At 59.3% G+C, this 57,671-nt stretch carries 48 protein-coding genes and 2 pseudogenes (2 of these 50 cut by a window edge); 21 read left to right on the top strand and 29 right to left on the bottom strand.

Annotation, left to right across the window (positions count from 1 at the left end; translation table 11 throughout):
* Together phnN and nadC are read right to left on the bottom strand one after the other, a co-directional pair.
* On the bottom strand, nucleotides 1-187 hold the 5' end (the start) of the coding sequence (phnN, locus tag AWB64_RS09155) for a phosphonate metabolism protein/1,5-bisphosphokinase (PRPP-forming) PhnN (protein ID WP_060818352.1). The gene continues 1,619 nt to the left of window position 1, outside the view; 187 of the gene's 1,806 nt are visible here — the first part of the coding sequence; the start codon lies at nucleotides 185-187; the stop codon falls past the left edge of the window.
* A 7-nt stretch (nucleotides 188-194) separates the two neighbouring features.
* Entirely contained in the window at nucleotides 195-1,031 is an 837-nt protein-coding gene (gene nadC / locus AWB64_RS09150) for a carboxylating nicotinate-nucleotide diphosphorylase (protein ID WP_060818351.1), read from the bottom strand.
* Nucleotides 1,032-1,674: 643 nt separating this feature from the next.
* On the opposite strand from nadC, the gene AWB64_RS09145 reads away from it, so the two are divergent.
* Nucleotides 1,675-2,157, top strand: coding sequence for a cupin domain-containing protein (locus tag AWB64_RS09145; RefSeq protein ID WP_060818350.1), 483 nt, complete (start codon nucleotides 1,675-1,677; stop codon nucleotides 2,155-2,157).
* Between the two features lie 154 nt (nucleotides 2,158-2,311).
* Nucleotides 2,312-3,535 carry a GGDEF domain-containing protein gene (locus AWB64_RS09140; protein WP_060818349.1) on the top strand — a complete coding sequence of 408 codons (1,224 nt, stop codon included), beginning with the start codon at nucleotides 2,312-2,314 and terminating at the stop codon, nucleotides 3,533-3,535.
* A 27-nt stretch (nucleotides 3,536-3,562) separates the two neighbouring features.
* Here the strand turns inward: AWB64_RS09140 and AWB64_RS09135 are convergent, their stop codons facing one another.
* A complete protein-coding gene (locus AWB64_RS09135) occupies nucleotides 3,563-4,237 on the bottom strand; it encodes an HAD family hydrolase (RefSeq protein ID WP_060818438.1) in 675 nt (224 codons plus the stop codon).
* 260 nt (nucleotides 4,238-4,497) lie between these two features.
* On the opposite strand from AWB64_RS09135, the gene AWB64_RS09130 reads away from it, so the two are divergent.
* Together AWB64_RS09130 and tdh are read left to right on the top strand one after the other, a co-directional pair.
* Nucleotides 4,498-5,697 carry a glycine C-acetyltransferase gene (locus AWB64_RS09130; protein WP_060818348.1) on the top strand — a complete coding sequence of 400 codons (1,200 nt, stop codon included), beginning with the start codon at nucleotides 4,498-4,500 and terminating at the stop codon, nucleotides 5,695-5,697.
* 14 nt (nucleotides 5,698-5,711) lie between these two features.
* Nucleotides 5,712-6,740: an L-threonine 3-dehydrogenase gene (tdh, locus tag AWB64_RS09125; RefSeq protein WP_060818347.1), complete on the top strand. Its 1,029-nt coding sequence runs from the start codon at nucleotides 5,712-5,714 to the stop codon at nucleotides 6,738-6,740.
* Nucleotides 6,741-7,064: 324 nt separating this feature from the next.
* Here the strand turns inward: tdh and AWB64_RS09120 are convergent, their stop codons facing one another.
* The 4 genes from AWB64_RS09120 to xylA all read right to left on the bottom strand — a co-directional run bounded on the left by AWB64_RS09120 (nucleotide 7,065) and on the right by xylA (nucleotide 12,487).
* Nucleotides 7,065-8,261 (bottom strand): sugar ABC transporter permease, encoded by a 1,197-nt coding sequence (locus AWB64_RS09120; RefSeq protein ID WP_060818346.1) that lies wholly within the window; start codon nucleotides 8,259-8,261, stop codon nucleotides 7,065-7,067.
* On the bottom strand, nucleotides 8,258-9,814 hold the full coding sequence (xylG, locus tag AWB64_RS09115) for a D-xylose ABC transporter ATP-binding protein (protein WP_060818345.1): 1,557 nt from the start codon (nucleotides 9,812-9,814) through the stop codon (nucleotides 8,258-8,260). The genes AWB64_RS09120 and xylG overlap by 4 nt, the downstream gene beginning before the upstream one ends.
* A gap of 73 nt (nucleotides 9,815-9,887) precedes the next feature.
* The gene (xylF, locus tag AWB64_RS09110; RefSeq protein ID WP_060818344.1) at nucleotides 9,888-10,916 is read right to left on the bottom strand and encodes a D-xylose ABC transporter substrate-binding protein; all 1,029 of its coding nucleotides are present in this window, start codon (nucleotides 10,914-10,916) and stop codon (nucleotides 9,888-9,890) included.
* Between the two features lie 254 nt (nucleotides 10,917-11,170).
* Nucleotides 11,171-12,487 (bottom strand): xylose isomerase, encoded by a 1,317-nt coding sequence (gene xylA / locus AWB64_RS09105; RefSeq protein WP_060818343.1) that lies wholly within the window; start codon nucleotides 12,485-12,487, stop codon nucleotides 11,171-11,173.
* Between the two features lie 266 nt (nucleotides 12,488-12,753).
* Here xylA and AWB64_RS09100 point away from each other — a divergent pair, with 266 nt between their 5' ends.
* Nucleotides 12,754-13,962 (top strand): XylR family transcriptional regulator, encoded by a 1,209-nt coding sequence (locus tag AWB64_RS09100; RefSeq protein ID WP_060818342.1) that lies wholly within the window; start codon nucleotides 12,754-12,756, stop codon nucleotides 13,960-13,962.
* A 10-nt stretch (nucleotides 13,963-13,972) separates the two neighbouring features.
* Nucleotides 13,973-15,064: an aldose epimerase family protein gene (locus AWB64_RS09095; RefSeq protein WP_060818341.1), complete on the top strand. Its 1,092-nt coding sequence runs from the start codon at nucleotides 13,973-13,975 to the stop codon at nucleotides 15,062-15,064.
* 10 nt (nucleotides 15,065-15,074) lie between these two features.
* Here the strand turns inward: AWB64_RS09095 and AWB64_RS09090 are convergent, their stop codons facing one another.
* On the bottom strand, nucleotides 15,075-15,386 hold the full coding sequence (locus tag AWB64_RS09090; RefSeq protein WP_244163994.1) for a cupredoxin domain-containing protein: 312 nt from the start codon (nucleotides 15,384-15,386) through the stop codon (nucleotides 15,075-15,077).
* A gap of 35 nt (nucleotides 15,387-15,421) precedes the next feature.
* Nucleotides 15,422-16,387, bottom strand: coding sequence for a metallophosphoesterase family protein (locus tag AWB64_RS09085; RefSeq protein ID WP_060818339.1), 966 nt, complete (start codon nucleotides 16,385-16,387; stop codon nucleotides 15,422-15,424).
* 190 nt (nucleotides 16,388-16,577) lie between these two features.
* On the opposite strand from AWB64_RS09085, the pseudogene AWB64_RS09080 reads away from it, so the two are divergent.
* The 4 genes and pseudogenes from AWB64_RS09080 (at nucleotide 16,578) to AWB64_RS09070 (ending at nucleotide 20,011) form a co-directional block, all read left to right on the top strand.
* A pseudogene (locus AWB64_RS09080) lies at nucleotides 16,578-17,185 on the top strand (RNA polymerase sigma factor).
* Nucleotides 17,175-17,852, top strand: coding sequence for an anti-sigma factor family protein (locus AWB64_RS09075; protein WP_060818338.1), 678 nt, complete (start codon nucleotides 17,175-17,177; stop codon nucleotides 17,850-17,852). Before AWB64_RS09080 ends, AWB64_RS09075 begins: the two are co-directional and overlap by 11 nt.
* Nucleotides 17,853-18,075: 223 nt before the next feature.
* Nucleotides 18,076-18,342 (top strand): hypothetical protein, encoded by a 267-nt coding sequence (locus AWB64_RS32220; protein WP_244164005.1) that lies wholly within the window; start codon nucleotides 18,076-18,078, stop codon nucleotides 18,340-18,342.
* The gene (locus AWB64_RS09070) at nucleotides 18,230-20,011 is read left to right on the top strand and encodes a PQQ-binding-like beta-propeller repeat protein (protein WP_244164004.1); all 1,782 of its coding nucleotides are present in this window, start codon (nucleotides 18,230-18,232) and stop codon (nucleotides 20,009-20,011) included. Before AWB64_RS32220 ends, AWB64_RS09070 begins: the two co-directional genes overlap by 113 nt.
* Nucleotides 20,012-20,760: 749 nt before the next feature.
* Here the strand turns inward: AWB64_RS09070 and AWB64_RS09065 are convergent.
* From AWB64_RS09065 to AWB64_RS09045, 4 genes are all read right to left on the bottom strand, one after another.
* A complete protein-coding gene (locus tag AWB64_RS09065; RefSeq protein ID WP_060818337.1) occupies nucleotides 20,761-21,189 on the bottom strand; it encodes a VOC family protein in 429 nt (142 codons plus the stop codon).
* Nucleotides 21,190-21,221: 32 nt separating this feature from the next.
* Nucleotides 21,222-21,734 (bottom strand): orotate phosphoribosyltransferase, encoded by a 513-nt coding sequence (pyrE, locus tag AWB64_RS09060; protein WP_060818336.1) that lies wholly within the window; start codon nucleotides 21,732-21,734, stop codon nucleotides 21,222-21,224.
* Nucleotides 21,735-22,060: 326 nt separating this feature from the next.
* Entirely contained in the window at nucleotides 22,061-23,725 is a 1,665-nt protein-coding gene (locus AWB64_RS09050; protein WP_075643259.1) for an NAD-dependent malic enzyme, read from the bottom strand.
* On the bottom strand, nucleotides 23,722-24,888 hold the full coding sequence (locus AWB64_RS09045) for a mandelate racemase/muconate lactonizing enzyme family protein (RefSeq protein ID WP_060818333.1): 1,167 nt from the start codon (nucleotides 24,886-24,888) through the stop codon (nucleotides 23,722-23,724). Before AWB64_RS09045 ends, AWB64_RS09050 begins: the two co-directional genes overlap by 4 nt.
* 136 nt (nucleotides 24,889-25,024) lie before the next feature.
* Between AWB64_RS09045 and AWB64_RS09040 the strand changes: the two genes are divergently transcribed.
* Nucleotides 25,025-25,924, top strand: coding sequence for a LysR family transcriptional regulator (locus AWB64_RS09040; protein WP_060818332.1), 900 nt, complete (start codon nucleotides 25,025-25,027; stop codon nucleotides 25,922-25,924).
* A gap of 252 nt (nucleotides 25,925-26,176) precedes the next feature.
* The gene (locus AWB64_RS09035; protein WP_060818331.1) at nucleotides 26,177-26,503 is read left to right on the top strand and encodes a DUF4148 domain-containing protein; all 327 of its coding nucleotides are present in this window, start codon (nucleotides 26,177-26,179) and stop codon (nucleotides 26,501-26,503) included.
* A gap of 87 nt (nucleotides 26,504-26,590) precedes the next feature.
* Here the strand turns inward: AWB64_RS09035 and AWB64_RS09030 are convergent, their stop codons facing one another.
* The 8 genes from AWB64_RS09030 to oxlT all read right to left on the bottom strand — a co-directional run bounded on the left by AWB64_RS09030 (nucleotide 26,591) and on the right by oxlT (nucleotide 35,488).
* On the bottom strand, nucleotides 26,591-27,853 hold the full coding sequence (locus AWB64_RS09030) for a YbfB/YjiJ family MFS transporter (protein ID WP_060818330.1): 1,263 nt from the start codon (nucleotides 27,851-27,853) through the stop codon (nucleotides 26,591-26,593).
* 88 nt (nucleotides 27,854-27,941) lie between these two features.
* Nucleotides 27,942-28,697 carry a hypothetical protein gene (locus AWB64_RS09025; protein ID WP_060818329.1) on the bottom strand — a complete coding sequence of 252 codons (756 nt, stop codon included), beginning with the start codon at nucleotides 28,695-28,697 and terminating at the stop codon, nucleotides 27,942-27,944.
* A gap of 92 nt (nucleotides 28,698-28,789) precedes the next feature.
* A complete protein-coding gene (gene frc, locus AWB64_RS09020; RefSeq protein WP_060818328.1) occupies nucleotides 28,790-30,037 on the bottom strand; it encodes a formyl-CoA transferase in 1,248 nt (415 codons plus the stop codon).
* 891 nt (nucleotides 30,038-30,928) lie between these two features.
* Complete coding sequence (locus AWB64_RS09015) at nucleotides 30,929-31,672, bottom strand: GntR family transcriptional regulator (RefSeq protein WP_060818327.1); 744 nt, start codon at nucleotides 31,670-31,672, stop codon at nucleotides 30,929-30,931.
* The gene (locus AWB64_RS09010) at nucleotides 31,662-31,883 is read right to left on the bottom strand and encodes a hypothetical protein (protein ID WP_060818326.1); all 222 of its coding nucleotides are present in this window, start codon (nucleotides 31,881-31,883) and stop codon (nucleotides 31,662-31,664) included. The genes AWB64_RS09015 and AWB64_RS09010 overlap by 11 nt, the downstream gene beginning before the upstream one ends.
* 114 nt (nucleotides 31,884-31,997) lie before the next feature.
* Nucleotides 31,998-33,026 (bottom strand): 2-dehydropantoate 2-reductase, encoded by a 1,029-nt coding sequence (locus AWB64_RS09005; RefSeq protein ID WP_060818325.1) that lies wholly within the window; start codon nucleotides 33,024-33,026, stop codon nucleotides 31,998-32,000.
* A 144-nt stretch (nucleotides 33,027-33,170) separates the two neighbouring features.
* A complete protein-coding gene (locus AWB64_RS09000; protein ID WP_060818324.1) occupies nucleotides 33,171-34,127 on the bottom strand; it encodes a LysR family transcriptional regulator in 957 nt (318 codons plus the stop codon).
* A 2-nt stretch (nucleotides 34,128-34,129) separates the two neighbouring features.
* The gene (oxlT, locus tag AWB64_RS08995) at nucleotides 34,130-35,488 is read right to left on the bottom strand and encodes an oxalate/formate MFS antiporter (RefSeq protein ID WP_060818323.1); all 1,359 of its coding nucleotides are present in this window, start codon (nucleotides 35,486-35,488) and stop codon (nucleotides 34,130-34,132) included.
* A 450-nt stretch (nucleotides 35,489-35,938) separates the two neighbouring features.
* On the opposite strand from oxlT, the gene AWB64_RS08990 reads away from it, so the two are divergent.
* A complete protein-coding gene (locus AWB64_RS08990) occupies nucleotides 35,939-36,859 on the top strand; it encodes a LysR family transcriptional regulator (RefSeq protein WP_060818436.1) in 921 nt (306 codons plus the stop codon).
* 109 nt (nucleotides 36,860-36,968) lie between these two features.
* The gene (locus tag AWB64_RS08985; protein ID WP_060818322.1) at nucleotides 36,969-37,319 is read left to right on the top strand and encodes a hypothetical protein; all 351 of its coding nucleotides are present in this window, start codon (nucleotides 36,969-36,971) and stop codon (nucleotides 37,317-37,319) included.
* 83 nt (nucleotides 37,320-37,402) lie between these two features.
* Here the strand turns inward: AWB64_RS08985 and AWB64_RS08980 are convergent, their stop codons facing one another.
* The 7 genes and pseudogenes from AWB64_RS08980 to AWB64_RS08950 all read right to left on the bottom strand — a co-directional run bounded on the left by AWB64_RS08980 (nucleotide 37,403) and on the right by AWB64_RS08950 (nucleotide 44,900).
* On the bottom strand, nucleotides 37,403-37,849 hold the full coding sequence (locus AWB64_RS08980) for a PAS domain S-box protein (RefSeq protein WP_060818321.1): 447 nt from the start codon (nucleotides 37,847-37,849) through the stop codon (nucleotides 37,403-37,405).
* Between the two features lie 72 nt (nucleotides 37,850-37,921).
* Nucleotides 37,922-39,172, bottom strand: coding sequence for a formyl-CoA transferase (frc, locus tag AWB64_RS08975; protein WP_060818320.1), 1,251 nt, complete (start codon nucleotides 39,170-39,172; stop codon nucleotides 37,922-37,924).
* A 419-nt stretch (nucleotides 39,173-39,591) separates the two neighbouring features.
* Nucleotides 39,592-40,620, bottom strand: a complete 1,029-nt coding sequence (locus AWB64_RS08970) for an AraC family transcriptional regulator (protein WP_060818319.1) — start codon at nucleotides 40,618-40,620, stop codon at nucleotides 39,592-39,594.
* Nucleotides 40,621-40,642: 22 nt separating this feature from the next.
* A complete protein-coding gene (locus AWB64_RS08965; RefSeq protein WP_060818318.1) occupies nucleotides 40,643-41,368 on the bottom strand; it encodes an SDR family NAD(P)-dependent oxidoreductase in 726 nt (241 codons plus the stop codon).
* Nucleotides 41,369-41,373: 5 nt separating this feature from the next.
* A pseudogene (locus AWB64_RS08960) lies at nucleotides 41,374-42,681 on the bottom strand (efflux RND transporter permease subunit); the annotation flags it as partial.
* A gap of 131 nt (nucleotides 42,682-42,812) precedes the next feature.
* A complete protein-coding gene (locus AWB64_RS08955; RefSeq protein ID WP_060818317.1) occupies nucleotides 42,813-43,997 on the bottom strand; it encodes an efflux RND transporter periplasmic adaptor subunit in 1,185 nt (394 codons plus the stop codon).
* Between the two features lie 12 nt (nucleotides 43,998-44,009).
* Nucleotides 44,010-44,900: an alpha/beta hydrolase gene (locus tag AWB64_RS08950; protein ID WP_082850402.1), complete on the bottom strand. Its 891-nt coding sequence runs from the start codon at nucleotides 44,898-44,900 to the stop codon at nucleotides 44,010-44,012.
* Between the two features lie 206 nt (nucleotides 44,901-45,106).
* Here AWB64_RS08950 and AWB64_RS08945 point away from each other — a divergent pair, with 206 nt between their 5' ends.
* The 3 genes from AWB64_RS08945 (at nucleotide 45,107) to AWB64_RS32520 (ending at nucleotide 47,031) form a co-directional block, all read left to right on the top strand.
* Complete coding sequence (locus tag AWB64_RS08945) at nucleotides 45,107-46,117, top strand: LysR family transcriptional regulator (protein ID WP_060818316.1); 1,011 nt, start codon at nucleotides 45,107-45,109, stop codon at nucleotides 46,115-46,117.
* 405 nt (nucleotides 46,118-46,522) lie between these two features.
* The gene (locus AWB64_RS08940) at nucleotides 46,523-46,876 is read left to right on the top strand and encodes a DUF4148 domain-containing protein (RefSeq protein ID WP_060818435.1); all 354 of its coding nucleotides are present in this window, start codon (nucleotides 46,523-46,525) and stop codon (nucleotides 46,874-46,876) included.
* 26 nt (nucleotides 46,877-46,902) lie between these two features.
* Nucleotides 46,903-47,031, top strand: coding sequence for a hypothetical protein (locus AWB64_RS32520; RefSeq protein ID WP_279616253.1), 129 nt, complete (start codon nucleotides 46,903-46,905; stop codon nucleotides 47,029-47,031).
* Nucleotides 47,032-47,099: 68 nt separating this feature from the next.
* Here AWB64_RS32520 and AWB64_RS08935 read toward each other — a convergent pair whose 3' ends face one another.
* Nucleotides 47,100-49,649 carry an adenosylcobalamin-dependent ribonucleoside-diphosphate reductase gene (locus AWB64_RS08935; protein WP_060818315.1) on the bottom strand — a complete coding sequence of 850 codons (2,550 nt, stop codon included), beginning with the start codon at nucleotides 49,647-49,649 and terminating at the stop codon, nucleotides 47,100-47,102.
* 232 nt (nucleotides 49,650-49,881) lie between these two features.
* Between AWB64_RS08935 and AWB64_RS08930 the strand changes: the two genes are divergently transcribed.
* The 4 genes in view from AWB64_RS08930 to narH are tightly spaced (at most 28 nt apart) and all read left to right on the top strand, a layout consistent with a single transcriptional unit that may run on beyond the window.
* Entirely contained in the window at nucleotides 49,882-51,204 is a 1,323-nt protein-coding gene (locus AWB64_RS08930) for an MFS transporter (RefSeq protein WP_082850401.1), read from the top strand.
* A 16-nt stretch (nucleotides 51,205-51,220) separates the two neighbouring features.
* The gene (locus tag AWB64_RS08925) at nucleotides 51,221-52,606 is read left to right on the top strand and encodes a NarK family nitrate/nitrite MFS transporter (protein ID WP_060818314.1); all 1,386 of its coding nucleotides are present in this window, start codon (nucleotides 51,221-51,223) and stop codon (nucleotides 52,604-52,606) included.
* Nucleotides 52,607-52,634: 28 nt separating this feature from the next.
* Nucleotides 52,635-56,375 carry a nitrate reductase subunit alpha gene (locus AWB64_RS08920; protein ID WP_060818313.1) on the top strand — a complete coding sequence of 1,247 codons (3,741 nt, stop codon included), beginning with the start codon at nucleotides 52,635-52,637 and terminating at the stop codon, nucleotides 56,373-56,375.
* Nucleotides 56,372-57,671, top strand: partial view of a nitrate reductase subunit beta gene (narH, locus tag AWB64_RS08915; protein WP_060818312.1) — the 5' portion only. 254 nt of this gene lie beyond the right edge of the window; 1,300 of the gene's 1,554 nt are visible here — the first part of the coding sequence; the start codon lies at nucleotides 56,372-56,374; the stop codon falls past the right edge of the window. The genes AWB64_RS08920 and narH overlap by 4 nt, the downstream gene beginning before the upstream one ends.

The following is a 57,671-nucleotide window of genomic DNA, read 5'->3' as shown; positions in this document are numbered from 1 at the left end:
TATTCTCCAGCGCGGCAAACTGGGCGTTGTCCAGCGCTTCGTGGTCCTCCCCAGGCGATCCGTGGGCTCGGGTAATGACCCTTCGCGCAATCATGAACGGACGGCCGCCGTGGCGCACAGCGTCAATAAGCGAGTCCTTGCCGGCACCGCTCGGTCCGACCACAAAAAAGAAGATTCCCTCTGACATGGCGTGTTTACTCCGCTTCGTCCAGACCGATATCCACGCACAGGGAGGCTTGATTGATCTTGCTCGTGGAAATGTAGTCCACGCCCGTCTTTGCAATATCGCCGATGGTTGCCAGGTTGATGCCTCCGGATGCTTCCAGTTTCGTGCGCCCGCCAACGAGTTCGACCGCCTTCGACATCTCCTCAACCGACATATTGTCGAGCATGATGACATCCACTCCCGCTTCGAGCGCCTCCTGGACCTGCTCGAGCCGGTCGCATTCCACCTCGAGTTTTGTCAACACGGGCAACTGGCGACGTGCCCGTTGAACCGCCTTCGCAATGCCGCCGCAGACGGCAATATGGTTGTCCTTGATCATCACACCGTTATCGAGTCCAAGCCGGTGATTCAGCCCTCCGCCGCACGTTACGGCGTGCTTCTCCAGCATGCGCAGGCCGGGCGTGGTCTTGCGCGTGTCAATGAGCCGGGCGCGGGTGCCCGCGACGGCTTTCACATACTCGGCCGTCAGGTTCGCGATTCCAGACATACGCTGCACGATGTTGAGCGCCGTGCGCTCCGCGGTCAGCACGCTTCTCGCGTTACCGCGCACATCAAGCATCACCGCGCCCTTTTTCAAATGGTCGCCGTCGCTGACGCGCACGGTCACCTCGAGCGTGGCGTCGTAGCGTTTGAATACGCGTGCGGCCACGTCAATTCCCGCCACGATCAGATCTTCGCGCGCGTTCATGTAGAACGCGCCTGTTTCATGCGCCTCGATCATGACCTGCGCGGTCAGATCACAGTACCCAATGTCTTCCGCCAGCCACGTATCGATCAATCTGTCAGTTTGAAATACGTCGTACATTGCAACCTCCTGAGTTTTGCAAAAACTTGCACTAAAAAAATCTTGAATTTTTATGGATTCGTTTAATTTGTATGCCTAACTACTTACGTTCGCCTTCTGTTCGACATTTCCGATGAATTCCAGGCAACGCCTGATGTTCGCGATTCTTAGGTGGCTTTTCTTCCAGAATCCGCGTACACCGGGAATACCGTTACCAGTCACATGCACCCCAAAGCACGAGCGGTCGATCTCAACCTTGCAAAGGTGCGACCGGGCGTCAGACGGCATGTTCGAGGAACTTGCAACTTCACACGCCGGTAAATTTTTACTTAGTGCTCTAAGTTCGTGGGATTAACTCTAGCGTACACATTATTTTTTTCCAAGAAAAATCAGCATTGTTTTTTGGTGCATGCGTGCCGCGTATTAATGATCCATTGCTGCACATGCACATTTATTGGGAACTTCGCGGTGCGCCGGCGTGCGTCGAGAGTCAGGGATCGGCATCTTTATAGCGTGTACGCTTTATTTGACACCGAACTGCGTGCATCGGCCTTTATCGCGAGCCCCTCTGAGTTCCTGAGTCGGCATCTGCAAGCTAACTTCCCCCGCTTTTGCCGTGCACTTTTCAGCCGGTATGATCAGCGGTCTTTGAGAAGGAGAAAATATGAGCCGGCCCGAATTCATCAAGCACTGGACTGAACTGGAAGAAGTCGAAGCACATAGCTATCGCGGCGATACCGAGCACATGGCGTTCGACGCTCCGCTTTCCGATGCGCTCGGCATTACCCGCATCGGGATCCACCATGTAAGGCTGCCACCGGGCCGCCGAACCTCTTATCCGCACGCTGAAAGTACCGAGCAGGAGTTCGTGTACGTACTTGAAGGCAAACCTGACGTCTGGATCGACGGAGTGCTTCATCCGATTGCAGAAGGCGATTCCGTCGGGTTTCCGGCTGGTACCGGGATCTGCCACACGTTCATCAATAATTCGAGGGACGAAGTGAGGCTGATGGTGATCGGCGAACGTCCGCGCGACGACAACCGGATCCGATATCCGCTAAACGAAATCCATGAACGTTCGCGCGCAGACCGCTGGGTGGACTGGCCCGCGAGAGCGCTCGGGGATCATGACGGCATGCCGGATTGATACCTTGGAAGGCTGACGATGCTTACCTGGATCAAAAGCACCAAAGCAGGTCGGTGGTGAACGGAGAAACCGCTGATCTTAGCGCGCCAACTTGTCAAGATAAAAATGACTTATCATGTTGCCCCAAAAGGCGACATCGAAAAAATGGCGAGAGATGGCAGAACTGACCGAAATTTCACGGTTTGACGCCACGACAAATTTTAAACTCGACCGTGTGTGGTCCGAGTTTGAAGACGTGTCAGTCGAGCACGAGTTCCAGCGCTATCAGCGCGTCGCGCACCATGCCGCGCTCGTGCGGACTCTCGTTTTCTGCAGCCTGTTCTACGTCGCGTTCGCCATTACTGACGCGGGCGCCCTCGGCTACTCGCACACAACCTTCGTGCTATTTCTGGCGCGCTGTCTAGTGGCCCTAACTTGCGCCGTCTGCCTGCGCGCTGCGCGTGAATATCATAATTCCATCCCCGCCTTGCGTGCGGCGGCGAGCGTGGTGGAGGCCGTCGGTTTCGCGGTGTTCATGCTGATCACGTGGCTGCGGCTGGGCGGAATGTCGGTCCACGAGATGTCCATGTGCATCATGTTGATCGTTGCTTACAACTTTATTCCAAACAAGTTGTTCTACGCCTTGTGTATCAACGTGGTCGCGACAGTCGCGTTTATTGCGATTTCGTCGGCGTCGCGCATGCTTGATCCTTCAGCATTGCTGACCTCGTCCATGCTGCTTCTATTCACTAACGCGCTCGGTTACGTAACCGCTCGCCGCCATAACCGGCTCGCACGTGACGAGTTCTGCCAGCATGCATTGCTCAGAAATCTTTCCGTTCGCGACTACCTTACGAGCTGTTTCAATCGCCGCTATCTGACCGACGTTCTGTTCAATGCCGAACTGCAGCGGGCGCGCAAGACCAGGTCGACACTCGCGGTGGTCCTGTGCGATATCGACTTGTTCAAGCAGATAAACGACAACTACGGCCACCCCGCGGGAGACGCGGTCATTCGGACATTTTCCGCGTTGCTGCTGGCGCACACGCGCCATGATGTAGACAGCGTCATTCGCTATGGCGGCGAAGAATTCGTCTTGCTGCTTCCCCGAACCGATATTGCGGGCGCAACGGTTCTTGCGGAAAGGATGCGGCAAGCGTTCGAGTTAGCGGTATCGAAAGCGTGGGACGGACGCGAGATACGCGCTACCGCCAGCTTCGGCGTCGTGGTCGTGGACTGCGCACGGGACGCGGAACGCGCGACAGAGGACAGCGTGATTGGAGCCGCCGATGCACAGTTGTATCGCGCCAAAAACTCGGGGCGCAACCAGGTGTGCGCCAACGCATTACCTGTTGCGACCGACCAGGACGCGGGTCAAGGAATGATCGCGGTAGTTTGACGATCAGCGCGAAATGCACGCAAGCATTTAGGGCCTCGCCGCGACTTCGTCCAGGTGATAGAGCAGGTCCGCGGGATCTTCGTACACGCGCAATGCGCCCGAGCGCTCCAGTTCTTCTGTGCCATATCCACCCGACAACAAGCCGACGCCAAGCGATCTGCACCGGCGTGCTGCGAGCATGTCCCAGATGCTGTCGCCCACCACCACGGTATGTTCTATTGCCACGTTCAGCCGCTCGGCGGCCGCGATGAACAAGTCCGGATCGGGCTTTGCATATTTCACGTCGTCGCGCGTGACCACCACGGCGCGGGCAGGATCCACACCCAGCGCCACGAGATTGACGGCAGCGGTTTCCATGCGTCCACTCGTTGCAATGGCCCAGCGCGTACCGGCTTCGGTGAGTGCGGCGAGCAGCTCGCGTGCGCCTGGCAACGGACAGACCTGTGCGCGCAGGCGTTGATAAGCGTCCGCATGCGCCCGGCGCAAACGTTCTACGCGCTCTTCGCTGATTTCACCGTGCGTCTCGCGCAAGAGTTGATTGGTAAATAAGCCGCCGCTCATGCCGATCTTGCGATGTATTCGCCATACCGACAGTTCGATACCTTCAGCATCGAGTGCTTCCTTCCAGGCAAGTACATGCTGATAGACACTGTCTACGAGCGTGCCGTCCAGATCGAACAAGAATGAAGTTTCGATTCGCATGATGAACTCCGTTTGGTCAAGCGTCAGCGCGCGCATTCCGCGTATTCAATGCTAGCTTACGCCCAGACCCGAACTTCCTGAAGCGCCTCGTCAAGTGACGCCATGAAATGATATTCGGGAGTTTGGTCAAATCCGCTAAGCTAGTGCATGTGCGTGAGGAAAAGATCTGATGCACAAGCGCAATAAGCCGTCCAGGAAGCAAAGCCATCACGAGTGGCCAAGCGGACCTCGCATTACCGCATTACACAGGAGACTGATCCATGCATGATTCTTATATTGAACACGTGCGCAAAACGCTAGACCAGATTCGCACTGACGGTTTCTACAAATCCGAACGCGTTATATCGAGTCCTCAGTCAGCCGATATCCGGCTTGCCGCCGGCGACGAAGTGCTCAACTTCTGCGCGAATAATTATCTCGGCCTCGCCAATGATCCGCGTTTGATCGACGCTGCAAAAGCCAGCCTGGACCGCGATGGTTTCGGGATGGCGTCCGTGCGGTTTATCTGCGGCACGCAAAGCGTTCACAAGGAACTCGAGCAGGCGCTGGCCGCATTCCTGCAAACCGACGACTGTATTCTTTACTCCAGCTGCTTCGACGCCAACGGCGGTTTGTTCGAAACATTGCTGGACGACTCCGACGCGATCATCAGCGACGAGCTCAATCACGCGAGCATTATCGACGGTGTGCGTTTGTCGAAAGCGAAACGGTATCGCTACAAAAATAATGATCTGGTCGACCTGGAAACCAAACTGCGTGAAGCCGATGCAGCCGGCGCGCGCTTCAAGCTGATCGCCACCGACGGCGTGTTTTCGATGGACGGCATCATCGCCAATCTCGCCGGTATCTGTGATCTCGCGGATCGTTATGGCGCGCTTGTCATGGTCGACGACTCTCACGCGGTAGGCTTTATCGGCGAGCACGGACGCGGCACACCGGAGCATTGCGGTGTGCTTTCGCGCATCGACATCATTACCGGTACGCTCGGCAAGGCACTTGGTGGTGCATCGGGCGGCTATGTTGCAGCACGACGTGAGATTGTAGAGTTGCTGCGGCAACGTTCGCGCCCGTATCTCTTTTCCAATACGCTTGCGCCCAGCATTGCTGCGGCCACGCTCAAGGTTCTTGAACTCCTTCGCAGCGGCGAAGGTGCTCAACTGCGTTCGCGTGTGCGCGAGAACGGCGTGCATTTCCGCCATGCGATGAGCGCACTTGGCTTTACCCTCGTGCCCGGCGAGCACCCGATCATTCCCGTGATGCTTGGCGACGCGCAGGTCGCATCGCGCATGGCGGATGCGCTATTGCACGAAGGCGTCTATGTGATCGGTTTTTCATTTCCGGTCGTGCCCAAGGGCCGCGCCCGCATTCGCACGCAAATGAGCGCCGCGCATACCCCGGAACAAATCGATCGCGCGGTCGATGCGTTTGCGCACGTTGGCCGCTCACTGGGCATCATTTAGGACTCGAGGCGATCATGAAAGCATTGGCAAAACTCGAACGCGCACCGGGGCTGACTCTTACACGCGTGAAGAAGCCGGAGGTCGGCCATAACGACGTGATGATCCGCATTACGCGCACAGCAATCTGCGGCACTGACATTCATATATGGAAGTGGGATGACTGGGCGCAGAAAACCATTCCCGTCCCCATGCACGTGGGTCACGAATATGTCGGCGAGATCGTGGAAATGGGACAGGAAGTGCGCGGGTTCGCGATCGGCGACCGTGTGTCGGGCGAAGGACACATCACGTGCGGATTTTGCCGGAATTGCCGCGCGGGACGTCGGCATCTGTGCCGCAATACCATAGGGGTTGGCGTGAACCGGCCTGGCGCGTTCGCGGAATTCCTGGTGATTCCGGCGTTTAATGCATTCAAGATTCCAGCGGAGATTTCCGACGACCTTGCGGCTATCTTCGACCCGTTTGGTAACGCCACGCATACGGCGTTGTCATTCAATCTCGTCGGTGAAGATGTGTTGATCACCGGCGCGGGTCCTATTGGCATCATGGCTGTGGCGATTGCCAGGCATGTCGGCGCGCGTAATGTGGTGATTACCGATGTGAACGACTATCGGCTTGAACTTGCACGGAAAATGGGGGCGACGCGTGCCGTGAATGTGGCGCAGACTTCACTGCGTGATCTGATGGCGGAACTTCACATGACGGAGGGCTTCGATGTGGGATTGGAAATGTCGGGCGTCCCGAGCGCGTTTAAGGGTCTGCTTGAGGCCATGAATCATGGCGGCAAGATAGCGATGTTAGGGATTCCGCCGGCGGAAATGGCCATTGACTGGACTCAGGTCATCTTCAAAGGGCTTGAGATCAAAGGCATCTACGGGCGAGAGATGTTCGAGACCTGGTACAAGATGGTCGCCATGTTGCAAAGTGGGTTAGATCTTTCTCCGGTTTTAACGCATAGCTTTGCCGTGGATGACTATCAGGAAGGGTTTGCTGCAATGCTTTCAGGGCAGAGCGGGAAAGTGATACTTGATTGGACCAGGTAGCGGGTGGCGGAGGGGCTGTTTTTAACGTCTTAGCGCGTTCCCTGTTCGTTGATTTTTTTAGCACTGTTAGCCACTGTCCGTGGCGGGACTTCGTTTCTTTTTCCATACGGCGAAAAAGAAACGAAGACAACGCCTTTCCACCGCCAATTCTTAAGTGGACCAAGCGTGCAGTTTTATCTGCTTGGGACTTCAAAAGAACGGTTGCCGCCATAATCACCGTCGGCTGAAACCCTTCCCCTCCGTATCCCTGCATCCACACGCTTCGCCGCCAGTGTTCTCGGGCAAGATTTGGCGGTCATGGTTGCAACGGCTTGAATAAGAGGGCTATCTTCTGTCTCCCGAAATTACATCTATCCAAACTGCCAGGACCAGAATGCCGCCCTTCACAATCATCTGCCAGTATGAATCGACATCAAGCATCGACATGCCATTGTCCAGGCTCGCCATTACCAACGCGCCAATCAATGCACCATAAACCGTGCCGGAACCACCGCGCATCGAAGTTCCACCAATAAAACAGGCCGCAATCGCATCCAGCTCACCCATCGTTCCCGCCGATGGCGACCCCGCCGCTAACCGCGCCGTATTGATCAAGCCGCCAAGCGCGCACATCAAGCCCATGAGCGCGAAAATCATCAGCTTTACGCGATTCGTATTCACGCCCGATAAACGCGTCGCCTCGAGATTCGACCCCACAGCATAGATACGTCGCCCAAACACGGTCTGCGTAGCAATATAAGTAAAAAGTCCAAGCAGCGCCAACAGCAACAACACCGGCACAGGAATACCACCATACCGATTGAGCGTCGTTACAAACGCCACCAGCACAAGACCCGCCGCAACTATTTTGACACCGTCCTGCCACAGCGGCACGACCGCCAGCTTGTATCGCTGCCGGTTCTGCCTCTGCCGCACAGTCAACGCTACCAAGATCACGAACAAGACCAGCGCAAGCGCATTGCCAGCCAGTCGAGGCAAATATCCCTGCCCTATGAAAACCAGGTTGTCCGATGCAGGCGCAATAGTCGAACCACCCGTCACGCCCAGCAGCACGCCACGGTAAGCCAACATTCCACCCAGACCGACAATGAACGACGGCACGCGCAAATACGTCGACCACCAGCCGTTGAACAGCCCTATCGCAACACCCAGCAACATCACGGCAGGTACCGTGAACTGGATCGGCCAGTGGTGAGTGACGTCGAGGATTGCGGCCACGCCACCGAGCAATCCCAATAGCGAACCAACCGATAAATCGATCTCCCCAGCAATGATCACAAAGACCATGCCGCATGCAAGCATGCCGGTAATCGACATCTGCCTCAGGAGGTTCGACAGGTTGCGCGGCGTGACAAAGGCACCATCCGTCAGAAACGAAAAGAAGATCCAGATGACCGCAACAGCAAGCAGTAGCGCAAGCAACTTGTAGCGCGTAAACACTTGCCTGAAGCGTTGACCGGAACTCGCACGCGCACCACCAGTGGTGCCGCGCTTGGAAGACGAGGTGACGTCGGGTGTCATGCGGCACTCGCTTGAATAGGGGTTGCCTGGGATGACGCGCCAATAGCCGCGGCCAGAATATGTTCCTGCGTAAGACCTTCGTTAATGAAGTCGCCGCGCAATTCACCCTCGCCTATCACCAGCACGCGGTCACTGACGCCAAGCACCTCATTAAGCTCCGATGACACCACGATGATCGACACACCCCGCCGCGCCAGCGCAAACATCAATTTGTATATTTCGAACTTGGCGCCAACGTCAACGCCACGCGTCGGTTCGTCGAGGATCAGGATGGCAGGGTCGGTAAGCAGCATCTTGGTCAGTACTGCCTTTTGTTGGTTGCCGCCCGACAGACTCGCAATGGATAACATAGGCGTCGCCGCGCGTACTGACAGGCGTTTCATCTCAGTGTGGATGGTATCGAGTTCCGCAGCGGAATCAATACGCCCACCTTTCGCAAACCGGCTAAGCACCGCCAATGTAATGTTGTGGCCTACGCCAAGCTGCGGCACGATGCCATGACGCTTGCGGTCTTCCGGCACCATGCCTATGCCAGCGTCGATAGCATCGGCAGGTGTCCTGATTTTGAGCTTCTTGCCGTTCAAATAGACGTCCGCCTCGCTCACGCCCGGATAAGCGCCGAAAATGGCCTGCATCAGCTCGGTTCGCCCCGCGCCAACGAGCCCCGCCACGCCAAGAATCTCACCCTTACGCAGCGCGAAGGAGACGTTGTCCACCCGCTTGCGCCGGGCATTGGTGACGTCGAGACACGTTACATTTCTCGCCTCGAAAATCACCTCGCCAATCTCATGCGGCTCGCGCGGAAACAGGTTCTTGATTTCGCGGCCAACCATCATCGCAATGATCGCGTCAGTGCTCAATCCCTTCATGGGCTGCGTTGCGACGTGCTTGCCGTCGCGAATCACCGTGACGGTATCGCATATGGCTTCGACTTCATCGAGCTTGTGCGAGATATAGACACACGCAACGCCGCGCTTCTTCAGATCGCGCACTATATTGAGCAGGATGCTGATTTCGCTTGCAGTAAGCGAGGACGACGGCTCGTCCAGAATCAGCAGCTTCGCACGCTTGTTCAAGGCCTTCGCGATCTCAATCAATTGCTGATGTCCACCGCCATAATTCATCACGGGCTGCGCCACATTGATGCCACTAATGTTAAGGCCGCGCAGCAGTTCGTCGGCGCGTTGGTACATTGCGGCGTAGTTCATCCGTCCGCCGCTTAGCGTGATCTCATTGCCGAGGAATATGTTTTCAGCCACCGACAACTGCGGCACGAGCATCAGTTCCTGATGGATGATGACAATGCCGGCGCTCTCGGTTTCGCGAATATTCATCGCTCGTAACGGTTCGCCTTCCCAGAGGATTTCGCCGTCCCAGGTTCCATGCGGATAAACGCCGGACAGGACCTTCATCAAGGTGGACTTGCCCGCGCCGTTCTCGCCGCACAGGCCAACGCATTCACCCGGCGAAACCACAAGGTCGATCCCGTCGAGCGCCTTCACTCCGCCAAACGTCTTGACGATGCCGTGCATTTCCAGCAGCGCATTTGCCATGCGTGTATCCCTGACATGATTGTGCGCGAAGACCGCTCGCAGCCCTCGCGCACGGACTCATCAAAGCGTTGTGTCAATTACCAGCCAGTTGCGACTGCGTATAGAAACCGTCCTTGACGACGGTATCGACATTCGACTTCGTCAGGAGCGTCGGTTGCAGCAACACGGTATCGACCTGCTTCTTGCCGTTGTCGTATTTGGCGTTATAGGCAGGCGGCTGACCTTTTGCCAGATCGACAGCGAGCTTCGCCGCGTCGCCCGCAATCAGCTTGAGCGGCTTGTACACCGTCATGGTCTGCGTGCCATCCACCAGCCGCTTGACCGCCGCGAGGTCCGCATCCTGGCCCGAGATGGGCACCTTGCCAGCCAGCTTCTGCGCGGCAAGCGCCTGAATGGCGCCACCGGCCGTGCCGTCGTTGGATGCAACAATGGCGTCGATCTTGTTGTTGTTCGCCGTCAACGCGTCCTCGGTAATGCGCAGCGCGGTGGCGGCGCTCCATTCCGGCACCCATTGCTGGCCAACGATCTTGATGTCACCGCGGTCGATGGCAGGCTTGAGGATCTTCATCTGACCTTCACGCAGCATTTTCGCGTTGTTGTCGGTTGGCGCGCCGCCAAGCAGGAAATAATTGCCCTTGGGCTGCGCGTTAAATACACCCTGTGCCTGCATCTCGCCGACTTTTTCATTGTCGAAGGAAATATAGGCGTCGACATCCGCGTCGAGAATCAGGCGGTCATAGGACACCACCTTGATACCCGCTTTATGCGCTTCGGCAACCACATTGCCAAGCGTCTTCGAGTTGAACGGCACGATCACGATGACATCGACTCCACGCGAGATCAGATTCTCGATCTGCGAAATCTGGCGTGCCTCGCTGGCGTCGGCGGATTGCACCGAAACCTTCGCGCCGAGCTTGGTCGCGGCTGCAACAAAATAGTCACGGTCCCGCGACCAGCGCTCGACCCGCAGGTCGTCGATACAAAATCCTATTTCGGGCTTGTCCTTGCTCGCATGAGCCAGCGACGGAATCACGGATATGCTGGCGAACATCGCGCTGCACGCGAGGGACGCCAGGATTGAACGGCGCATTGCAGACTTCATGTCTCACTCCTTTTTATGGTTGACTAGCCGATGCGTCTCCCCGCGAAGCCCGTCAGGGCTGCGCATGTGCGAGAGAAAGGGACGTCGGCGGAATCTACTGCTTGCGCCGCGAATTCGTGTTCGCGGTCGTTGGTTTTACGAAAGCTTTTAATTTTGAATTCTTGATCAGCCTGACCTTTATCCGCATCGGGCGCAATTGCGAAATCGGCCGGGCCGCTTAACGTTTTTCCTTGAGGACGTTATTACTCAAAGCACTAGCCGTAGATCGTCCGATTAACGATATTCTCCAGATACTCCTGTTGCCCGCTGACATGCTGCGGGTTTACACGGCGTCCCAGCGCATCGATGGCAAGCGATTCCAGAGAGTAACCGCCCGAGAGAATCTTGCGGCCAAATTCCGTATCCCAGCCTTCATAGCGCCGCTTCTTGAATTCCGCCAGCTTGTCGTTTTCAACCAGTGCGGCCGCCCGCTCCAGTGCGATCGCAATGACATCGATTGCGCCAATATGACCGAAGAACAGGTCCTCGGGCGCCACGCTTTGCCGCCGCACCTTTGCATCGAAGTTCATGCCGCCCGTGTTGAAGCCGCCATGCTTCAGGATTTCATAGAGCGCAAGCGTCAGCTCTTCAACACTGTTGGGAAACTGATCGGTGTCCCAGCCATTTTGGGGGTCTCCACGGTTTGCATCGACACTGCCGAATATGCCAAGCGCATAGGCCGTGGCGATTTCATGGTGGAACGAATGCCCCGCAAGCGTTGCATGATTTGCCTCTATATTCACCTGGATTTCGTTTTGCAAACCAAACTGCGTGAGAAAACCGTGAACGGTGGCGACATCGTAGTCGTATTGGTGCTTGGTCGGTTCCTGCGGCTTCGGCTCGATCAGCAAAGCGCCCTTGAAGCCCATCTTGTGCTTGTGCTCCACAACCATGTTAAGGAAGCGGCCTAGTTGGTCTCGCTCGCGCTTGAGGTCGGTGTTGAGCAGCGTGTCATAGCCTTCGCGCCCGCCCCACAACACGTAGTTCTCGCCACCAAGGCGATGAGTCGCTTCAAGCGCCTGGAATACCTGGGTGGCCGCGAAAGCAAACACTTCAGGATTGGGACTCGTCGCGGCGCCTGCCGCATAACGCGGATGCGAGAAGAGATTGGCCGTGCCCCATAGCAGCTTGATGCCCGTCTGCTCTTGCTTGGCCGCGAGATAGTCGGTTACGCCCTTGAAGTTGTTGACGTAGTGCTTGATGCTGTCGCCTTCGGGTGCAACGTCGGTGTCGTGAAACGTATAGAAAGGCGCACCGAGTTTCGCGAAAAAGTCGAATGCGGCATCGGCCTTCAGGTGCGCGCGCTCGATCGCGTCGCCAGGTTGCTGCCACGGCCGGTGAAACGTGCCCTGCCCGAACATATCCACGCCAGGCCATACGAACGAATGCCAGTAGCAGACAGCGAGCCGCAGATGATCCTCCATGCGTTTGCCGAGCACCAGCTTGTCGCGGTCATAATGCCGAAAAGCGAAGGGATTGTCGGAATCCAGGCCTTCATAACGCACAGCCGGCAGATGTTCGAAATACGACATGGGCGTCTCCGTCTTTTAGTGTGACGCCATGCTGCCAGCTTGGTCCGGTTCCGGGCAATTGCGAAATCCGCCAGCGCGGATGGTGATTCTTGAGCTAAGTGGAAATCAGGCTGGCGGCAAGCCTGACGCCAGGCCTAGAATCAGCAAACGCTAAAAGCAACGAGCAAGGCAATTACCAATAAGACAAACACGAAGGCGCGTATTGCGCCGCAACGGAGGAGGCGGATGTCTCGCTGCAATGCGGCGCGATATGCGTCCGGAGCTCAATGACACGACCCCAGACCGCGCAAGCCTCCCACAGGATCGCGCTGCTGTTCAATGCGAACAAGGTGTACGACCGCGAGGTGATCACGGGCATTGGCAATTATCTTCTGTCCACACGCGTGGCGTGGGATCTCTTTCTGGAAGAGGATTTTCGCTGCCGCCTGAATGGCATAGAACGTTTCGAAGGCGATGGCATCATCGCCGACTTCGACGATCCCGCGGTCGCGCAAGCGCTTGGCGATTCGCACTTGCCCGTGGTCGCGGTCGGATCGTCCTATGCGGACTGCACGCGTTATCCAGCCAGCCTGCCCTACATAGCCACCGACAACGCCAAGCTCATGTCGCTGGCCTATACGCACCTGATCGGCGCTGGCCTGCAGCGTTTCGCGCTCTATAGCCTGCCGGAATCGCCGGAGAACCGCTGGGCGCAGGAACGCGAACTGGCATTCAAGGCGCTGCTTGCCGCGGATGGCCTGGAAGCGGACATCCATCGCGGCCTGCCGACCAGCGCGCCGGTCTGGAGCCAGGCGAGCGCGCAACTGACCGCATGGCTCGAAAGCTTGCCCAAGCCGGTCGGCGTAATCGCGGTGACCGATGCACGCGCGCGCCACCTGCTTCAAGCGTGCCTTATTTCGGGCATTCCGGTTCCCGAACAAGTCGCGATCATTGGCATAGACAACGACCCTTTGACCCGATCGCTCACACGCATACCGCTTTCTTCAGTTATTCAGGGTACCGAAGAAATGGGACGAACGGCCGCGCACCTGCTTCATCAAATGCTGGGCGGCGCGCGTTTTCATGGGCGCCGTATTCTCGTGCCGCCTGTTGGCATCAACGTGCTTGAGTCGACGCGTCATCAACCGGTTTCCAGTCCTTACGTCATGCGCGCGCGGCACTACATCCGGCAGTACGCATGCCAAGGGATCAAGACCGAACAGGTGGCTGATTATGTAGGTGTATCGCGCTCTTCGCTCGAGGATTATTTCCGGCGTGAACTCGGCCACACGGTGCATCAGGAAATCCTGAACCATAAACTCGATGTTGCGAAGCAACTGCTCGCGCGCCATGATCTGTCGAGCGCTGAAGTCGCCATCCGCTGCGGCTTTACTTCGTTGCAATACATGTACGCCGTGTTTCGCCGCGAACTGGACTGCACGCCTCGCGAATATCAGGAACGGCTGCCCGTCGCACCGTGCGACCAGCCGGGTTGATCTTTCTCTCATGAATCTCGCCGCCATGCCTACCACCGCCCGACCAGGCTCTGTCCGCGTAAGCGTCGAACGCTGGGGCACGCTGCCCGGCGGCGACGTCGCGCGGCTGTTCACGCTGCGCAATGCGCATGGCATGCGCGTGGCGATCAGCGACCTGGGCGCAACGCTTGTTTCATGGAATGCACCTGATCGCACGGGACGCGTGGCCGACGTGCTGCTCGGTCACGACACACCCGCCGAATATTTCGCCGGCCACGCTTATCTTGGCGGTGTGATCGGGCGCTGGGCCAACCGCATAGAAAACGCGCGCTTTGCGCTCGGCGGCGTGGCCTATTCGCTGGATCGCAACGAGAACGGCAATCTGCTGCATGGCGGCGCGGCCGGGTTTCACCGGGCGCTGTGGGAGGCTCGTGAAGTCGATGGCGGTATTGAACTCACGCACGAATCGCCCGAAGGCGAAGCCGGATTTCCCGGCGCGGTCTCGACCACCTTGCGCTACTCCCTCCACGACGACGGCACGCTGACGCTCGCGTATGAAGCCGTGTCGGACGCGCCCACGCCGGTCAACCTCACCAATCACGCGTGCTTCAACCTCTCGGGCGACGACACAGCCGACATCCGCGGACACGTCATCTCCATCGACGCCGACACATTCTTCGAAGTCGATGCTGCCCTGATCCCGGAAGGCCGCGCCGAAGTGGCGGGCCACGCATTCGACTTCCGCGCGAGCGCGCCGCTCGGTGCGCGGCTCGACTGGCCGCACGATCAGTTGTCACGCGCAGGCGGCTTCGATCATTGTTATGTGGTAGGAGAAGGCGGAGACGCGCTCAAACCCGTGGTGCGCCTCTACGACCCCGCCAGCGGCCGCGAACTGACCATGGGCACGAACGCACCCGGCGTGCAGTTCTATACGGGCAATCATCTCGACGGCATCGTAGGACGGCACGGCCGGCGCTACGGCAAGCACGCCGGCCTGTGCCTGCAGGCCGGCGCGTTCCCGAATCAGGTCAACATGCCGGACGCCGGCAGCGTGATCGTGAGCCCGGGCGAAACGTACCGGCAGGTCACGTGGTATCGCGTCGGCGTGCGGCATGGCGCGTAGGATGGCTTACTTACTTCACCGTAATGGTCCCCGTCATGTGCGGATGCAGCGAACAAAAATAACGATAAGTCCCGGGCTTCGAAAACACCTGCGAATACTTCTCGCCGGAATCGACCGGTGGCGATTTGAACGCACGCGGCGTAGCGTCGTTGACGATGGTATGAGGAATGTCGTCGCGGTTTTCCCATGTCACCGTCGACCCGGCTGCGACCGACAATTGCGCCGGACTAAACGAAAAGTTATCGATGACAATCGTCGCGGCCGCCGGTGCAACGTCGGCTAGCGCGGGGCCTGCCGCAACGCTCGTTGCTATCAGCAGCATTGCGATCCGGATCATCCTTGGAGTCGAAAAGAAGCTCATGCACTTAACCTCGCATCGACAATGGCGAGTTCCATTTGGCCCGGCACGTAGTTCACCGAACGCACCCCAAGCAAGGTGCGCAATGTGTCAGCGGGTACTTTCATGGGACCCGGACCGGCGGCCGTGCCGGGCGCGGGTTGCGGGAAAGCCGTGGACATCGCCGAATAAAAGCTGATCTCGCCCTCGACCTTTTGAGCCACCTGGTGCACATGTCCGTTGAGTACCGTCACCGATCCAAAGCGTTTCATGAGGCTCAGCGCTTGCGCGCTGTCGTCGGTGCCCCATCCCCATTGCGGGTACAACGACCACAGCGGAATGTGCGCGAACACCACGAGCGGTGTGCTGCTCGAGCGCGCGGCGAGATCCTGCTTGAGCCACGCGAGTTGTTCATCGCCCAGATAACCCAGGCCGCCGCCGCGAAGGTTCAGCACGTTCGTCAAGCCGAGGAAATGAACGCCGCCCTGGTCGAAGCTGTACCATTTTTTATCCGCAGGCTTTGAAAAGCGCTCGAAATACGAATTGCCGTCGTCGATCAGCACGTCGTGTTCGCCGGGCACGTAGTGAACGTCGAGCCCCGCGCTGCCGATGATCTGCGCGGCGGTATCGAATTCGCCCGGCTTTGACAAGTGACTGATGTCGCCGGTATGAATCATGAACGCGGGTTTCTCGTTCGACGTGCGGATCTTGTCGACGGCCTCCTTGAGCGTATTCGCCGGATCAAGGTTCGGGTCCTTGCTAAAGCCGATGTGGCTGTCGCTGATCTGCACGAAGCTGAACGCATGGCGATCCGCTTCGGCGGCTTGCGCCGTGCCGCCCAATAGCTTCGAGCCAGGCACGCCGCCATTGAGCGTCCATAGCATGCCGGCGCCCGCCCATGCCATGCAACTGAGCGCGCTTCGTCGTTTGGCGCCATGCCCGCTGAGTGGTTCGGGCTGGCGTGTGTCTTCGATGATGTCAGGCATGACCGGTTCCTTGTGATCTCGTGAATGGGCTTGACTGCCCCATGCACATCGAACTCAGGCGCGCCCTGTCTTATTCCAGGTTTATTTTTTCGGCATATCGGTTCGATCGGGAATAAATTGGCGACTGCGCCGGTAAGTTGGATTGAGTGCCCGCGCTTTCGCGCAAACGGCGTTGTCAGGGAGAACACCGATGGGGAAGTCGCCACCGAATCGCTTCGATCAGGTGATGCTGCCGCATCTGGACGCGGCCTATAACCTTGCCCGGTGGCTAAGCGGCAGCGCGACCGAGGCCGATGACGTGGTACAGGAAGCGTTCCTGCGCGCGTTTCGTTTCTTCGATGGCTATACCGGCGACAACCCGCGCGCGTGGCTGCTGGCGATCGTGCGCAATACGTGGTTTACGGAGTGGCGCCGCCACCGTCATCAGGGGGATGCAACGCCTATGACGACTCGCTGCACGTCGACGACCAGCTTCCCGGCTGGTCCGACGAAAGCGGCGACGATCCCGAGAAGATAGCGGTTCGACAGGATGAGACCGAGCTTGTACATCGTGCCTTGGCTATGTTGCCGGTGGAATTTCGTGAGGTGATCGTGCTGCGTGAACTGGAGGACATGAGTTACAAGGATGTGGCGTCGGTAGCAGGCATCCCGATCGGCACCGTCATGTCGCGGCTCTCGCGCGCGCGGCGTTTGCTGTGCAGCGCCGTACGCGCGGCGCAGGGCACTCCGGAACAACCTGCCATTCGTCTGGTGAAAACACCGCCCACCGGCGCCGAGGAGTCCAAGCGTGGAAACTAACCATGATGTATCGCTCGCTGAAAAACTGCGTGACGGCTCGCTGTACGAACGCGCGCCGTCCTCGCTGCATGCGCAAGTGCGCGCTCGCCTCAACGAACAGTACAAGAAGAAGCAGCGGTTCTCATGGAACTGGTCGATGCGCTCCGCCGGATTGCTGTTTGCAGGCGGCGGCGTCACCGGGGCGTGTGCATGTGCGCTGATCTTTCTTTCGGTGATGTTTTTCCAGCGTCCTGCCGGCACGGCTGCGATTGAGCAGGAGATCGTCGCAAGCCATGTACGGGCGTTGATGTCGTCGCGAACCATGGATGTGCTTTCAAGCGATCAGCATACGGTGAAGCCATGGTTCAACGGACGCATTGATTACGCACCGCCCGTGGTTGATCCGCAGGCGCAGGGGTTTCCGTTGGTTGGCGGCAGGCTCGATTATGTCGATCATCGGCCGGTGGCGGTCATGATCTATCGCTACCTCAAACATCCGATCGATCTTTATGTTTTCCCGGATAGCGGCGGACATACGGCAGTTCCCACGGCGATGGCGGCTCAATCAAGCGAGGGGTATTCGCTGATCAAGTGGCGGCAGAACGGGATGGTTTTTTGGGCTATCACCGACGCTTCGCCAATCTATTTGAAGCGTTTCGCCGACGCCGTTGTTGCGGGAATTCAATAGAGCGTGAGGCGGCGCAGAAGCGTCGCCTTTGCTCTTTCATCACACGGTTCTATCGAACCTCCCCGAAACTGAGTCGATGTCCGGGTCAGTATTCCTCTGACCTTCATCAATCAACGCTAGTAGCTAGTACGAAATGTTCTGTTCTGGTTGAAAGAGCGCATGTCGCGCGTTTCTTCAACCGGGCGCTTTTCTTGCTGAGAGGGACACCACATACCGCTTCGTTATGCTGATCAGCAACGAGCACTTTTTGCTTTTCAAGGATGCCGGTATCACGTGTTGTGGGTTCATTAGCCGGGAGAACCGCCGTGAAATCGCTGCAATGCAAATTCGCTTTTTGCGCGGCCTGTCAACGCCGCTTGTTGAAAAGTTGTGCAGGATTGCTGATCGCGGTGTGTCTCGGATCATGCGGCGGCGGATCCAGCAACAGTCCAGCCGTGTCGACTACAACAGCTGGCCCGAGCGGCGCAAGCGGTACGACTGCAAGCCCTGACGCAACACCCGCGCCATCCTCAACCACGCCAACCGGCACGGCTCCTACGCCAGCCCCAACGCCAACGCCGACCCCATCCGCCCCCGCGACGCCCACGCCGCCAGCGACAACGCCTTCCGGTGGAACGAATACCGGCTCAACGCCAGTTGCTGTGCAATCCTACGCAACTGACGTGCTCATGCATCACAACGACCTCGCAAGAACCGGCCAGATGCTCGCGGAGACGGCTCTCACACTCGCCAATGTCAACTCCGCAAGGTTCGGCAAGCTGCGCTTCCTGCCGGCCGACGGTAAAGTCGACGGGCAACCGCTATTCGTGACGAATCTCACGATCGGCGCAGCCACGCATAACGTCGTCTATGTCGTGACGGAGCACAACAGCATTTATGCTTACGACGCAGACAGCGGCGCCGCGTTGTGGCAAATATCGCTGAATGGCACGGGCGAAACGTCCAGTGCCGACGTTGGCTGCCAGGACCTGACACCGGAAATCGGAATCACGTCCACGCCGGTTATCGACCGCTCGCGCGGGCCGCATGGCGCGTTGTATGCCGTTGCCATGACAACAGATGCTGGTGGGAACGTGCATCATCGCCTGCACGCCATCGACCTTGCGACGGGAGCAGAACTACTCGGCGGTCCGACCGAAATTACCGCGACTTATCCAGGCAGCGGCGCAGAAGGTTCGAACGGTATCCTTACCTTCACGCCCGCCCTGCACACCGTGCGCGCCGCGCTGACGCTGGTCAATGGCACCATTTATATGGGCTGGACCGCACACTGCATGTCTGGCAACTACAACGGCTGGCTCATGGCTTATAGCGCCGCTACGTTGAAGCAAACCGGCGTACTTCCCGTGACGCCGAACGGCAGCCAGGGCTCGATCTGGATGGCTGGGTCGGGCATGGCTTCGGACGGGACATCGATATATTTCATCGACGGCAACGGTACCTTTGGCACCAACCTCAATCCGCAGGGATTTCCCGCCGACGGTGATCTGGGCGACTCGTTCATCAAGTTATCTGCAACTCCCGCGCCGGTCGTGACCGACTACTTCGCCATGTCCGATGTCGTGGCCCAGGCTGCCGCGGATAACGATTTCGGCTCGGGAGGTGCAATGCTGCTGCCCGATCAGACCACGTCGGCGGGAACGGTCAAGCATCTCGCCGTGGGAGCGGGCAAGGACAACAAGATCTACGTTGTGGATCGCGACAACATGGGCAAGTTCAACCCGAGCGCGAACAATATCTGGCAGGAACTGAGCGGCGTGTTGGCCGGCGGCATCTGGGGGTCGCCTGCATACTTCAATAACGTCGTGTATTACGGAGGCCAGACCGATGCGCTCAAAGCGCTGCCTGTTACCAATGCACTGCTCGCCACCACACCGTCTTCGCAAAGCCCGACACGGTTTCCCTATCCCGGCGCCACGCCGGCCATTTCAGCGAACGGCGCCAGTAACGGCATTGTGTGGGCGGCGGAAAACGGCCCGGTTGCCGCGCTGCATGCGTACGACGCCGCCAACCTTGCACGCGAGTTGTACAACAGTAATCAGGCCGGCGCGCGCGACCAGTTCGGCCCAGGCAACAAATTCATCACACCGATGATCGCAAACGGGAAGGTATTTGTGGGAGCCACGAATGGCGTTGCGGTGTTTGGCTTGCTGAATTAGCGCATCACGAGATGAAAAGCGTGGGTCTTCCGGCGTGTCATGTCGCGCGGGGCTGTTTGTGCATTGTGATCGAGCGTCCATGAGTTTGTGCCTGTAGATTCGGCTCCTCTAATGCAAAAAAGCCGCTCCTGAACGGAACGGCTTTTTACTGGCCTCGTGCTGACTAGGCCTGGCGCGTGTCAATTTAGTGGCAGCGATTGACCCAATGGTGATGCACCTTCACCTTATGGCATTCGCGGTGGTGATGATAATCCGCAGCATACGCCGGAGCGATTGCGCAAAACGTCGTCGAAAGCGCGATTGCAAATGTCACAGCTATTTTCTTCATGGTGCTTTCCGTAGGTTAAGCAAGTAGATGGCAGAATGCATTCGTAAGCTTACGTGTTTTAATGTGTAAGCCAATGATAATATTCCGTATGTGAACAGAACATGTTCACCGCTATTATCGCAAAACGCGTTCCACTTACCTGTAAAGAACTGAGTTATTGTCACGCTGGGTAACGCATGTAAGTGCCGCTGCAACCAGGCTGCGTTTCAGTTCGCCTAGACTTGACGCGCGTCTTCTCCCAAAGACGTGTTGTGAGTAGTGTGTAAGCGACTGCAGCTTGGCCCACCTGACGGTGGGCTTTTTTTCGCCGGTGCGCAGGAATACCTCTTCATAGAAGGATTCGCGCGGCGATAAGTTTGGATACCGAATCATTATTTGCAACGGCTTAGTGGCAAGCTCGACGCCGATATCGAGTCCATGCCTACGGCCGAGCGCTCGTTTCAGAGCTTGCGAGAAGATGACACACCGCTTCAACGCGGTTGCCCGCCGGGTCGTGCAAAAACGCTGCGTAGTATCCGGCGTGATAGTCAGCGCGCAGTCCGGGAGCGCCATCCGAGCGGCCGCCAGCGGCGAGTCCGGCAGCGTGGAACGCATCGACCTGCTCACGCGATCCGGCCTTGAAACACCAGTGCCGCTTGTTATTGGCCACGCCGCCGACACTACCTGTCTCGAGGTGTACCGCGAGATAGGTCGACGCCGCATCATGCGGCGTGCAACGCTCGCCATATCCCAGCGCATGGGCAAGGTCGTACACCTTCGCAGCCCCCAGCACGTTCATGATTGCATCATAGAAGCGCCGGGCAGCATCGATATCGGGTACGCCTATGGATACGTGATCAAGAAGCTGCATGCCAGGATGCCCAAGGATTTGGCGTATTTGACTTACGCGCCTTCGATCTCGGAAAACGTATAAAGCGATCTCAATTCAATGCCGATACCCTCGAGCATTTCCTTGCCGCCGCTCTCGCGATCGATCACGCACAGCGTCACTGAAACCGGCACGCCGTCCGCGCGCAGCTTGGCGGTTGCATCGGCAATCGCGCCGCCGCTGGAAACGATATCTTCGACCAGCACGAGTTTCTTGCCCGTGAGGTCCGCGCCTTCCGCGTACTTGCACGTACCGTATTCTTTCGCTTCCTTACGGATGTAGGCGGCGGGCAAACCTGTGGCCTGGCTTAGCATTGTCACAATAGGAATGCCGCCCATCTCGAGACCGCCAAGGATTTCCGTGCCCGGCGGGATCAGCGGGACCATCGCTTCAGCAATCGCCTTGAGCAATGACGGATCGGATTCGAAGCGATATTTATCGAAGTAGGTGTTGCTGCGCTTGCCTGAGCGCAGCAGAAAATCGCCGCTCAGCTTGGACACTTCGCGGATTCGCTTGGCTGTGGACATGGGTGGATTCCTCTGACTTTACCGGGTGACATGTGTTTCGCGGTCGCAAATCTACGCGAAAAGTGGCGATCGAGGAAGTGATTCCATGCGACTTTTGCAACGTCCGGTCGCGCCCGGCAGACCCTCCCGGGCGGTGAATGCCTTGTCCATCAAGGCTCGGCGGCTTTTAAGCGTGCCAAACGCCGCGAAATTGCACTTGCGCACCAAGCTTTTTCGAAGCAGCCGATGCCCATGATCTCGCGTCAAAATTCCATCGAAATCCATGGTCATGCCGAGGAAAGCGCCGGGCCGAATTCGATCGCCCCGGCGCACTACTTACATCCAGCCTAAAGCGTATAAGCCGGTTTATACGCGCGGTCGCGGATCATCGCGGCTATGTCGTCGGGTCGCGGCACACGGGCAAGGTTGTTATCGAAAATGCACTCGGCCACGCGCACCGCCACATGCAGCGACGCCTCGAAGATCTTGCTTTGCGGCGGATAGATCAGACCGGTTGCAAGACTTGCTTCGGACACTTGCTCGGCCACTGCCTTAGCCGCAGCGATGAACATCTCGTCGGTCACCCGGCTCGCTTGCGTGGCGAAAACAGCCATGCCGAGCGCGGGGAAAATATAGACGTTGTTCCCTTGCCCCGGAACAAACGTGCGCCCCTCGATTTCCACCGGTGGAAAAGGACTGCCGCTCGCGAAAATGGCGCGACCCGCGGACCATTTGTAGGCCTCTTCCGCAGTGCATTCAGAACGTGAAGTCGGATTGGAATACGGGAAGATGATCGGGCGTTCGTTGATCTCCGCCATCGCCTCGATCACGTGCTGATTGAAAAGCTTGGGCATCGTGCTTACGCCAATGATGCCCGTCGGTTTCAACGCCTTTACCGCATCGGTGAAGTTGTCTACCGGCGCGTGATCGACGGCGAACGGTTTCTGGAAATCAGCAAGATCGGTCCGCGATTTCACCATGAGCCCGTTCACATCGAACAGTGCGTTGCGCGCGCGTGCCTCTTCAATGGTCAGTCCTTCCAGCACCATGGCCTGGCTGATCAATTCAGCGATACCCGTTCCGGCCGAGCCGCCGCCAAGGAACAGGAACCGCTGATCCACAAGCCTTTGCTTCGAGATATGCAACGCGGCAAAGATGCCCGCCAGCGCGACCGCTGCGGTGCCCTGGATGTCGTCGTTATAGGTGCAGATCTTGTCCTTGTAACGCGCGAGCAGCGGCACGGCATTGAAGTTCGCAAAGTCTTCCCATTGCACGCAGCACTGCGGATGCAACTCAAGCGCCGCTTCAACGAACTCGTTCACGAACGCGTGATATTCGTCGCCCCGCACACGCTCCTGACGCAAGCCGAGATACAGCGGGTCATCGAGCAGATCGCGATTATTCGTGCCCACGTCGAGCATCACGGGCAGGCAATATTGCGGCGGCACGCCTGCGCATGCCGTGTAAAGCGACAGCTTGCCGATGGGAATGCCCATTCCGCCCACGCCCAGGTCGCCGAGGCCAAGAATACGTTCGCCATCGGTCACCACAATGAACCGGACCTCCTTCTCGGGCCAGTTCTGCAACAGTTCTTTCACGCGGCCACGCGCCGAGATGGGCACGTACATGCCGCGCGTGGCCCGGAATATGTGATTGAATTTCTGGCATGCCTCGCCGACCGTTGGTGTATAGACCAGCGGCATGAAAGTCGCCGGATCGGACATGATGGTGGCGTAAAACAGGGTCTCGTTGCGGGCTTGCAGATCGGAAAGAAGCAGGTATTTCTGAAGATCGTTGTCGAGCGCGGCGAGTTCGGTATGCGTGCGCGCAACCTGCAGTTCGAGCGAGCTGGACCCGGGCGGCAATAGGCCTTCGAGGTGATACTTGCGGCGCTCTTCCTCGGTGAAGGCGGATCCCTTGTTAAGACGGGGATCGCGAAGAATATCGCGGCCGGATAGCTCGATCGGTTTTTGCATTTCAGTCTCCTGATGATTGCTGCGCGTGGGCCTCAGGCCGACAAGGCCTGCATATGGGCGTACAAGTCGCTCTTCCCTTCAAAGCCGATGCCGGGAAGATCGGGCAAGGTGACATAGCCGTCTACCACTTTCACGCCGTCCGGGAAGCCACCGAACGGCTGGAACAGGTCCGGATACGATTCATTGCCGCCCAGGCCGAGACCCGCTGCAATGTTCAAGGACATCTGATGTCCGCCATGCGGCACGCAGCGTGAACGTGACCAGCCATGTTGATGAAGCATATCGAGCGTGCGCAGGTATTCCACGAGACCATAGCTCAGTGCGCAATCGAACTGCAGGTAATCGCGATCCGCGCGCATGCCGCCATAGCGAATCAGGTTGCGCGCGTCCTGCATCGAGAACAGATTTTCACCCGTGGCCATGGGCTTGTCATAGTAGTTTCGCAGCGTCGCCTGCAACTCGAAATCCAGCGGATCGCCCGCTTCTTCGTACCAGAACAGATCGTATTGCGAGAGCGCCTTGGCGTATTGGATCGCGGTATCGAGATCGAAACGGCCGTTTGCGTCGACGGCAAGTTTCTGGCCGTCCTGCAGCACGGAAAGCACCGCATCGATACGACGCAGGTCCGCGTCAAGGGACCCGCCGCCAATCTTCTTCTTGACCACGGTATAGCCCCGGTCAATGTAGCTGCGCATCTCGTCCTTCAGCTTGCTGAAGTCTTGTCCGGGATAGTAATAACCGCCCGCTGCATAAACAAAGACCTTGCGATCCGGCGTGCCGTTGCCATAACGCTCCGCCAGCAACTGGAACAGCGGCTTGCCTTCTATCTTTGCCACCGCATCCCACACCGCCATGTCGATAGTGCCGATTGCTACGGACCGCTCACCATGGCCGCCCGGTTTTTCGTTGGTGAACATTGCCGCCCAGACCTTGTGCGGATCGAGGTTATTGCCCGACGCATCAAGCAGCGAATCCGGATCGGCTTCCAGCACGCGCGGAATGAAACGCTCGCGCATCAGCTTGCCTTGACCATAACGTCCGTTGGAATTAAAGCCGTATCCGACAATCGGCTTGCCATCACGAATCACGTCAGTGATCACCGCAACCAGACTCAGCGTCATCTTGCTGAAATCGATGTACGCGTTACGAATGGACGAACTGATCGGGATGGTCTGTTCGCGAATTTCCATGATTCTCATATGCGTGTCTCCTGAAATGCTGACGAGTGCGGTTAGCTGAATGAGCGCTCAAGCACGTGCTTCATCCGATAAACGAAGCTTACGCGCGCCCCGCCGCGTTACACTTCACCGGTACTCATTTGATTATTCAGTTTAAGTGAAGAACGACGGCACCTCCGACCTCGAATTTTTCGTCCAGCTTGCACGTCTTGGCAGTTTGTCGGCGGCGGCACGCGCACTGGATCTCACGCCTCCGGCCGCAACGCGCCGCCTCGCCCTGATGGAGCAGCGCCTGGGCGTGAGGCTCGTGAACCGCACCACGCGCAGCACGAGCCTAACGGACGAAGGCGATACCTACCTGCGTCACGCAACGCGTATTCTTGCTGCAATGCGGGAAATGGAAGATGCGGTATCGCGCAGCCGCGAAGCGCCGCGCGGCATATTGCGGGTGAACGCGTCGCTGGGATTTGGCCGCACGACAATCGCTCCGCTGGTCTCGTCTTTTGTGCAGCGTTATCCGCAAGTCGAAGTGCAACTCGACGTGACTGACAGACCCATCGATATCGTCGAGCAAGGATTCGATCTCGCCATCCGTTTTGGCGCGCTGCCCGATACGCGGCTCAACGCGCGCCGCATCATGTCGAACCGGCGCTTCCTGTGTGCGTCGCCTGCGTATTTGCAGCGGTACGGCAATCCCGGCGCGCTCAGTGATCTCGCGCGCCATCGCACCATCCTGCATCGTCAGAACGACGACGCTTATGGCGTATGGCGCTTTACGCGCGACGGTGAAACGGTATCGGTGAAAGTGCCTGGCGGCTTGTCGAGCAACGACGGAGACATCGTGCTCGGATGGGCGCTGGACGGACATGGCATCTCGATCCGCTCCGAATGGGATCTCGCCAAATACCTTGAAAGCGGACGCCTGAAAGTGGTGTTGCCCGAGTTCTTGCTGCCTCCTGCCGATTTGTTCGTCTACTACCCGAGCCGCCGGAATCAGCCGGCACGAATCCGCGCGTTCATCGACTTTCTGGCGGAACATTTTCGCGCGTCCCAATAAGCGAAGCGCTATTGCCAAAGCATAAAAGGAAGGCACCGAAGCTTAAGCGACGCTGAGTTTACCGCGATTTATTGTTGCCGAAACAACAAATATCTTTCGCCGAAACTATCGTTTTATAAGGGCAATAGGAGGCCTAGACTGGTTTTCATGAGTTGCGGATGCAGACGCCAAAGTTAGCAGAAACCGCGTTTGCAATGCACCACCTCAGCGCATCATCGCGAGCAGCGAATAACAGAACTCTGGAGGTTCATCATGACCAAGTCACTTCTTCCCGCATTGCTGATTGCATCAGCCCTTGCAGCGCCGACTTTTGCTTTTGCCCAAGACAACGCGCCCGTCACCCGCGCAGAGGTTCGCGCCGAGTTGAGCGCGCTGGAACGAGCCGGCTACAACCCGGCAACTAACGACAATTATTATCCGGAAGGCCTGCAAGCGGCGCAGCAACGTGTCGATGCAACCAATGGCGTCGCAGCGCAATCCTATGGTCCGTCGACCAGCGGCACATCGGCCTCGGGCATGCGTGCAACGATGGCTCCCGCATCGCCGATTCAACAGCATTCGATTTACTTTGGGCATTAAGCATCAAGCAAGCGACGACCAAGCGCGTAATCCGGAGAAAATCGCTTATCGCCTGAAGGCTTTGGGCGATTTTTCCATTCGTCCGCGTCAAGCGGGCGAACCCGCGTTCAAGGGCTTTTGCAGCGCAGCTAAAAGCGCGCCAAATGCCAGCAGCGCGGAAGAATAAATGAGACCGCGTGCGAGCCCCGCGCCATCCGATATCCAGCCAATCACCACCGGCCCGGCAATCTGCCCAACCGCGAACACAATCGTGAATGCGCCGATTCCGCGCGTCCATTGCGCGGCGGGAAGGTTATGCCGCACGAACGCGGTGGTCGACGCCACCGCCGATAAAAACGTCGCACCAAACAACGCGCCGGACACGAAGGCCACGAGCGGTTGCGCGAATAGCGCGGGCATCATGGTCGCGAACGCAAGCACCCCGTTGAACACGGCCAGCGCCTGACCGCCTTGCATGCGGTTAAGCAGACCTGACCAGATACGCGACGACCCGACAGTCGCCACGCCGAGCAGCACATAAAAGGCCGTGATCACTGTGGAACTCATGCCCGCCGCTCTGAGCAGTGCGATCAGGAACGTCATGTAGCCGATATACCCAACGCCAAAAAGCCCATATCCGGCGAGCATGAAGCCAAGCCGCGCCCACGGAAGACGTCCGGAAACGCCGCTGTTTTCCCGGGCGGCGACGGGCGCGGCGTCATGGAGGCCTATCCTGCGTGCCGCCATGATGGCCGCCACCGATGCAAGTCCGCACGCCGCCGCGAGTGCGAACCACGCCCATTGCCAGCCGTGCGTGCCGTTGAAGGTCGTGATGGGAATCAGCAATGCCGCCGCGATAATCCCAAGGCCCGCGCCGCCGTAATAGAGTCCGAGGACGAGCCCTGCATCGCGTGGATGCGCCGACGCCAGCCGCGCGGCAAGCACGCTGCCGCCGACGAATACCGATGCGCTTGTGATACCCGTCACCACTCGCTGAATGAGCAGCGCGTGGGTGTCGGAGACAAGGCCGCCTGCGATCATCAGCAACGCCGTCAGCACGCATCCCACGATAAAACAGACGCCCGCCGGCCAGCGCCGCGACAGCAGCGGAAACGCCAGCGCGCCGAGCAGATAACCCAGCGCGTTTGCGGTGTTCATCGCGCCGGCCTGCGCGAAGCTCCAGCCAAGATCGGCTTTCATGGCGGGTAAAAGCAGCGCGTAGGAGAATCGCGTAAGGCCAAGCGCGATCGCTGTGCCAAACGACAAACCCGCTGCGAGCAAGAGCGTATTGCGCCTTGAACGCGCTTCGTTGCGCGGACCTGCCGAGGCGGAAAAATCTGGCGTCACGGTGCTACGGGGTTTGTGGATCATCGGCTGGGCGGCTCGAGCATTCGTGACTCCTGCACAAGATAAACGGGGCGCCGCCATGGTAACGCGGCATCCGTCCCTGTGAGCCGCCCTATTTCTTGCTCGACACCCTCGATGGAGCCGCGCTCGTGCATGTCGCCACGCACCCGAGCACAAGCGCGACGCCGGTCACCACCAGCGCGCCGTTCGCCAGCCCCACGCCCGCTGCGACAATCGAGCAGGCCGCATAGCCGTTCAACGCCGCGATAAACACCGGATACGCGCGATCGGCCAGCGCCATCGCGAGATAGGCGCCGATCAGCGCCACCATCGCGCCGATGATCACGACCGCGACCGCACCGCCCTCGAACCCCGCCGTATACGCGATGACCGTGCACAACGCCGCGCACGCGAAATGCATCGTGCTGGCTGGCGCGGCGCACGCCATACGCTTGAGTAGCCGCTCAGGCAGACCCTCAAGCGCACGCAAACGCAGATATCCGAGCGCAAACACCATCGCCACTGCCGACAAACCGCCGAGCGCGGTCCATCCGGGCGACATGCCCGCTTCGAGTCCAAACGCGCGATCCGCCGATGCCGACGCCAGCGCCGCCAACGCAAGCGCACTTTGCAGCGACGCGGGCGTGGTCTTCCAGGATGGCGGCGTCAACACAGCGAACGCAGCAACGGCAAGCGCCGCCAGCATCGATTCAAAGCCGGTGGCCATGGCGTAGGCCACGATCACGGCGCCGCCCACGCCGGCCGCGTCGCGCAACGCCTGTCGCCGTGCCGGCGAAAGCGCGCCCGGCGTGCGCAGACTCTGTACCGATGCAATCACCGCTAACGCACACCAGACTCCGTCGAGCATCGATGTATCCGTGTCAGAAAAAGATTGGATGACGCTGTGCCGAAGGTATCGAATTCCCTTGCGCGGCGCCATTGCGGAAAATGCGCACAAGCCTAGATCGCGCCCAGGTTGCGCAGCGTCGCGATCTGGTCTGCGGTGTAGCCGAGTTCCGTCATCACTTCGTCGGTGTGTTCACCCAGAAGCGGTGAACGGGTGACGTCCGTCGGGCTGTCGGAGAGCTTGATCGGGTTGCCTACAGTCAGATACTTGCCGCGCACCGGATGATCCACTTCCACAATCGTGCCGGTCTTTCGCAACGACGCGTCCTCGGCGATTTCCTTCATCGAGAGGATCGGTCCGCATGGGATGTCGTGCTGGTTCAGGATGTCCATGGCTTCGAACTTGGACTTCGTCATGGTCCACCGTTCGATCTCGGCGAAAATATCCTGCAGGTGAGGCAATCTGGCGGCCGCTGTGCTGAAGTCTGGATGAGCGATCCATTCCGGCTTGCCGATCACCTTGCAGATTTCGCCCCACACGGGCGCCTGCGTGATGAAGTAGATGTACGCGTTCGGATCGGTTTCCCAGCCCTTGCATTTGAGGATCCAGCCGGGCTGACCGCCGCCCGATGCATTGCCTGCACGCGGCACCGCTTGGCCAAATTCGCCGTTCGGATATTGCGGATATTCCCTCATTACGCCGGTGCGTTCGAGGCGCTGCTGGTCGCGCAGCTTCACGCGGCAGAGGTTGAGTACGCCGTCCTGCATGGCCGCGAGCACTTTCTGGCCGCGGCCTGTTGCGTTGCGCTGATAGAGCGCGGTGACGATCCCGAGCGCCAGATGCAGTCCTGTTCCCGAATCGCCGATTTGCGCGCCGCTGACTACGGGCGGCCCGTCATCGAAACCTGTCGTCGATGCCGCACCGCCTGCGCACTGCGCGACGTTCTCGTAGACCTTGCAGTCCTGGTAGGGTCCGAGACCAAAGCCTTTCACCGATGCCACGATCATCTTCGGATTCAGTTCCTGGATGTGTTCCCAGGTGAAGCCCATGCGGTCGAGCGCGCCCGGGGCGAAGTTTTCGACCAGCACGTCGCAGGTTTTCACGAGCGATTCGAGGACTTTCTTGCCTTCGGGTTTTTTTGTATCGATGGTGATCGAGCGTTTATTGTGGTTCAGCATCGTGAAGTAGAGGCTGTCGGCGTCGGGGATGTCGCGGAGTTGTTCGCGGGTGACATCGCCGGTGCCGGCGCGCTCGACTTTGATGACGTCGGCGCCGAACCATGCCAGGAGTTGGGTGCAGGTCGGGCCGGACTGGACGTGGGTGAAGTCCAGGATTCGGACGCCGGTGAGGGCTTTGGGCATGGGGTGGCTCCTGGCGTCGGGGGTTTTTTGCTTTTTGGGTGGGTCGTGTGGATCGAGCCCTTTCTGTTGGCTTGGTGGCGTGATATACAATATTCCAATCGTGGCCGGAGTCAAGAGGGTGTTTTCCTGATGTGCCATTTGGTTTATGCTGGGTTGCTGCTTTTTAGGTCTTCGCGCGTTTTGTTCTAGCTGATTTTTTTAGCACTGTTAGCCACTGTCCGTGGCGGGACTTCATTTCTTTTTCCAACGGCGAAAAAGAAACGAAGCAAAGAAAACGCCTTTCAACCGCTAATTCTTAAGTGGACCAAGCGTGCACGTATAGCTGCTTGGTACTTCAAAAGAACCCTCAGCGTAAAACCACGAGTACTTGAAACCCTCCCCCTCCGTATCCTTACATCCACACGCTTCGCCACCAGTGCTCTCGGGCAAGTTCGATTGCTGAAAACCACATGGCTTCGAAATGCAGATTTGACGCGTTTTAATTAATTGAATTCGGCAATTCGCCCGCCATAATAACCATAATTATATTGCGTTCGATTTTAAAGCGCGAAGCGCGCCCAAGCGGGTTTCCATTAGACGACCACAGACACTGGTGGCGAAGCGTGTGGGTATCTGTGGACGGAGCGGGAGGGTTTCAACTGTCCGGGGTTTTACGCTGAGCGTTCTTTTGAAGTCCCAAGCAGATATACGTGCACGCTTGGGACACTTAAGAATTAGCGGTTGAAAGGCGTTTTCTTTGCTTCGTTTCTTTTTCGCCGTTGGAAAAAGAAATGAAGTCCCGCCACGGACAGTGGCTAACAGTGCTAAAAAAATCAGCTAGAACAAAACGCGCAACGACTTAAAAAGCAGCAACCCAACAACTAACCCCGCTCCCAAGCGCCAGCGCCCTGCTTAATCCAGAAAATCGCAATTCTTCTCAACAAACGCGGCCAGATCCAGCGAGTGCTGCCGCACCAGCCTCTCGACCAATTCGGTATCGCGCGCTTCGAGCGCCTCAATAATCCTCATATGATCCTCGATCGATCTCGCCGCGCGGTCGCTTTGCGAAATCGTCATCTTCCGGATCGCCCTCACATGCACAAAAATATTCTTGATCGTATCGAAGAGAATCTGCGACTTGCCCAACTGCACAATCGCCTGATGAAAGGCAATATTCGCCTCCGAATACTCATCAATGTGCTCTGCCGGCGCAGTATTCTGAAAATGATCAAACATATGGCGAAGCGACGCAATCTCCTCATCCGTCGCGCGCTGTGTAGCAAGCCTCGCAGCCATGCTCTCCAACGCGGCCCACATATTGATCATCTCGACAATCTCGTGCTTGGTCTTGCGCACGATATAAATCCCACGACGCGGCACCGTGCGCAGAAACCCTTCCTGCTCCAGTAACGTCATGGCCTCGCGAATAGGCGTACGACTCACGCCCAACGCTTCGGTCAAATCCTTCTCGTCCAGCCTGATCTCTTCCCGCGAACGATAAATGTCCGCCTCCGATATGGCCTGGCGCAAACGGGCATACGCCTGATCCCGCAACGAAACCGTCGCATTGATCGGCGCAAGCGAAAGCGTCACACCCGCAGGCCGCGGTTCAAGAATATTGGCAGACGTTGCAGCAACTTCAGTATCAGATGGCATTGATGGCTTGGTTTCCGAGGTTCCGCGCGCCCGTCGTCGCCCGTGTACCCGTGCTGCCGCCCTGATCATCCGCCGCTAGTCCGGCATAACGACCATTTTCCTGCGCACGCTGCAACACGTCCTGCGGCAACGCCGACGCCAGTGCAAACGTCACACCAACACCACCCGCTACCAAGGCGATTCCGATCACGACTAACAAAGCGATGCTCATTTCCGGCTCCTAGTGGTTAACCTTAAGAGCCTTCAGTATATGTTGCGTCGCAATGCAATGCAACATATTTCGTATGTGATATATCAGAAACAACAGCCCTTCCTTGTTCGCAGTTTAAGCGGCTTTCTGGGAGCGTGTGAAGGATTCAATTGTTTTGATGCGCGGGCGCGCCGTGCCCTGGTTGACGCCCTCGCGCAGCTTGATGAGCGCGAGCACGGCATCGATCATCGGTGTCTTTACGCCAAGCTTTCGGCCAATTTCCTGGACCACGGTGACGATCGGATCGATTTCCATCGGCCGGCGCGCTTCGCAATCCATCAGCATCGATGTCTTATGCGCGCCCACCGCGCCTGCGCCATCAATGCGTTTTTCGACATCGACACGAAAATTCACGCCAATCTGCTCGGCAATTCCCTGCGCCTCCATCATCATGCTGCGCGACAAGGCGCGCACGGCCGGATCGCTCGTGAGCACGTCGAGCGTCGCGCCCGTCAGTGCGCTGATCGGATTGAAGCAGACGTTGCCCCAAAGCTTGAGCCAGATTTCATCGCGGATAGTGTCGCGCATGGGCGCTTCCATGTCGGCGGCGGCCATGATGTCGTGGAACGCCTGCAATCGCGGCGTGATCTGTCCACTCGGCTCGCCGATGGGAAATTTCTTGCCATAAACGTGACGGATAACGCCCGGCTCGACGATCACCGCGGCGGGATTGAGCACGCAGCCAATCGCCCGCTCGGGTCCAAGGATCTGCCACTGGCGGCCGCCCGGGTCGACGCTTTCGAGCGTCGTGCCAGACAAGGCGCCGCCGTGATCGTGGAAATACCAGTACGGCAAGCCGTTCACGGCGGTGATGACGGCGGTATCGGGTCCAAGCAAAGGCGGCATCTGGTCGACAACACCCGGCACCGAGTGCGCCTTTAACGCCACGATCACGTAGTCCTGCGTTCCGAGTTCAGCCGGATTGTTGGTGCACCGGACCTTGACGGTGTGCTCCTGGCCATCGATTTGCAGACGCACGCCATTGGCCTGCATCGCGGCAAGATGCGGCCCGCGTGCAATAAAACTGACGTCGGCGCCCGCGCGAGCAAGCTGGGCGCCCATATAGCCGCCGATTGCACCGGCTCCGTAGATGCAAATTTTCATTGTCGTCTCCTGAAATCTTTATCGTTCTGATATACAACATATTAGATTTCAGTATTGGACAGCAGTAGCAAAAGTGCAAGGACAACGCCAAGAAAAAAGCGCGGCTCCTTTCGGAGCCGCGCTTTCTTTTAATGGAATCAGCGTTCAGGCATCAGCGGTCTGCAGCGGCCTATGTTCCTCGCCATAGGAAGAAACCACGTGTGTCCAGATACGCGCGGCCTGGGATTCGAGCGTGCGCAGCCGGTGTTTTGCAAGCACCACATTCCGGCTGACCGATGGCGACAGGCGCACAGCCTGAACCAGCGAATGCGCGGGTGCGGGCCACGCGTGCATCGGCTGGATGCCGATTCCGAGACCCGCTGCGACCATCTGCACGATGCTTGCCGCCTGCGTGAGGTGCTGCGGCCTGACGTTCGACACCCCTTGTTCCGCGAGTGCACTGGAAATCAGGTCGGCGCTGCCGGTGGTGTCATCGAGAACAAACAGGTCGGCGCCGCTCAACTCGCGCCATCGCACGGTCGCATTCGCCGCCAGCGGGTGACGCGTGCCGACAATTGCGCAGAACGTATCGGAGAAAAGCGTTTCGGTGGCGAGGTCGTCGCTATCCTGCGGTTCGATCAGGATCGCCAGGTCCGCGTCACCCGCGCGCAAGAGCTCGAGCACGCGGTTTTGCGGCGCGTCGTGCAGCTTGAGCGAAATGTTCGGGTAGCTCGCGCGGCACGACGCAAGCAGCGCCGGAAGCACAGAGGCGACCACACCCGAACTGCACGCAATCGATACCGCGCCGCTCTCGGCCGTCGCCACCTCTTGTCCGAAGCGCAACGCAACCTCGAGTTCATCGACCAGCAGCGCGATGCGCGGAAGCAGCGCGCGGCCGGTATCGGTGAGTGCGACGTGACGCGTGGTGCGGTCGAAGAGCCGGAGATCGAGCAGTTCTTCCAGTTCCCTGATGCTGCGGCTCGCCGCCGACTGCGTGACGCCGAGCGCGTTGCCCGCCTGCGTGAAACTCCGGTGCTGGGCCAGGGTGACGAACAGGCGCAACTGCTGCAGCGACACGCCCGATCCCTTCAACCCCACCTCAGCGACGGGATTCCTGCTCATGCTCATTGCGCCGACGAATTACGCGGGGTTTCGGACCAGGCGGTCTGAAACGAAGCGGCATCGAGACGGCTTGATTCAGCGACCGTGTTTTCGATCCAGCGCTTCCTCATGGGCGCAAGGACGAACTTGGCGCACAGCCCGGCTGCAATCGAAATGGTCGCCGTCGTGATAAACACCGCATCCCACGAACCGATCGCCGAGAGCACCGACGCGAGCGGCACCAGCATGGAAGCCGTGCCTTTCGCCGTGTACAGCGTGCCGGCGTTCGCGGCCGCGTACTTGCTGCCGAAGGTGTCCGCGCAGGTCGCGGGGAAGATCGAGAAGATTTCGCCCCAGCAGAGGAACGTGATTGCAGCGAAGAACATGAAGAGATACGGGTTGTGGCCGAACTCCATCAACCCGAGCAACGCAATTCCTTCGCCAATGAAGATGAAGAACATCGTGTTCTCACGGCCGATCTTGTCCGAGATCCACCCGCACAGCGGACGCGTGAAACCGTTGCAGAGGTTATCGATGGAAAGCGCCATCGTGAGCAACGGCAAGGTCACGCCGAGGAAACTGACCGGCATCTTGGCGAAGCCGTATTCCTTCGCGATCGGACCGAGTTGCGCAGTCGCGATCACGCCGCCGGCGGCCACGAACACGAACATCAGGTACAGCACCCAGAAGAGCGGCGAGCGGACCATTTGCCCCGTCGTGTAATCGATCTTCGACGCCACCACGCGCTTCGCCGGAACAGCGTGTGCGGGCGGACGCGGACGGACCAGCATCAAGGCGAGCAGGAAGATGCAGGCGCCCTGGAAGATGCCGAAGAACATGAACGCGTGTTCATAGCCCGAGCTCTGGATCATGTTCGAGATGGGGATCACCGTGACCGCCGCGCCCGCGCCAAAACCGGCTGCCGTGAGGCCTGCTGCAAGACCGCGCTTGTCCGGGAACCACTTGAGCGCCGTGCCCACGCAGGTGCCGTACACGCAACCCGCACCAATCCCGGCAATGACAGCCGCAATGTAGAGGTGGTAAAGGCTTGTGGCGTTGGCGTCGATGATCCAGCCAATCGCCGCGCAGATCGAGCCGCCGATCACGACGGGACGCGGCCCGAACTTGTCGACGAGCCAGCCTTCGAGCGGCACGAGCCACGTTTCCGTAACGATGAAAACCGTGAACGCCGTTTGAATCGCCGCCTGGCCCCAATGATGTTTTGCGTCCATGGGGACAACAAAAAGGGTCCACGCGTATTGCAGGTTCGCGACGAGGCCCATGCAAATGATGCCGATGGCCAGCTGCGCCCATCGATTGTTATGCGCCCCGCGTTTGGGGCTGCCTCCGGCGGGTGCCGTGAGCGTATCTGCGTTTGCCATGTCTGTCTCCGTTATGTATCGGCGCTCGTTGCGGCGCGTAATCGACTGCGGCTCAACGGTGTCATCGGGTTGCATGCGTCTTCGCGCACGTTCCACCAGTCACCGGTGCGAGAGTTGGATTTTTGGTCGGTCAGGGGTCCTTGTTCGCAGGGTCATCAGGTTGCCGGCGGCCACGCACGAAGCGCGGACGGGACACTGAAAAAGCTGCGGGAAAAATCATGTTCGAGCACATCCAGAGTTCTTTTGCCGGAGACCAGGACGGCAACTTCACCGTTCTGGCAAGGTCATTGCCGCCGCCCTGTTTTCCTTCCGTTGCTGCTTGTCTGCCGGTCGCCACCTTACGGGAGTAGCGCACGTTGAAAGCATGCTGCGGGAGAAAAACGATTAGGGAAAGTTAGAAAAATTTATTGTATAAATTCATGATCGTTTATGGATGGAGACACCGTCATGATGCGCAATGCGACTTTGAGGCAACTCAAAATCTTCGAAACCGTGGCGCGAAGGCTCAGCTTTTCCCGCGCGGCCGAAGAGCTCTACCTCACCCAGCCGGCCGTTTCCACGCAGGTCAAGCAGCTTGAAGAGCACGCCGGCTTGCCGCTTTTCGAGCAGTTGGGCAAGAAGATCTACCTGACGAGCGCGGGGGTGGAAATGCTGCATCACAGCCGCGCGATCCTCGAGCAGTTCCGCGAAGCCGACGACGCCATGGCCCGTCTCAAGGGTATTTCCGGAGGCACGCTCAACGTCGCCGTCATCAGCGCGGGGGATTATTTTTTCCCCCGCCTCCTTGCGGAATTCACCAAGCGCAATCCCGACGTCAAGCTCAACCTCGCCGTCCACAACCGCGAGGAACTGCTGCATCAACTCACCGACAACCTCACCGACCTCGCCATCATGGTCCGGCCGCCGAAAGACATGGATACCGACAACGTGTCCTTCGCGCCGCATCCGTATGTGATCGTCGCGCCGCCGGATCATCGGCTGGTCGGGGTGAAGAACATCCCGCTCGAATCGCTTTCCGAAGAACCGTTCATTGTGAGAGAACGAGGCTCGGACACCTGGAATTCCATGGAAGAAGGTTTTGCGGGACGGCTCAGATCGCTCAACGTCGCCATGGAGATCACCAGCACCGAGACCATCAAGCAGGCGGTGATCGCGGGCATGGGCATCAGCTTCCTGTCCGCCCACACCATCGCGATGGAACTGCAGGTCGGACGTCTTGCCGTGCTCGACATTCTGGGCTTTCCCGTCATGCTCAACTGGTATCTCGTGCACCGGCACAACAAGCGGCTTCCGGCAGTGGCGGCGGCGTTCAAGCAATTCCTCATCGATGAAGGCGCGGCGCAAATTTCGGCGATCACACATATCGGGTAAACCATTTATTAGCTATTCTGAATAGTCACGGTAAAAAACTGTGACTATCGTATATGGATCATTGTTTCTATCCTGCACTTAAGCACCACGGCCAACCAGGGAGACGACCATGATCCGTTCACAAGCCACCATCGCCGCCGACGAGCGGGAACTGCAAACGCAACTCTGCGCGTACAACAGCGCCTTCGAGGAACTCGACCTGATGTTTCGCTGGGACGCCGACACGCTCAAGGCGCTTTCCGGTGCGCCAAACGACCAGGCGCGCATTGCGCGATACATCGAAGTCCACTGCCCGCATCTGCTCAAGGCGTACAGCGCGGAATTCCTCTGCCAGGCGATCGTCGACAGAAAAAATGCTTACTACGACGCCTGCCGCGCCACGACCATCGCTCGCGCCGACGACACACGCGGCGCCCGGATGTGGCGTCCGGAATGCGATACCGTACGCGCAGCGGCCTGATTCAATGTCCTGCTGTGCGCGAGCGGCCCGCTGCTTGATCGTGGGCCGCGCGCTCATGGTCTTGTACAGCTTTACAACCCGCTTTAACCGCCCGACCTGGCTTCCAGTTCGGCGAGACGCTTTTTCAGGTTCCGTTCTTCGGTGAAGCGACTGGTTTCATCGCGGATAACGGCAACAATGCCCGTCACCACCGCGTCTGGTTGCGCCGAATGCAACAGCGCGACCGTGAATGCAATCGATAACGCCCGCCCGTCCTTGTGCACGGCGGGAACGCGCAGCACGTCGTGTCCATAGCGCGTTTCGCCGGTCGCCATGGTCTTTTCGTAACCTGCCCAATGACGGCCTCGCAAACGCTCCGGAATGATGATGTCGAGCGAATTGCCGAGCGCCTCGGCGGGCGTGAATCCGAACATGCGCTCGGCCGCGGGGTTCCATAACGTGATGGCGCCGCGTGCGTCCGAAATCACCACCGCGTCGCCGATAACATCGATCAGTTGCTCGAAATCGATAGGGAAAGTTTTTGTAGTCATGGTGGAAGCACCCTCGTTGCATCACGCGACGCCGCGGGCTTGTACATCGCCCACGGCATCGCGCTCTTACGGCTAAACCGCCTGCGCGTCGTGCAGCTTGCTGATCTGCTCGCTGCTGTAGCCGAGGCTTGCGAGCACTTCGTCAGTGTGTTCGCCAAGCAAGGGCGACGCGGTGATTTCCGGCTTCATGTCAGAGAACTTGATCGGGCTGCCGACGGTCAGGTACGGACCGCGTTCCTTATGCTGAACCTCCGTGATGGTGCCACTTTCGCGCAGCGACGGATCGTTCGCCAGTTCCTTCATGGTCAGCACCGGCGCGCATGGAATATCGAACTTGCGCAAAATATCGACGGCTTCGAACTTGGTTTTATCGGCGAGCCAGGTTTCGATGGTCGCGAAGATATCGAAGATGTGCGGCTGGCGCGCTTGTGCCGTGTTGTACTTCGGGTCGTCGATCCATTCCGGCTTGCCGATCGCCTTGCAGATCGGCGCCCAGGCGTGACCCTGGATCGTGAAGTAGATGTACGCGTTCGGGTCCGTTTCCCAGCCCTTGCACTTGAGCACCCAGCCCGGCTGACCGCCGCCGCCTGCATTGCCGCCGCGCGGAACCACGTCGCTGAATTCGCCGTGCGGATACTGCGGATATTCTTCCAGGTAGCCCAGGCGGTCGAGGCGCTGCTGGTCGCGCAGCTTCACGCGGCAGAGGTTCAACACGCTGTCCTGCATCGATACCGCGACCTTCTGGCCCTTGCCGGTTTTATCGCGGCCAATCAACGCCGTCAGAATGCCGATGGCCAGATGCATGCCGGTGTTGCTGTCGCCGAGCGCGGCGGCGCTGATGGTCGGAGGACCGTCCCAGAAGCCGGTGGTCGATGCCGAACCGCCCGCGCATTGCGCGACGTTCTCGTAGACTTTCAGGTCGTCGTAATGATGGCCGTCGCTGAAGCCTTTGACGGACGCCAGGATCATCTTCGGATTCAGTTCCTTGATGTGCTCCCACGGAAAGCCCATCCGGTCGAGCGCGCCCGGACCGAAGTTTTCGACCATGACGTCGGATTCGCGGATCAGCTTTTCCAGCACTTCCTTGCCTTCGGGCTTTTTCGTGTCGAGCGTCAGCGACTTCTTGTTGCTGTTCAACATGGTGAAGTAGAGCGCATCCACGTTCGGGATGTCGCGCAATTGCGTGCGGGTCACATCGCCGGAACCGGGACGTTCGACCTTGATCACGTCCGCACCGAACCACGCGAGCAACTGCGTACAGGCCGGGCCGGCCTGTACATGCGTGAAGTCGATGATCTTGATTCCTTCGAGAGGCCTGGTCATGGCTTTTTGTCTCCTGACTGACTGGATGAGTTGATGTGGTGGATGAAATGCGAGGGGACAGACGAAGCGCGCCCGCCATACGCCGGTTTCAGCGAATGTCCGCAGGCACGGATCAGCATGGTTGTCTCCTCTTCGAGGCAAATCTATTTGAACGGCTGCTTTCGGAGGCTAACCGTCGTTTGTTGTGATATACAATATTCCGAACACAGTATTAGTCAAGGATATTTATTCATTCGCTTCGACTTGACGCGGCGCAATAGGCGTAAAGATGGCGCCGACACAGACGCCAAGCTGTTTTGCTGGTGCAACGCAAAAAGGAAGATTTTGATTGCCTATGTGGCGGAACTCGTCCCGGGCGCAAACGTGGACAAGCAAAGCAGCGTTCAATGCAGCGGGCTCGGTGATTACTTATGCGTTCGTCAACGAGCAGGAACCCGGACGTCCAACCCTGCCTGCGCGCGCCATCGTTGCGGCGTTACCCCTTCCCACTGGTTGAAAGCGCGGGAAAACGAATTGACCTCTTCGAACCCGAGAAACCACGCAATCTCACCCGCGCCAAGATCCGTGCTTTCCAGCAACCGGCGCGCAACCCGGTTGCGCACGCGATCCAGCAACTGCTGGTAACTCGTGCCATCGAGGGCGAGCTTTCGCTGCAAGGTTCGCTGGCTGATGCCAAGCTCGCGGGCCAGCATATCGACGCTGAGCCGCTCGCCACCCATGCTTCGCGCGATTACGGCATCGACTTGATCGGTGAACGATTGAGTGCTCCTGAGCTCCGCCAGGCCTGCATCGAGTCGAGGCAATACAGCCGCCAGCAAGTCCGCGTTGTGCGTGACGAACGGCAGGCTGAGCGCGGACGCGTCGAAAACGATCACGTCCTGCGGTGCATCGAAAACGATCTCGCAGCCATAATGCCGCGCGAGCATTGCGCGGTTCGCCGCGCGGCGCGTCAGCGCGACGCGCCTCGGTTTGACCTGAACGCCCGAACCGCGCCGGGCCAATGCAAGCGCCGACGCAAACATGGCATCGGCGAGAAGGTCGGGGATAAAGCCATCGGCAAGCAGCCAGCGGAAGGCAACCGCGACTTCGGCGCCCTGGACATCGACCACGACTTCTTCCGGGCAGCTCAGCCGCTTGTAGCGGCCAAGCTTGGCGAGCGCATCGCGAAAATTGGCGGAATGCAGCGCGGCGAGCGACATGATGTCGAGTTGGCCATGGGCGGTTTGCGCCCCGATGCGCAAACCGATAGCCGGATCGCCGCTCACTTCGGCAATGGCTTCCCACAGCGCGAAATACTTCTGCGTGGTGACGCGCAGACGCGACGGCTCGGCGTTCCCGAGCGGCGGCCACGCAATGCCGGCCGCGCGGAATGTGCGCGTCAGGTCCACGCCCAGCGTGTCGAGCCGGGCGATCAGCGCAGGACTGATGGGAACGCCGTCCGTCTTCATGGGCCTCGTGCGGATGTGCCGCTTATTGCTTCACGATCGAGAGTTTATCGATATGACCGCGCCAGCCGGCGGTATCGTCGGCGTCGGTCGAGAGGCTCAGATGACGCCATTTTGCGTCCATCGCGCCACGCGCTTCGTGCAGTTGTTCCGCGATATGCACGGCGTCGCTGCCCAGCAGCAAGCGCAGCGGCGGCTCGTCCACTCCAGCGATACTCAGGATCGCCTGCGCCGCCTTCGCCGGATCGCCGACCGGCTTGTGCGAGTTCCGATATTCGAGTAGCGGCGAAATGCTTTGGGCGTAATCGGGACCGGGTGTGTGAATGGTCATCGACGAACCCGCCCAGTCCGTGCGAAAACCGCCCGGCTCGACAATGGTCACCTTGATGCCAAGCGGCTCGACCTCCTTCGCCAGCACTTCGGAATAGCCTTCCACCGCCCATTTCGCCGATTGATACGCGGCGAGCCCGGGAGAGCCGACGCGTCCGCCTATCGATGAAATCTGGATGATGTGGCCGCTGCGCTGGCCGCGCAAAACGGGCAGCGCGGCGCGCGTGACGTTGGCGACGCCGTAGAAGTTGGTTTCCATTTGCGCGCGGAAATCGGCGTCGTCGCCTTCCTCGATCGACGCAATGTTGCCGTAGCCCGCGTTGTTCACGACGACATCGAGCCGGCCGAAAGCGTTGACGGCTTCCTGCACGGCGGCACGCGCCGAGGCCGGATCGGTCACGTCCAGCGCGACGGTGCGCACGCGCTCGCCGTATTGCTCGACGAGCGCGCAGACAGCCCCGCTTCAATGTTGCGCTCGACGTTCTCCACCACCACGATCGCGTCGTCCACCACGATCCCGATGGCAAGCACCATCCCGAAGAGCGACAGCGCGTTGATCGAGAATCCAAACGCAAGCAGCAACGAGAACGTACCAATGATCGACACCGGCACCGCGAGCAGCGGAATGATGGACGCACGCCACGTCTGCAGGAACACGATCACGACCAGCACCACCAGCGCGATGGCTTCGGCAAGCGTGTGAATCACCGCGTCGATACTCGAACGCACGAACTGCGTCGGGTCGTACACGATCTGGTATTCGACGCCCGCCGGCATGTCCGCCTGCAGTTCCTTCATTGTCTGGCGGACCGTATCGGAAATCTGCAGCGAGTTCGCGCCAGGCTGCTGGTTGATCGCCATGGCGACCGCGGTCTTGTTGTCGAGCAAGGAACGCAGCCCGTATTCCGACGCAGCCAGCTCAACGCGCGCCACATCGCGCAAATGCGTGACGGCACCATCGGGCGATGTCTTGAGCACGATGTCGCGGAAGTCCTGTTCGGTCTGCAACCGGCCTTGCGCGTTGACGTTCAATTGCAGCGGCACGTTCGGCAACGTCGGCGACGAACCGATCACGCCGGCCGCGACCTGCACGTTCTGCTCGCGGATCGCATTCACGATGTCGGTCGCGGTCATGCCGCGCTGCGCGACTTTCTGCGGGTCGAGCCAGACGCGCATGGAGTAATCGCCCGAACCCCACAACTGCACCTCGCCCACGCCCTGGATACGCTCAAGCCGGTCCTTCACGTTGATCAGCGCATAGTTGCGCAGATACGTCATGTCGTAGCGGTTGTTCGGCGAATTCAGGTGGACCACCATGGTGAGGGTCGGCGACGACTTGATGGTCGTCACGCCCAGGCGCGTCACGTCTTCCGGCAAACGCGGCAACGCTTGCGACACACGGTTCTGCACCAGTTGCTGCGCCTTGTCCGGGTCGGTGCCAAGCTTGAACGTCACCGTGATGGTCAGGTTGCCGTCGCTATTCGCCTGCGACTGCATGTACAGCATGTCTTCCACGCCGTTGATCTGCTCTTCCAGCGGCGACGCCACCGTTTCTGCGATCACCTTCGGGTTCGCACCCGGGTATTGCGCATGCACGACCACGGACGGCGGCACGACTTCCGGATATTCGGAGATCGGCAGCTTGAACATGGCGATGACACCCGCCAGCAGGATGAGCACCGATAGCACACCCGCAAAGATCGGGCGGTCGATGAAAAACTTGGAAATGTTCATGACGGTTTCTTTATATGCATGAGAGGCCGCGCGCGCGTTTCCCGCAGCGGGTCTTGAATCGAGACCCGCTGCTGTCCACGCACTCCAGGAGCCCCCGTTAGGCGGCTATGAACCAGGCTATAAAGCGCGTCTTACGAAGCTTCTTTTGTTGCCGGCGACGCACTCGCCATTGCTACCGAGTTGGGCTTGACGACATCGTTTGGACGCACGCGCTGCAGACCGTTCACCACGATCCGCTCGCCCGGCTGCAAGCCCTTCACGATCACGCGCAAGCCGTCGCTCTGCGTACCGAGCGTGACTTCGCGGTATTGAACGCGACTGTCCTTATCGACGACCATGACAAACTTCTTGTCCTGATCGGTTCCAATAGCCGCGTCTTCAATCAGCACGGCCGGATGCGGCGTGCCGCCCCCGACCTTGATGCGTGCATAGAGGCCCGGCAACAACGAACCATCGTTGTTGTCGAAGCGGGCCCGCACGCGGATGGTGCCCGAGCCTGTGTCCAGTTGATTGTCGACAGACGCCACCTTGCCTTCGCGCGAGAAACCCTCTTCATTCGCGAGGCCGAGCGAGACCGGCACGCTTGCACGCGAGTCACGGCTCAGGTAACGGAGATACGTTTGTTCGTCGACATCGAACGATGCGTAAATGGGCGACACCGAAACCAGCGTGGTCAGCAACGGCGCGCTCGAACCCGTGGAGACAATGTTGCCCACCGTCATCTCCGCGCGCGACACACGGCCGGACACCGGCGCCACGATATGCGTGTACGTCAGGTTGATCTTCGCCGTCTCGAGCGCCGCTTGCGCCGCCTTCAGGTTGGCCGCGGCCTCATGCGCCGCGTTCTGCTTCTCGTCGTAATCGCGCTTGGCGATCGCGTTGTCCGTCAGCAAACGCTCGGCGCGCGCGGCGTCGGTCGATGTATAACCGTTGCGCGCCTGGGCCGCCGCAAGCTGCGCCGCGGCCTGATCGACCGCCGCCACATACGGACGCGGGTCGATCGTGAAGAGCGGATCGCCCTTCTTCACAAGCGCGCCATCGGCGAAATGCACGGCGACGATCGTGCCCGGTACGAGCGGCCGGACCTCGACCTTATCGACTGCTTCGAGGCGTCCCGAATAGTTCTGGTAGTCGGTGATGGTCTTCGAGACCACCGTGGCGACATCCACTTCGGTTGCGGGCGGCGCGGCCTGAACAGCGGCTTCGGCCGTGGTGACCGGCAAGCCGAAACCGTGCATGGCCGTATATGTACCGACGCCTGCGACGACCAGCGCCGCCCCTAGCGCGACAGTAAGACGTTTGCGAGTGATGGACATGCGATGCTCCAATTAAGTCGTTGAGATTGTTTTGAATTTTTGGGGTGCTGCATGCGTCTTGGGCTTGGCGCGCGTTTGCGTTGCACGCACTGTGTGCGCCGTGCGGTCCTGAAGCCGCTTCTTGAAGAACGCGACCACGTCGGCAAGCGCGGACGGATCCGCCACCAGCCCATAATGCGATGCGTTGACGTGCCGCGTCACTTCAGTCGGCACGCCTGCCGCGATCAATTCGCCCGCGTATTTCTCCGCCTCTATATGCAGCAGGTCGAGCTGGGCGCTCGCAATCAGCGCCGGCGGCAGGCCTGCAAGCCGCCGCGATTCAAGCGGCGCCGCATACGGATGAAGCCTTTGCGAAGCATTGGGCAAATACGCGCGGTAACACTGCGCGCATTCGGACGCGCAAATATCCGGTGAGAGCACCTTGTTCTCGTCGGCCATGCGCGTCATGCTCGGATCCAGCAGCGGCGCGAGCAACGCCTGCGCGTGGATCGCAATGTCGCCGCGATCCCGCGCGATCGCCGCAAGGCACGTCGCCAGGTTGCCGCCTGCATCGTGTCCCGCCACGCCCATGCGGCTTGCATCCGCTCCTTGCGCACGAGCGTTCGCCGTCGCCCATTGCGCCGCCCTGTATCCGTCTTCCAGCGCCGCCGGAAAAGGAAAAGCCGGCGCCAGCGAATAACCGACCGAAACGACCCACGCGGATGTGTCGCGGGCAATGGTCGTGGCCGCTATATCCGCGTCGTCAAGCGAACCGCGAACAAAACCGCCGCCATGAAAATAAAGCACGACCGGCAGAACGGTGCCGTCCGATGCGGGGCGATAACTGCGCAAGGTTATGGGTTGCGCATGTCCCGCGATTCGAACATCCTCTATGCAGAGGCCCAGATCCAGCGTCGATGCCATGGTTATTTTCAGCGCGCCCGCGCCATCCCACCTTAGTTGCGATGGGATGAATTCTGAGGTCTACGTGTTTCGAAATAAATGCCTATAATCCGGCAACACAATTCGGTCGCGCTGAACAATCGTGATCAATTGACACTGCCCATTCCTACAACATCCGAGCAGCGCGCTTATTCCATGCGCGGCGAGGATTTGACGGTGAGAGAAAAATGGACCGGCTACAAGCTATGCAGGTATTTACAAGAGTTGTCGATACCAATAGTTTTTCGCGCGCCGCAGACACGCTGGATATGCCTCGCGCCTCGGTAACGACGATTATTCAGAACCTTGAAGCGTTTCTCAACGTGCGTCTTTTGCAGCGTACGACCCGGCGCTTGAACCTCACGCCTGACGGTGCCGCGTACTACGAGCGCTGCGTGCGAATTCTCGCCGACATCGAAGAAACCGAGAGTTCATTCGCGAATACGGGCAAAGGTCCGCGCGGCAAATTGCGGATCGATATGCCGGGGTCGATTGGACGAATGATCGTCATGCCCCAATTGTGTGAATTCCATTCGCGATATCCGGATATCGAGTTGATGATCGGATTCGGCGACAAACCGGTGGACCTGATTCAGGAAGGCGTGGACTGCGTGATTCGCGTGGGAACGCTGCAGGATTCCAGTCTCGTCGCGCGGCGGATCGGGGTCTTTCAAGGGCTGACCGCGGCAAGTCCGGATTATCTGGAGTTGCATGGCGTGCCTCATACCATCGAGGAATTGCAGCAGCACACGGCGGTGAATTATTTTTCGAGCCGCACTGGCCGCGTGATGGACATGGATTTCGTCATCGATGGAAAAACCGTCGATGTGAAAATGCGCGGCGCGATTGCCGTGAACGACGCAGAGGCCTATCTGGCCTGCGGCGTGAAGGGCGTCGGACTTGTGCAAGTGCCGCGCTTCATGGCGCTTCCGCATTTGCGTTCCGGTGAACTGGTCGAGGTGCTTCCTCAGTGGAAGCCGTTGCCCATGCCTATTTCGGTTGTCTATCCGCATAACCGGCACCTGTCGCCCAAGGTGCGCGTGTTCGTGGATTGGGCCGCCGAATTGTTCGAACGCTGCCCGCTGCTCTCCGGTCAGGAAGATGCGGAAGAGCGTTGCTTGCCGACTGCAACGCCCCGTTCGATGATCGTCAAGCACGGAACGCCGGATGTTGCAGGAACCGCTGAAGTGGTTGTTTAAGATCGTCGCGTGATTCGTTGCGCCGGGTTTGGCCGCTGACTTTCATGGCGATCAAACCCGCGCTGCAACGGCGGCGTGTCCCTTCTTCAACAGAATGTCCGCTAGCCAGGTTTTTTGTTTTCATTGACTCTAAAAGCGCTTTCAACCCTCTTCGCTGTAAGGGCTTGACATCCTATCGCGTCGATAGTTTTTGTTTGAAGCCCCTTGGAACAAGGCTCCTTGCGATTATTCGGATCTCGTGATTAATCAATTCGCCTAAGCATCATTTATCCCGCAGTTCCGCTTGACTACATTTCGTCCTGTCGCAGCACGGCACATTTAATCCGCCGGCCGCTGCCCCGTGCATGTATTCGAATGGCATCGATCAACTCAATGCGTTCGATTCGAACCGACAGGAGCAACACCGTGAAAACCGTAATCGCAGCGCTATCGCTTTCGGCAGTATCCGCACTCGTCTCGACCACTGCTTTTGCCGATGGCGGCATTGGGCGCGCCGGGACATATCAAACCACGGCCACATCCGAGAGCACAATGACACGCGCCCAGGTTCGCGCCGAGCTCGCGGCCGCTTATGCAAACGGGACGTTGCCTGCTTTGAACCGCAACACGTATCCGGACCGCAGCATGGCCGGCATTGCGATCGCCGAACAGCACGAACAGCGCGCTCGCGATGCAGCGCTGGCAGAGCAACGCAATCGTTCGATTGTCGAGTTCGCCAACGGCTCGGCTACGCAAAGCGGCAAGCCGCAAGTTCAATAATCGCTTTGAATGACAAGGAGCCAATCATGGATGATCTCGCACCGCTGGAAGACTTCTCGGCACTCGATGACTGGTTGCCCGAAGCAGAACCGTTGTGGCTTCCGTTCAGACCCGCAGCCGCACGCGAAGAAAGTGTTGTTGAACTGGAAAACTGAAGTTGGCGATGACAGACCGCAAAAGCTTCGCGGTCTGTCGCCGTTTGAATGTGAGCCGTGCGCAAGCGTCAGCCGCAAGCCCCAACTTCACCGCACGCGGTACAGAAGTCGCAGCCGTCCTTGCGAATCATTGCATTCGCGCCGCACGTAGGACATTTGCGGCCGGGGATGGGCAGCAATGCATGAGGATTGGCTGCATCGGCATTTTCTTCCACGACGGCGGTAATGTCGTCATCGATGGATTCATCGGCTTGCGCCTTCGTTTGTTCGGCGTCCTTGCGACGTTGAGCAAGCAGCCGAGACGGCACCTGTCCGCCTTCGACATCGAGGAAACCACGTCGATGCAGAATCTGCTGGATCGCGTAAGCCAGCGCGGCGACTTCGGAATCGTGCCAGCGTGGAGCCTTGTGTCCGTCAAGACGTTCAACGTCGCCCAGGCGCACCTGGCCGCGATCCCATGACACCTTGCGCATGTCCTGCAGGTTGCGTGCTACAAACCCGCCGCGCGCGGCAAGCGACAAGGAGCGCATGGTTGCGGTGATCCATTGCTGCGATTCATCGCGCTGACCGGTTGGAATGAAGAACTCGATAGGCCGCTCGATGGTGACATCTTCGCCGCCAAGCCGTCCGGTAATTTCCATGAACGACACCGCCACGTACAGCGACTTCTTGCCCGCTTGCGTGAGGTATTCCACCTTCTCGATAATCGCCGGCAACTCGCCGCGCGGCCGATGATCGATGGCAATGCGCAGCGGATCAAGCTGCACTTCAGAGTCCGCGGCATCCGATGGATCGGAAGCCACGGCCACGGGCGCCTCGGGCGCGACAGACAGCACCGCGCCCAGCGTGTCGTTTGGCCTGTAGGTAGCGAGCCCTTTGAGGCCGCGGCGCCATGCATCGAAATAAAGATCCTTGAAGGCTTCGAACGGATAATCGGCGGGTACGTTCACCGTCTTCGAAATCGATGTGTCCACATACGGCTGAACGGCAGCCATCATCTCCAGATGATCGTGCGCCGACATTTCCAGCGCGCTGACGAAATAATCCGGCAGTGACTTCACATCGCCCCCAAGCTCCCGATACAGCCGGTACGCATGATCTTCGACCGCGAAGGTTTGCCTGCTGCCGTCCGCCATGCGCTTCGTGCGGTTATATGTCCATGAGAACGCGGGCTCGATTCCGTTGGACGCATTGTCGGCAAACGCGAGACTCACGGTTCCGGTTGGTGCAATGGACAGAAGATGGCTATTGCGAATGCCGTCGCGCCGGATCTCGGCCTTGAGGTCATCAGGCAAACGTGACGCAAAAGTGCCTGTTTCAAGGTACTTTTCTGCATCGAAGAGCGCAAACGCGCCCCGCTCGCGGGCAAGTTGCACCGACGCGCGATACGCTTCGTCGCGCATGGTGCGCGCCACGCGCGTGGCAAAGTCGCGTCCCTCCTGCGAGTTGTAGCGCACGCCAAGCATCACGAGCGTGTCGCCCAGACCCGTAAAGCCAACGCCAATGCGCCGCTTCTCGCGCGCCTCCTTGTCCTGCTCGGGCAATGGCCAAAGCGTGACGTCGAGCACGTCGTCGAGAAAACGAACCTGCGTGCGGGTGCTCTTGCCAAGCGCGTCCCAATCGAACACGGGCGTGCCGCCGTGCCGCTGCGCGAACGGATCGCGCACGAAGCACGTCAGGTTCAACGGCCCGAGATTGCAGCAGCCATACGCGGGCAAAGGCTGCTCGCCACACGGATTCGTTGCACGGATCGATTCCACGGCGCGCAGGTTGTTGTCGTCGTTCATGCGCGACATGAAGACCACGCCCGGCTCGGCCACGTCGTAGGTCGAACGCATGATCGTGTCCCACACTTCGCGTGCACGGACCTCGCGATACACCCACAAACCATCGTCACGCTGATGCGCGTCCACCGACGCCTTGAACGAAGGCGAAGGTTCCGCCCGATGCACGAGCTGCCACTGCGCGTCGTCGGATACGGCCTGCATGAACTCGTCGGTCACGGCAACCGATACGTTGAAGTTGTTCCAGCGCCCTTTAACGTGCTTCGCCGCGATGAACTCGAGCAAGTCAGGATGCGTGCAATCGAGAATGCCCATCTGCGCGCCGCGCCGCGAGCCCGCGCTTTCCACGGTCCTGCACGAAGCATCGAAGACATCCATGTAGCTGCACGGACCCGACGCCGATGAACCCGTTGAATGCACCCGTGCACCCTTTGGCCGGATAGCGGAAAAGTTGTAGCCCACGCCGCCGCCGCGCCGCATGGTTTCAGCCGCCTGCAACAATGCGACATAAATGCCCGGCAAGCCGTTCTCGTCCGTGCCCTGGATCGCGTCGCCCACAGGCTGCACGAAACAGTTGATGAGCGTCGCCTCGATACCCGTGCCGGCCGCGCTCATGATGCGCCCCCCGCCCAGCGCGCCGCGCTGGAAATTCTCGAAGAACTCTGTCTCCACCTGCTTTCGAAGCGCCTCCGGTTCCGCGAGCGCCACGCCTCGCGCGACCCTTCTATAAATATCTTCAATGCGCGTTTCGTCGCCCTTCGCATACTTTTCCAGCATCACATCAGTGGAAAACTGCTGCGGCAAAAAGGTAAGTTTCAGATCGTCTTCAGCCATGTTCTTTCCTCATGTCCAGCGATGCTGCATTGCATCGCCGCGTTGTATCGGATGGCGGCGCGCCCGTGGGTCAGCGGGCACACGTTGCAGTTTTACTCCTTTCGGAGTACTTCCGCCGAAGGAGCGACATGGAGTCGCGTCCTCCCATCGGCGAATGGCCGGCACGCCGCGCAGTTCCTAATCTTGCAGTCGATTCCCACTACAACGCAAACTTAATCGACAGGCACGCACCATGACTGCCTCAAGCAGGAAACCCGGCAAAACGCCGAACAAGCCCCGCGCCCCCAAGCCGCCCGCTACGACCACCGCGTCCACGGCCGATCCGCGCGCCTGGCGCGTGCTGTGGTCCAGCACCTTCGCGTTCACCATCTGCTTTGCAATCTGGATGATGTTCGCGATTCTCGGCATTCCGCTGAAGACACAACTCGGCCTCACCGATACCGAATTCGGCCTGATCGCCGCCACGCCGGTTTTATCGGGCTCGCTCGCGCGCGTGCCCCTTGGCATCTACACGGATCGCTTTGGCGGACGCATCGTCTTTCTCCTGACGATGCTCGTGACCGTCATTCCGCTGTGGTTGCTGGCGTATGCCACGCAGTTCTGGCAATTCATCGTGCTCGGGCTGCTCGTGGGCCTCTCCGGTGCATGCTTTTCGGTTGGCACGCCCTACGTGGCGCGATGGTTTCCAAAGGAACAGCAGGGTTTTGCGATGGGCATCTTCGGGGCCGGCAACAGCGGGACGGCACTGACCAAGTTCGTCGCGCCGGTGATGATCGTGACAGCAGGAACATGGACGATCGTGCCAAAGGTGTATTCCATCGCCATGCTCGTTACGGCCGCGCTGTTCTGGATCACGTCGGCGACCAATCCCGCGCATCGCGTCGAGAATCCGCCTACGTTTGCGAGCCAGTTGAGCGTGATGAAGGATCGTCGCGCGTGGCGCTACTCGCAGTATTACTCGGTCGTGTTCGGCGGTTACGTTGGCCTTGCGCTGTGGCTGCCGCATTACTACGTCAGTCACTACGGCTTTCACATTGAGCAGGCCGCGTTGCTGGCCGCGTGTTTCTCGCTTCCAGGCGGCGTGCTGCGCGCCATCGGCGGATGGCTGTCCGATCGCTTCGGCGCGCAGAAAACCACCTGGGCCGTGATGTGGACCGTGCTCGCGTGCTTCTTTTTCCTGAGCTATCCCGACACCGCCTTGACCGTGCAATCAAGCTTCGGTCCGCTCGCTTTCAATATTGCCGTGTCGCCCACGGTCTTTACGGTGTTGATGTTCACGGTCGGCATTGCAATGGCGATTGGCAAGGCGTCGGTCTTCAAGTTTGTCTCCGATGAATACACCGGCAACATCGGCGCGGTGTCCGGCGTGGTCGGTCTTGCCGGCGGCATTGCCGGCTTCGCGCTGCCCATTCTCTTTGGCTTGCTCGCCGACCTGACCGGCGTCAGCAGCTCGTGTTTCATGCTGCTTTTCGGCGCAACGGCCGTGAGCCTGATCTGGATGCACTTCTCTTTCCGCGCGCATGGGCCAGCCGTCCTGCCCCGCGCCTCCGTCTAACGCCACCGGCAAAAACATGTCCAACTATGTCCTGAAAAATTGGGAGCCGGAAGATCCGGCTTTCTGGAAAACACGCGGTTCATCCATCGCCAATCGCAACCTTTGGATCTCGATTCCGGCGTTGATGCTCGCGTTCTCGGTGTGGTCCTTGTGGAGCGTCGTAGTCGTCAATCTCGACAAAGCCGGCTTCCATTTCACGAAGAACGAGTTGTTCTGGCTGACCGCATTGCCCGCGCTCTCAGGCGCCACGCTGAGAATCTTTTATTCGTTTCTCGTGCCCATTTTCGGCGGCCGGCGCTTCACGGCGTTCTCCACCGCCACGCTGCTGATTCCTGCGCTCGGCATGGGCTTCGCGTTGCGCGACCCGGCGACCGGCTACTCCACCATGCTCGTGCTTGCCCTGCTGTGCGGATTCGGCGGCGCGAACTTCAGTTCATCGATGGCGAACATCAGCTTCTTCTTTCCCAAGGCGCAGAAAGGACTGGCTACTGGATTGAACGCGGGCATCGGCAATCTTGGTGTGTCGGTGGTCCAGTTCGTCACGCCGCTCGTGATTGCCACGGCGGCATTCGTGTCGCTTTCGGGCAGCGGGCAGACGTTCGTCAAGGACGGCGTCGAGCACGGCATCTGGCTGCAGAACGCGGGCTTCATCTGGGTGCCGTTCATCGTTGCATCGTCAATTGCGGCCTGGTTCGGCATGAACGATATTGCCGACGCCAAGGCTTCGTTCTCCGATCAGGCCGTGATCTTCAAGCGCATGCACAACTGGCTGATGTGCTGGTTGTATATCGGCACATTCGGCTCGTTCATTGGTTTTTCGGCGGGCTTCGCGCTGCTGACTAAAGCGCAGTTTCCATCGATCAATCCGACCGCCTATGCGTTCCTCGGGCCGCTCGCCGGCGCGTTGGCGCGGCCCGTGGGCGGCTGGATCTCCGACCATCTGGGCGGTGCTCGCGTGACGCTGTGGACCTTCATCGCAATGATCGCAGCCGTGTTTGGCGTCATTTCGTTCATGCCGGGCGCAGGGTCGGCGGGCAACTTCGGCGGCTTCCATGCCATGTTCATCGTGCTGTTCATGCTCACGGGCATTGGCAACGGCTCGACCTTCCGCATGATCCCGGTGATCTTCATGACCCAGCATCAGCGGCTTGCCAAAGGGCTTGATGCCACCGCGCAGCGCCTGGCGCTTCACAACGCCGCGAAGGAATCGGCGGCCGTGCTGGGCTTTTCCGCGGCAATCGGCGCGTATGGCGGCTTCTTCATTCCCAAGACCTTCGGCACCGCGCTCGACATGACCGGCTCGGCCGTTCCCGCGCTGTATGTGTTCATCGCGTTCTATGTGACCTGCGTCGCCATCACATGGTTCTTCTACGCACGCCGCAACGCCGGCATGCCGTGCTGACACGCCCTATTCGACACAGGACAAAACAATGAGTCATTTTCTGGATCGCCTGAAGTTCGTCAAGCGCACGCAATCGACGTTCTCAAACGGGCACGGCGCGGTTGTCAACGAAGACCGCAAGTGGGAAGACGGCTATAGAAACCGTTGGCAGCACGACAAGATCGTGCGCTCCACGCATGGCGTGAACTGCACAGGCTCATGCTCGTGGAAGGTGTATGTCAAGAACGGCCTGATTGTCTGGGAGACGCAGCAGACCGACTATCCGCGCACGCGCGCCGACCTGCCCAATCACGAACCGCGCGGCTGTCCGCGTGGTGCGTCGTATAGCTGGTATGTGTATTCCGCGCAGCGCGTGAAATACCCGATGATCCGCGGCCGCCTGATGGAAATGTGGCGCGAAGCGCGGGCAAGCATGGACCCGGTCGCGGCATGGGCGTCGATTAGTCAGGATCCCGTAAAGTCAAAACGCTACAAGAGCGTGCGTGGACTTGGCGGCTTCGTGCGCGCCGACTGGAACACCGCTAATGAAATGATCGCGGCGGCGAACGCGTTCACCGTCGGCAAGTTCGGACCGGACCGCGTAATCGGTTTCTCGCCGATCCCCGCCATGTCGATGGTCTCCTATGCCGCGGGCTCGCGTTATCTCAGCCTGATCGGGGGCGTGTGCCTTTCGTTTTACGACTGGTATTGCGATCTGCCGCCGGCTTCCCCGCAAGTCTGGGGCGAACAGACCGACGTGCCGGAATCCGCCGACTGGTACAACTCGACGTATCTCATGGTATGGGGATCGAACATTCCCCAGACCCGCACGCCCGACGCGCATTTCTATTCCGAAGTCCGCTACAAGGGCACGAAGACCGTGGCGGTATCGTCGGACTTCGGCGAAATGGTCAAGTTCGGGGACATCTGGCTCGCGCCGAAGCAAGGCACCGACGCGGCTCTCGCCATGGCAATGGGCCATGTCGTGCTGAAGGAATTTCACGCGGCCAATGCGTCGAACAAGTCCGCGTATTTCCGTGACTATGTCAAGCAATACACCGACATGCCCATGCTCGTGCTCCTGCGCGACAACGGCGAGACCCTCGTTCCCGATCACTTCCTGCGCGCATCGCACCTCGCCAGCAATCTCGACGAAGCCAACAACGCGCAATGGAAGACGCTCGTGCTCGACGCCGCCAGCGGCCAGATCGTCGCGCCCAACGGCACTGTCGGCTTCCGCTGGAACGAAGCTGCGCACAATGACGGCGAGAAAGTCGGCCGCTGGAACCTCGAGCTGAAGGACGGCGGAAGCGGCCGCGCGATCGATCCGCGTCTTTCCATGATCGATACGCAAGATGAAGTCGCCACTGTCGGTTTCCCTTATTTCGGCAGCGAGCACGACGCACTGCTGGAACGCCGCGTGCCGGCAAAGCGCGTCACCCTCGCCGATGGAACCAGCGCGCTGGTAGCAACCGTGTTCGACCTGCAGATGGCGAACTACGGCGTGGACCAGGGCCTGGGCGGCGCTAATGTCGCAACGAGCTATGACGACGATGTTCCCTACACGCCCGCATGGCAGGAAAAGCACACCACGGTCCCGCGCAATTTGGTAATCCAGGTCGCGCGCGAATTCGCGACGAATGCCCATCAGACCGAGGGCAAGAGCATGGTGATCGTGGGCGCGGCGCTCAATCACTGGTATCACAACGACATGATCTATCGCGGCATCATCAACCTCCTGATGATGTGCGGCTGCGTGGGCAAGAGCGGCGGCGGCTGGGCGCACTATGTGGGCCAGGAAAAACTGCGTCCGCAATTCGGCTGGGCGCCGCTGGCGTTCGCGCTCGACTGGTCGAAGCCGCCGCGCCAGATGAACGGCACGTCGTTCTTCTACAACCACACGAGCCAGTGGCGTCACGAGAAAGTGGGCCTGGGCGAAATCCTCTCGCCAACCGCGAACAAGGGTAAGTATTCGAACCTCTCGATGCTCGATCTGAACGCGAAGTCCGAGCGCATGGGCTGGCTGCCGAGCGCGCCGCAACTCGGAGCAAATCCGCTCGATCTCACCGACGAAGCCGCGCGCGCCGGCATGAAACCCGTGGACTACGTGGTCGACCGCTTGAAGTCGGGCGCACTGCAGTTCGCCTGCGATGACCCCGATAACCCGGTCAACTTCCCGCGCAACATGTTCGTCTGGCGTTCGAACATTCTGGGCAGTTCAGGCAAGGGCCATGAGTACTTCCTGAAGTATCTGCTCGGCACGCAGAACGCCCTCTTCTCCGACGAAAACGACGCCATCATGCCGGGTCAGGTGAACGTGCGCCCCGCCGCTGAAGGCAAGCTCGACTTGCTGACGGTGCTCGATTTCCGCATGAGCACGACCTGCCTTTACGGCGACATCGTGCTGCCTACGGCTACTTGGTACGAGAAGGACGACCTGAATACATCGGACATGCATCCGTTTATTCATCCGTTGTCTGAAGCGGTTCAACCGTTGTGGGAAAGCAAGAGCGACTGGGAAATCTACAAGGGCATTGCCGAGAAATTTGCCGAGATCGGCGGCGCGCATCTGGGCACGCGGACCGATCTGGTCTGCACGCCGCTCATGCACGACACGCCGGGCGAACTTGGCCAGCCATTCGAGCCGAAGGACTGGCGTGCCGGCGAATGCGACCTGATTCCAGGCAAGACCGCGCCGTCCATGACGGTCGTCGAGCGTAACTACAAGGACGTGTATCGCAAGTTTACGTCGGTCGGTCCGTTGCTCGACACACAGGGCAATGGCGGCAAGGGCATCAACTGGAACAGCGCGCTCGAAGTCGGCGAACTCGCGAACATTACCCATACCGTCACCGAACCGGGCGTGAGCCAGGGGCGGCCACGGTTGAACACGGCTATCGACGCCGCCGAGATGATTCTCACCTTCGCGCCGGAAACGAACGGGCACGTGGCGGTGAAGGCATGGCAAGCGCTTTCAAAGATCACGGGACGCGAACACGCGCATCTGGCGCTCGGCCGCGAGCACGACAAGATCCGTTTCCGCGATGTCCAGGCCCAGCCGCGCAAGATCATTTCCGCGCCAACCTGGTCCGGACTCGAATCCGAGGAAGTGAGCTACAACGCCGGTTATACGAACGTGCATGAACTGATCCCATGGCGCACGCTGACGGGTCGCCAGCAGTTTTATCAGGACCACAGATGGATGCTGGATTTTGGCGAAGGGTCGTGCGTGTATCGCCCGGCTATCGACACGAAGACAATCACCCAGATGCTCGGCGCGAAGCCAAATGGCGAACACGAACTCGTACTCAACTGGATCACGCCGCACCAGAAATGGGGCATCCATTCGACTTACTCGGACAACCTGCGCATGTTGACGCTCTCGCGCGGCGGACCTCATGTGTGGGTCTCCGAAGCCGAAGCCCGGGAATCGGGTCTGGTGGATAACGACTGGGTCGAAGTGTTCAACGTGAACGGCACGCTGACGGCGCGAGTCGTGGTGAGCCAGCGCGTGCCGCGCGGCATGTGCCTGATGTATCACGCGCAGGAAAAAATCGTCAATGTGCCCGGCGCCGAGACGAGCGGGATGCGCGGCGGTATCCATAACTCGGTCACGCGCACGGTGCTCAAGCCCACGCACATGATTGGCGGCTACGCGCAACAAGCCTACGGTTTCAACTACTACGGCACGGTGGGATCGAATCGCGACGAATATGTGATCGTGCGCAAGATGAAAAAAGTGGCGTGGCTCGAAGGCCCGCTCAAGGAAAGTGAAGGAGCAGCATCATGAAAATTCGTGCGCAAGTCGCAATGGTGTTGAACCTGGACAAGTGTATTGGCTGCCATACCTGCTCCGTCACCTGCAAGAACGTGTGGACGTCGCGCGATGGCGTGGAGTACGCGTGGTTCAACAACGTGGAGACGAAGCCGGGTATCGGCTATCCGAAGGAATGGGAGAACCAGAGGAAGTGGCAAGGCGGCTGGATACGCGACGCGGCCGGCCGGCTGCGTCCGCGCCAGGGCGGCAAGCTCAGGGTGCTCGCGAACCTGTTTGCAAATCCGAACCTGCCGGCTATCGACGACTACTACGAGCCATTCACGTTCGATTACGAGCATTTGCAGAAGGCGCGTTTGAGCGAGACCCCGCCGACCGCACGCCCCGTTTCCGTCATCACCGGCAGGAAGATGGAGAAGATCGAATGGGGTCCGAACTGGGAAGACGATCTTGGCGGCGAGTTTTCATCGCGCGGACGTGACGCGTTGTTCGAGGACGTGCAAAAGGAGATGTACTCCACGTTCGAGAACACGTTCATGATGTACTTGCCGCGCCTGTGCGAGCACTGTCTGAACCCGGCATGCGTGGCCTCGTGCCCGTCCGGTTCCGTGTACAAGCGCGAAGACGACGGCATTGTCCTCGTGGACCAGGACAAGTGCCGCGGCTGGCGCATGTGCATATCCGGCTGCCCATACAAGAAGATCTACTTCAACTGGAAAAGCGGCAAGGCCGAGAAGTGCATCTTCTGTTATCCGCGGCTTGAAGCCGGTCAGCCGACCGTTTGCTCCGAGACCTGCGTCGGGCGGATTCGCTATCTCGGCGTGCTGCTTTATGACGCCGACAAGATTGGCGAGGCGGCATCGGTTGAACGCGAGAAGGATCTGTACCAGTCGCAACTCGACGTATTCCTCGATCCACATGATCCCGCCGTGCAGGCCGAAGCGCTCGCGCAAGGAATTCCGCAAAGCTGGCTGGATTCCGCGCGCAAGTCGCCGGTCTACAAGATGGCCGTGCAATGGAAGGTCGCATTCCCGCTGCATCCCGAGTACCGCACGTTGCCGATGGTCTGGTATATCCCGCCGCTTTCGCCGATTCAATCGGCGGCCGATGCGGGTCATATCGGCATGGACGGCATCATTCCGGACGTGAAGAGCCTGCGCATTCCCGTGAAGTACCTGGCGAACCTGCTGACCGCTGGCGACGAGGCGCCCGTCACGTCCGCCCTCGAACGCATGCTCGCCATGCGCGCGTTCAAACGCGCGGAAGTCGTGCATGGCCGCGCCGAGCCGGAATTGCTCAAGGGCCTGGACA

Source organism: Caballeronia sordidicola (assembly GCF_001544455.2).
Classification (GTDB): Bacteria; Pseudomonadota; Gammaproteobacteria; order Burkholderiales; family Burkholderiaceae; genus Caballeronia; species Caballeronia sordidicola.
This window is presented reverse-complemented; position numbering and strand designations above follow the sequence as displayed.

Bases quoted from the DNA above. Each gene is read 5' to 3' on its own strand.
- nadC (WP_060818351.1), bottom strand. From the start codon at position 1,031: ATGTACGACGTATTTCAAACTGACAGATTGATCGATACGTGGCTGGCG.
- AWB64_RS09145 (WP_060818350.1), top strand. From the start codon at position 1,675: ATGAGCCGGCCCGAATTCATCAAGCACTGGACTGAACTGGAAGAAGTC.
- AWB64_RS09140 (WP_060818349.1), top strand. From the start codon at position 2,312: ATGGCAGAACTGACCGAAATTTCACGGTTTGACGCCACGACAAATTTT.
- AWB64_RS09135 (WP_060818438.1), bottom strand. From the start codon at position 4,237: ATGCGAATCGAAACTTCATTCTTGTTCGATCTGGACGGCACGCTCGTA.
- AWB64_RS09130 (WP_060818348.1), top strand. From the start codon at position 4,498: ATGCATGATTCTTATATTGAACACGTGCGCAAAACGCTAGACCAGATT.
- tdh (WP_060818347.1), top strand. From the start codon at position 5,712: ATGAAAGCATTGGCAAAACTCGAACGCGCACCGGGGCTGACTCTTACA.
- AWB64_RS09120 (WP_060818346.1), bottom strand. From the start codon at position 8,261: ATGACACCCGACGTCACCTCGTCTTCCAAGCGCGGCACCACTGGTGGT.
- xylG (WP_060818345.1), bottom strand. From the start codon at position 9,814: ATGGCAAATGCGCTGCTGGAAATGCACGGCATCGTCAAGACGTTTGGC.
- xylF (WP_060818344.1), bottom strand. From the start codon at position 10,916: ATGAAGTCTGCAATGCGCCGTTCAATCCTGGCGTCCCTCGCGTGCAGC.
- xylA (WP_060818343.1), bottom strand. From the start codon at position 12,487: ATGTCGTATTTCGAACATCTGCCGGCTGTGCGTTATGAAGGCCTGGAT.
- AWB64_RS09100 (WP_060818342.1), top strand. From the start codon at position 12,754: ATGACACGACCCCAGACCGCGCAAGCCTCCCACAGGATCGCGCTGCTG.
- AWB64_RS09095 (WP_060818341.1), top strand. From the start codon at position 13,973: ATGAATCTCGCCGCCATGCCTACCACCGCCCGACCAGGCTCTGTCCGC.
- AWB64_RS09090 (WP_244163994.1), bottom strand. From the start codon at position 15,386: ATGCTGCTGATAGCAACGAGCGTTGCGGCAGGCCCCGCGCTAGCCGAC.
- AWB64_RS09085 (WP_060818339.1), bottom strand. From the start codon at position 16,387: ATGCCTGACATCATCGAAGACACACGCCAGCCCGAACCACTCAGCGGG.
- AWB64_RS32220 (WP_244164005.1), top strand. From the start codon at position 18,076: ATGCTGATCAGCAACGAGCACTTTTTGCTTTTCAAGGATGCCGGTATC.
- AWB64_RS09065 (WP_060818337.1), bottom strand. From the start codon at position 21,189: ATGCAGCTTCTTGATCACGTATCCATAGGCGTACCCGATATCGATGCT.
- pyrE (WP_060818336.1), bottom strand. From the start codon at position 21,734: ATGTCCACAGCCAAGCGAATCCGCGAAGTGTCCAAGCTGAGCGGCGAT.
- AWB64_RS09045 (WP_060818333.1), bottom strand. From the start codon at position 24,888: ATGAGAATCATGGAAATTCGCGAACAGACCATCCCGATCAGTTCGTCC.
- AWB64_RS09035 (WP_060818331.1), top strand. From the start codon at position 26,177: ATGACCAAGTCACTTCTTCCCGCATTGCTGATTGCATCAGCCCTTGCA.
- AWB64_RS09030 (WP_060818330.1), bottom strand. From the start codon at position 27,853: ATGATCCACAAACCCCGTAGCACCGTGACGCCAGATTTTTCCGCCTCG.
- AWB64_RS09025 (WP_060818329.1), bottom strand. From the start codon at position 28,697: ATGCTCGACGGAGTCTGGTGTGCGTTAGCGGTGATTGCATCGGTACAG.
- frc (WP_060818328.1), bottom strand. From the start codon at position 30,037: ATGCCCAAAGCCCTCACCGGCGTCCGAATCCTGGACTTCACCCACGTC.
- AWB64_RS09015 (WP_060818327.1), bottom strand. From the start codon at position 31,672: ATGCCATCTGATACTGAAGTTGCTGCAACGTCTGCCAATATTCTTGAA.
- AWB64_RS09010 (WP_060818326.1), bottom strand. From the start codon at position 31,883: ATGAGCATCGCTTTGTTAGTCGTGATCGGAATCGCCTTGGTAGCGGGT.
- AWB64_RS09005 (WP_060818325.1), bottom strand. From the start codon at position 33,026: ATGAAAATTTGCATCTACGGAGCCGGTGCAATCGGCGGCTATATGGGC.
- AWB64_RS09000 (WP_060818324.1), bottom strand. From the start codon at position 34,127: ATGAGCAGGAATCCCGTCGCTGAGGTGGGGTTGAAGGGATCGGGCGTG.
- oxlT (WP_060818323.1), bottom strand. From the start codon at position 35,488: ATGGCAAACGCAGATACGCTCACGGCACCCGCCGGAGGCAGCCCCAAA.
- AWB64_RS08990 (WP_060818436.1), top strand. From the start codon at position 35,939: ATGCGCAATGCGACTTTGAGGCAACTCAAAATCTTCGAAACCGTGGCG.
- AWB64_RS08985 (WP_060818322.1), top strand. From the start codon at position 36,969: ATGATCCGTTCACAAGCCACCATCGCCGCCGACGAGCGGGAACTGCAA.
- AWB64_RS08980 (WP_060818321.1), bottom strand. From the start codon at position 37,849: ATGACTACAAAAACTTTCCCTATCGATTTCGAGCAACTGATCGATGTT.
- frc (WP_060818320.1), bottom strand. From the start codon at position 39,172: ATGACCAGGCCTCTCGAAGGAATCAAGATCATCGACTTCACGCATGTA.
- AWB64_RS08970 (WP_060818319.1), bottom strand. From the start codon at position 40,620: ATGAAGACGGACGGCGTTCCCATCAGTCCTGCGCTGATCGCCCGGCTC.
- AWB64_RS08955 (WP_060818317.1), bottom strand. From the start codon at position 43,997: ATGTCCATCACTCGCAAACGTCTTACTGTCGCGCTAGGGGCGGCGCTG.
- AWB64_RS08950 (WP_082850402.1), bottom strand. From the start codon at position 44,900: ATGGCATCGACGCTGGATCTGGGCCTCTGCATAGAGGATGTTCGAATC.
- AWB64_RS08945 (WP_060818316.1), top strand. From the start codon at position 45,107: ATGGACCGGCTACAAGCTATGCAGGTATTTACAAGAGTTGTCGATACC.
- AWB64_RS32520 (WP_279616253.1), top strand. From the start codon at position 46,903: ATGGATGATCTCGCACCGCTGGAAGACTTCTCGGCACTCGATGACTGG.
- AWB64_RS08935 (WP_060818315.1), bottom strand. From the start codon at position 49,649: ATGGCTGAAGACGATCTGAAACTTACCTTTTTGCCGCAGCAGTTTTCC.
- AWB64_RS08930 (WP_082850401.1), top strand. From the start codon at position 49,882: ATGACTGCCTCAAGCAGGAAACCCGGCAAAACGCCGAACAAGCCCCGC.
- AWB64_RS08925 (WP_060818314.1), top strand. From the start codon at position 51,221: ATGTCCAACTATGTCCTGAAAAATTGGGAGCCGGAAGATCCGGCTTTC.
- AWB64_RS08920 (WP_060818313.1), top strand. From the start codon at position 52,635: ATGAGTCATTTTCTGGATCGCCTGAAGTTCGTCAAGCGCACGCAATCG.